Consider the following 54,556-nt stretch of genomic DNA (forward strand, 5'->3'; position numbering starts at 1 on the left):
AGCTGACCTCGGTATCCCCGACCCGGACCGCCTCCCTGCGCACGCCCGTCCCCGTACCTGTCGTCTCCGTGGTTCCGCTCATGCCCCCACTGTGGCCCGGCGGCGCCCCGCCCGCCGAGAGTCCGGAAAGACACCTGCAGGTACATTTCCGCCATGAGCCTGCACCGGGTAGTGGCCCTGATCAGTCCGCCGCAGTCCCCCTTCGAGCTCGCCTGCGCGTCGGAGGTCTTCGGCACGGTGCCGCCGGACGACGGGCCCCGCTACGACTTCTCCGTCTGCGCCGAGCGGCCCGGCCCCGTGCCGACCACCGCCGGGTACGCGATCCACGTCGACGCCGGCCTGGAGGCCCTCCAGGACGCGGACACCGTCGTCGTGGCGGCGTGGAACCCCGTCGGCGCGCCGGTGCCGCCCGCCGTCGCCGACGCCCTGCGCGCCGCCCACCGCCGCGGGGCGCGGACCGTCGCCATCTGCACCGGCGCGTTCGTCCTCGCCCGCGCCGGGCTCCTCGACGGCCGCCGCGCCACCACCCACTGGCGCCGCACCGCCCGCCTGGCCTCGGAGTTCCCCCGGGTGCAGGTGGACCCCGACGTGCTCTATGTGGACCACGGCGACGTCGCGACCAGCGCCGGGACCGGCGCCGGCATCGACCTGTGCCTGCACCTGGTCCGCGGCGACCAGGGCGCGGCCTACGCCGACCAGGTCGCGCGGATCATGGTGCTGCCCCCGCACCGGGAGGGCAGCCAGCGCCAGTACGCCGTGCGGCCCGCCGCTCCCCGGCCGGATTCGTCGCTGGCGCCGCTGCTGGAGTGGGCCGAGGGGCGGTTGGACGGCCGGCTCACCGTGGACCGCCTGGCCGAGCGCGCGGGGGTGTCCGGCCGCACCCTCGCCCGCCGGTTCACCGAGCAGCTCGGCACCAGCCCCGGCCAGTGGCTGCTCGCCCGGCGCCTCGACGCGGCGCGGGTCCTGCTGGAGGAGACCGACCTCCCGGTCGAGGCCGTCGCCGCCCGGGTCGGGCTCGCCTCGGCCGTCAACCTGCGCCGCCGCTTCCGGGCCCGGTTCGGCACCACCCCCGGCGCCTACCGCCGCACCTTCGGCCGGGCCGGGTAGGTGACGGCGCCTTCCGGGCCGATATCTCTGGACGAGCGATAATACTCGTATTACGCTAGTGGAGTGGCAAAGCGGCGCATCAGTATCAGCCTCGATCCGGAGCAGGCGGAGAGGATCAGGTGGCATGCCGAGCGGTCCGGGATGGACATCTCGGCGTACCTGGTGAACGCGGCGACGCGGCAGATGGCCGAAACCGAGGCGGCGGAAGCGGAGTTCGCGGGGGTCGACGCACTGATCGCCGAAGCCGACAGTGACGCGCGGGATCAAGGGGCCACCGTCGACGGCGACAGTGGACCGCTCACCGTGGACGAGCAGGCCGAGGTCGATGAGGCCATGCGCCTGGTCCTCGGAGCGGACGAGCCCGCACGGCACAATGACGGTGAAGTGGCGTGAACGCCCGAGTCCCTGTGTACGACACGGGCATGCTCATGGGACTGGCCGCCCGCAAAGCGAAGGCCCTCCACATGCACCGCGGCGTCGCCGCGGCCCCGCATCGGCCTATCGTTCCCGGTCCTGTCCTGGCGCAGATGTGGCGCCCGGATCCGGCGACCGCGCACGCGATGAGTTCGGTCCTGAAGGAGTGCACCGTTCCACAGGCCCGGTCGTCTTCCCGCGCGTTGCGCGCCACGACCGCGGGCCAAGCGGAGTGCATCGCCTGTGCGACCGCTCCTGACATCGTCGATCGGCGTCGTATCGGCACCATCCTGGGCCTAGCGGCTCTTCCCGCGAAGAAGCGTCCGGACGCGGTGGACGCCCTCGTCGTCTGGACGGCGGTGAAACACCGGAGCGCGGTCGTGTTCACGAGTGATCCTGGGGACATCACTGCCTATGTCGAGGCGATCGGTGCGGATGATGTGCACGTCGTCGCCGTATGAGGGGAACCGTCACCAGCGGTCCTGAGTAAGGAGATCGCCGGCCTCGTCGCCTCCCTCGCCTCGCCGCTTGCCATCGGCACCACCGGAGCCGACCACGTCATCGACGGCGGCGCTGTCAAGACCGTCTGACCGGCCGTCCCCGGTGTGATCCGGGACGCCCCGGCCTCGGCCGACGCGCACTGAGGGCCGGTGCGCGGGGGCGTGTGGCCCAACCCCTCGCCCCCTGTGCGCGGGGTCATGCGCGAAGCGGGACTCCCCGCCCCCTCCCTCGGCGTTGTCAAGGATTCGTGCGCCCAATTCTCAGGGCCGACCTGCGCTCCAGCGCACCTCCCCCGCCCCCGGCGCACCGAATCCGACCGTCTTCCGGCCGCTCCCGCCCCTGCTTCGGCGTGCGGTCGCGCATGTCCCCGCGAAGGAGGGCACCTTGCCCATCGCCCTTTGGGCGCTCACTCTGGGCGCCTTCGGTATCGGCACGACCGAGTTCGTCATCATGGGCATCCTGCCCGAGGTCGCGGCGGACCTCGGGGTCTCCATCCCGACCGCCGGGCACCTCATCTCGGGCTACGCCCTCGGCGTCGTCATCGGCGCCCCGCTGCTGGCCGTCGCCGGGTCGCGGCTGCCCCGCAAGACCTTCCTGCTCGCCCTCCTCGGGCTCTTCGCCGGGGCCAACGCCCTGTCCGCGGTCGCCCCCGGCCACGAGGCGCTGCTGGCCACCCGCGTGCTCGCCGGGCTGCCGCACGGCGCCTTCCTCGGCATCGGGTCGGTCGTGGCGGCCGACATGGTGGCCGGGCACCGGCGCGGCCAGGCCGTCGCCCGGGTGCTGCTCGGCCTGACCCTGGCCAACGTCGCCGGGGTGCCGCTGGGCTCCCTCATGGGACAGGAGCTCGGCTGGCGCTGGGCGTTCGCCGGTGTGGCGGTGATCGGCGCCGTCGCGGCGGTGGTGCTGCGCTCCGCCCTGCCCGAGCAGCCGCGCCCGGCCCCCGTGCCCGTCCGCCGCGAGGTCGGGGTCTTCGCGCGGCCCCAGGTCCTGCTGGCCTTCGCGGTCGTGGTGTTCGGGTTCGGCGGCAGCTTCGCCGCCTACAGCTACATCAGCCCCGTGCTGACCGGCGTCACCGGCTACGGCTCCACCGGCGTGGCCCTGATGCTGGGCCTGTACGGCGTCGGCACCACCGTCGGCGCGGTGGCCGGAGGGCGCCTGGCCGACGCGGCCCCCATGCCGACGCTCTACCTCTTCACCGGCGCCCTCGCCGCCTCCCTGGGGCTGTTCGCGTTCACGGCGGGCAGCCCGGTCCTCGCGCCGATCGCCGTCCTCCTCATCGGAGCGACCGGCTTCGTGGCCGTCACCAGCCTCCAGACGACCATCCTGGAGAAGGCCAAGGAGGCGCCGGGCCTCGCCGCCGCCGGGATCCACTCGGCGTTCAACATCGCCAACGCCCTGGGGGCGCTGCTCGGCGGCGCGGCGATCTCGGCTGGGCTGGGCCTGACGTCGCCCGCCCTGGTCGGTGCGGCCCTGTCCGCCGTCGGCCTCGGGCTGGCCCTGCTCCTCGGGCTGTCGGAGCGGCGGGCGGCTCCGGCCCGGCGGACGGCGGTCGCGCCGGTGCCCGAGGAGTTCGCCGACGAGGTCCCGGAGCCCGTCGCCGCGTGATGCGCCCGGCCCCGGTTCAGACCGAGAACAGCCGGGCGCCGTTGCCGTAGAGCACCGACCGCATCCATCCGTCCCCGAGGCCGAGGGCGGCGAGCGACCGGAGCTGGTGGGCGTAGGGATAGGGGATGTTCGGGAAGTCGCTGCCGAGCAGGATCCGGTCCTCCAGGGCCTTGAGGCGGGGGACCTCCTCCGGCGGGAACGGCGCCATCCGCTCGGTGAAGTCGGTGAACACCATCGTCGTGTCGAGGTGGACGCCCTCGTGGCGCTCCGCCAGGTCGAGGAAGTCCGTGTACTCGGGCGTCCCCGCGTGTGCGATGACCGCCTTCAGCCCCGGGTGGGCCCTCAGCACCTCGCCGAAGGGGCCAGGACCGGTGAATGGGCCCTCCAGCGGGCCCGACCCGCAGTGCACGACGGCGGGGACGCCCGAGTCCGCCAGGGCGCCCCACACGCCGTCGAGCAGGGGGTCGCGCGGGTCATAGCCGCCCACCTGGAGGTGGGCCTTGAAGACGCGCGCCCCTGAGGAGATCGCGCCCGCCACGTACCGCTCCGCCTCGGGCTCGGGGTAGAACGTCGCGCTGTGCAGGCAGTCGTCGTGGGCCGCCGCGAACTCCGCCGCCCACCCGTTCAGCCACTCGGCCATCCCGGGCTTGTGCGGGTACAGCAGCGACGTATAGCGGACGACGCCGAACCGCCTCAGCAGGTCGACCCGCTCGGCCTCGTCCTGGCGGTAGGTGATCGGCCAGACGCCCTCGCCCAGGGCGTCGAAGTACGCCCACACCTTGCCGAGCACACGCTGCGGCATGAAGTGCGTGTGCACGTCGATCAGGCCGGGGAGGCCGAGCGGCTCCCAGATCGCCCGGACATCGGCGATCTCGTCGGGTGATGCGGCGTATGTCACGCGGGCCACTCTACGGACGCGCGCCGTGAAGAGTGTCAGCCGGGCGACACCTCGCACCCCGCCTTCCGCGCGCGCACGTACCCATGGGACACGGACGCCCAGAGCGCCCGTGCGGCCGTCCGCGTCCGCGGGGCCGCCGGTGTCGGAGGGAAGGACCCGCGCCATGTCCACGATCGCCTTCAGCCGCTCGCACGTCATCGCCCACGCCTGGAAGGGCGTGGTCGCCGGTCTCGCCGGTGGCATCGTCTTCGGGATGCTCATGGCCATGACGGGGATGCTCCCGATGATCGCCATGATGGTCGGCTCGCAGAGCGCCGTCGTCGGCGGGCTGGTCCACCTGGTCATATCGGCCGGTATCGGCCTGGTCTTCGGCGTCCTGGCCGGGGGGTTCGCCGACCGCCTGTGGCCGGTGCTGGGCGCCGGGCTCGTCTACGGCCTGGTCTGGTGGGTCCTGGGCGGGCTGGCCCTGATGCCGGCCTTCCTCGGGATGCCGGTGTTCACCATCGACCAGACGGCCATGATGAGCCTGATGGGCCACGCCGTCTACGGCATCGTCGCCGCACTGGCCCTGTGGGGCCTGAGCCGCGGCGAGGAGCACTAGCCGGAAGCGGCGCCCGGATCACTCCGTCGGAGCGCGCTCGTTCTCGTGGCACCGCTTCCAGAATTCGTAGTCCCATGAGGCCGAGAGCGCTGCGAAGTGTTCTAGCGCGGCGATTCGGGAGTGGCGTGCCACGTAGTCGCGGAGAGCCAGGTTCACGGCGTCCGTCTCGGTCGCCGCGCCGGTCATCCTCATCACATCGCTGAGGACATCAGGGGCGATATCGATTCGAGTCACGGTCATCGTCCACCTCCTTCATGATCATGCATGAGACGGCCGTCCGTGTCCGGCCCTTCGCGGATCACACCGCCCCGGGAGCGCCCGCTGCCAAGCCCGCTACCGGGGCCCTGGCCGCGCGGGCGGCGGGGGCCAGGGATGCCAGCAGCCCGGCCGGGATGCCCGCCAGCAGCAGCACGGCCACCCGCGCCACCGGTACCGCGGGCACCATGTCGTCCATCGCCGCGCCCGCCGCCGCCAGGCCGAACAGGACGCCCAGCACCGCCCCGACCGCCGTTCCCGCCGCGCCGACCAGGGCCGCCTCCGCCGCGACCAGTCCTCTGAGCTGTCCGCGGGTCAGCCCCAGCGCGCGCATGAGGGAGAACTCGCGCCCGCGCTCCAGCACCGACAGCGCCAGCGTGTTCGCGATGCCCAGCACCGCGATCACGATCGCCACCGCCAGCATCCCCACCACCACGGCGAAGATCGTGTCGAACAGGCGCCCGTACTGCTCGCGCTGCTCCGCGCCGCTCACCACCTCCAGGCCCGGGTGGGCCGCGCTCGCGGCGTCCACGGCCGCCCGGACCTCCTCCGCAGGGGCGCCGTCGGCCCCCACCACCATCAGGCTGGCGTCCGGCGTGTCCGGGAACATCTCCGCGAAGTCCTCCGGCGCCACGACCAGGCCCGGCATGCCGCCATCCGACGGGGTCACCGCCGCCACCGTCAGGCGCAGGTCGGCCCCTTCCCCGGGGACCCGGACCGTGTCGCCGACCCCGACCCCCAGCCGCTCGGCGTCGTCCGCGTGCACGGCCGCCCGCCCCGGTGCGACATCGGCCAGGTCGCCTTCATCCGTCTCCATCGCCAGGTCGGTCCCCAAGCGCGCGTCGAAGAAGGACACCACCGGCGTCGGCTCGCCCCCGACGTCGGCGGCGGCGCGCCGGTCCCGCATCACCCGGCCGATCGCCGGGTCGTCCTCCAACTCGCGGGCCAGGGTGGCGGGGAGCGCCGACGCCGGGGCGCCCGCGTCGGGGCCGCTCTGAGAGGACAGGGGGCGCAGCGCGTAGTCGGCGGGCATCTCGCGCGCCATCACCTCGGTGAGCGTGGACTGGATCGACGCGCTCGCCACCGCGTACCCCGACATCAGCGCCGCCCCGACGGCCAGCGCCGTCATCGCGGTCGCCGTGCGGTGCGGGGTGCGCAGAACCCCTTCCGCCGCCAGACCCGGCGCGGTCCCCAGCCGCCGCAGGGGCGCGCGCACCACCGCCGCGAACACCCGCACCAGCCACGGCGCCGCCGCCATCGCCCCCGCGAACGCCGCCATGCCCGCGCCCGCCACGACCACCATCGGCAGCGGTCCCGGCTCAAGGGACAGCCCCGTCCACACACCGGCGGCGGAGAGGGCGAACAGGGAGGCCGCCCCCAGCGCGCGCAGCCGCCCGCCGCGCCCCGTGCCCCCCTCGGAGCCGCCGTCCGCTCCGCTCTGCCGGAGCGCGGCCAGCGGGGCCGTGCGCATCGCCGCCACCGCCGGGCGCACCGCCGCGGCGACGGTGGTCAGCACCCCGGCCCCCACGCCCAGCGCGAGCGAGAGGGGGGACACCACCAGCGGTATCCCCTCGGCGCCGCTGGTCCCGAAGACGGAGGCCGTCCCCGCCGACCGGCCGGCCAGCTCCACCGCCGCCGCGGCCACGCCCACCCCCAGCGCCGCCCCGGCCGCCGAGGCCGCCAGGCCGACCGCCAGCGCCTCGGCCAGCACCCCGCGCAGGATCTGCCCGCGGTCGGCGCCCAGGCAGCGCAGCAGCGCCGTGGAGCGCCGCCGCTGGGCCACCAGCACCGCGTAGGTGTTGCCGATGACCAGCGCGGCGGTGAACAGCGCCACCGCGGCGAACAGCGACAGCCCGACGGTGACCGACCGCGCCTGCACGCCCGCGTCGTCGGCGAGCACGGCGCCGTAGCCGGCGCCGGTCATGGTCCGGGCCGCCTCGCCGAGCTCCGCCCGGACCGCCGCCGCGACCTCCTCGGGGTCCGTGCCGTCCGCGCCGAGCACCCGCAGCTCCGCGTACCCGTCGACCCCGGTGACCTCCGCGGCCGTCTCCGGGTCGAAGGCGATCGCGCCCGCGGCCGAGGCGGAGCGGTCCAGCCCGAAGTCGACCAGGCCGGTGACGGTGAACGCGCGCCGCCGCCCGTCCGCCCCCACCGCGGCCACGGTGTCGCCCGTCTCCAGCCCCGTGGTGCGGGCGGTGGCCGCCGACAGCGCCGCCTCGTCGGCGGCGGCCGGCGCGCGGCCCTCCTCGACCCGCAGCCGCTCGGTGGGCCCACCCACGGACACGGCCATCGCCGCCGCGCTCCCGAGCGGCCGCCCGTCGGGGCCCAGCAGCACGGCCGACCCGCGCACCGCGCCGTCGGCCTCCGCCACCTGCGGAAGCTCCCGCACCCGCGCGACCAGGTCACGGGGGAGCACGCCGTCCTCCTCCGCCGGGACGGCGACCGCGTCGAGCCGGTCGGCCCCGCCCATGGCGGAGTCGGCGAAGCTCTGGCGGACGCCGTCGGTGAAGACCAGCGTGGCGGTGGCGAACATGGCGCCCAGGGCGATCGCCAGGGCGGTGGTGGCCAGCCGGGAGAGGGGGCCGGTGCGGACGCGTCTCAACGGAGGGTCTCCTGTCGGTGGGAGGTGCGCGGCGGTGCGGTGTCGGCGCCCGCGCGGGGCCGGCCCCCGGCGGTGGTCAGCAGCGGGCGCAGGAGGGCGACCGCGGCCATCCGCACCACCAGCGCCTGCACGGGGCCGCGGGCCGCGACGGCCACCGCCGCGGCGACCACCGCCCCGACCAGCAGCCCCACGGCGACGTCGTGCGGGTAGTGCACGCCCACGAACACCCGGGAGGAGGCCTCCAGGAGCGCCAGGGGCGCCGCGAACGCCGCCGACCATCGCCAGGCGATGAACGCCGCCGCCAGCGCCGCACCCGCGATGGCGGCGTGGTTGCTCGGGAAGGACCAGTCCCCGTGCGGCGGACAGGCCGCGATCGTGACCGCGTCCGCCACCGCCCGGCAGGGGCGCTCCTCCTGGATGAGCGACTTGGCGCCCTCGCTCACCAGGTAGCCCGCCACCGTCGCGACGGGCGCCAGCAGCGCGGCCGCCATGGCGCGCGCGCCGCGCCCGCGCGCCCTCCACCACAGGGCGAGGAAGAGCACGGCGAAGCCGAGCAGCAGCAGGTCCGTGGCGGCCTCGGCGAGGGACTGCAGCCAGGCGGGCAGGTCCTGCGCGAAGGAGGTGACGGCCCGGTACGCGTCGGTGCTGGGCTCGGGGATCAGGGTGGGCATGGGGTGATGGGGTCCCTTCCGCGATGGTGGTCGTCGGCCGCGTTCACCGGCCCGTCGGCCGGTGGTCACCGCTCGTACGGTGCGCCGCAGGACTCCGAGGCTAGGGACGGGCCGGGGCGCGCACATCGCCCGCCCGTGGAGGGCGGCCCCGCACTTTCGTGGGGGCCGCAGGCGGGCGACCGGCACTTTCGGGGGAGGCCGACCGGCCGTCCACGGGCTATCGTCCAGGGAGTGGACAGCACGGAGGGGCGGCGTATCGCCGCAGGTCGATGGGGTGGCTGGGCGCGCGAGGCGGTACTCGCCGCGCTGCTCGTCTGGGCGGTGCACGGGGCGGTGACCACCACCGGGCCCATCGGCCCGATTTCGGCGTTCCTGCCCCTGCTGGCCGGGGTGGCGTTCGCCGCCGGGCGCCTGTCCGCCTTCCGCTACGCGGCCCCGGCCGTGCTCGCGGTGGCCATCGGGGAGGGCCTGCTCCGCGTGGTGGTCCCCCTGGCCGTCGGCGCCGAGCCCTGGTCGGGCATGGCCGACGCGATCGTCACCCTCCTGTTCGGCGCGTTCCCCTGGTTCGCCGGGCGCTACATGCGGCAGCGGGCGGAGCTGCTGGACACCGGATGGGAGCGCGTCGCCGCCCTCGAACGCGAGCGCGACGCCGTCGCCGAGCAGGAGCGCCTGCGCGAGAGGGCCCGCATCGCCGAGGAGATGCACGACTCCCTCGGCCACGACCTCAGCTTGATCGCGGTGCGGGCGGGCGGCCTGGAGGTCGCCCCCGGGCTGTCGGAGGAGGACTACCGGGAGGGCGTCGGTGAGCTGCGGGCGCGCGCCTCCGAGGCGATCGGCCGCCTGCACGAGGTGATCGGCCTCCTGGAGCGGGCCCGCGGCCAGGACGGCGCCGACGCGCCGCTGGAGCGGCTCATCGTGCGCGCACGCTCATCGGGCATGGAGATCGACTGGGACGGCACCGAGGCCCCCGGAGACCAGGCCGCGCGGACACTGGTCTTCGCGGTCGTGCGGGAGGCGCTGACCAACGCCGCCAAGCACGCCCCGGGCGCCGCCGTGACGGTGGAGGTCGGCACGCGGCGCCGCGGCAGGACCGCCGTCGTGCGGGTGGCCAATGGGCCCGCGGACGAGGGCCTCCCGGTGTCCGCCGGGGGCGGGCGGGGGCTGGGCTCGCTGCGCGACCGGGTGGAGCGGGCCGGGGGCGCCCTGGAGTTCGGCCCGACCGGCGGGGGCGGCTTCGCCGTCGAGGCCCGCCTCTCGGCCACCGCCGCCGCGGCGGCACGCGAGCGCCCCGCCCGCGCCCGCCGCGAGCTGGCGGTCGCCGTCGCCGCGGCCACGGCCGTCCTGCTCCCGCTGGTCGTCGGCTGGTACGCCTACGGCGCCTATCTGACCGAGAACGCCGTGCTCACAGAGGAGGACTTCTCCCGGCTGGCCATCGGGCAGGACCGGGCGGCCGTCGAAGAGCTGCTGCCCCCGGCCCGGCTGCCCACCGCGGTCGTCGACCCGGGCCTGGAACTGCTCATGCCCGAGGAGGCCGACGAGTGCCGCTACTACCGTTCGCCCCGTGGGCCGGAGTGGTCGCCCGACAGGGCGTACCAGGTGTGCTTCTCTGGTGGCGGACTGGTGTCGGCGTGCGTCTACGACCGCCGCCCGACACTCGACCTGAACTGCAAGGAGGACGGGGACGCGTGATCAGGGTGGTGCTCGCCGACGATGAGGCGCTCATCCGGGCGGGGGTGCGGACGATCCTGACGGCCGACCCGGGAATCGAGGTGGTGGGGGAGGCCCGCGACGCCGATGCGCTGGTCGAGCTGGCCGGCCGGGAGCGCCCCGACGTGGCCCTGGTCGACATCCAGATGCCGGGCGGGGGCGGCCTGGACGCCGTGCGCGAGGTGCGCCGCGTCTCCCCCGCGACGGCCGTGGCGATGCTGACGACGTTCGGCCGCGAGGAGTACATGGTGCGCGCCCTGAGCGACGGCGCCAACGGGTTCCTCCTCAAAGCGGGCGATCCGCGTGAGCTGATCGCCGGTGTGAAGGCGGTGGCGGCCGGCGGCGCCTTCCTCTCCCCGGAGATGGCCCGCGGCCTGGCGGGGAGGCTGCGCGAGGACGACGGCGGCCCCGACCCCAGGGCGGCCGCGGCGGCCCGCGCCGAGGCGCTCTCCCCGCGCGAGCGGGAGGTGCTGGCCCTGCTGGGCCAGGGGTTGTCCAACGCCGAGATCGCACGGCGCCTGCACCTGGTCGAGGACACGGTCAAGACGCACGTCAGCTCGGCGTTCACCCGGCTGGGGGTGTCCAACAGGGTCCAGGCGGCGGTGCTCGCCTATGAGGCGGGCCTCGTCCGCACATGACCTGGGACCCCGGGGTCGCCCTCCGCGCACCGGCTCCGAATGAAGGGGGCACGGTCCGGAAGACATCCGGGGGACATGGGGAGGGCGAGATGGGCAAGTGGTTGCGGCATCCGTTGGCGTGGGGAGCGGCGGCGATCGCGGTCGTACTGGTGGCCGTGGGGCTGTGGGCGTTCCAGCCCTGGAGGCTGTACACGAGCACGACCGTGGACGAGGACCTGCCCGCGGTGGAGCAGAGCGACGGCGCGCAGGGGGAGATGGAGGAGACGGAGGACGCGGAGGGATCTCAGGGCTCCCAGAGCGCCGAGGACGAGGCCGAGGAGCCGGCCGAGCCCGCCGTGCTCGCGGAAGGGGAGTTCGTCTCCCAGGAGCACGAGACGACGGGCACGGCGCGCGTCCTGGAACTCGCCGACGGCTCCCGCCATGTGCGCCTGGAGGAGCTGGCCTCCAGCGACGGCCCGGACCTGTACGTCTGGCTCACCGACCAGGAGGCGGGCGGCGACTGGTCCAAGTACCGCGACGGGCGCTACATCGACCTCGGGTCGCTCAAGGGGACGCACGGCGACGCCAACTACGAGATCCCTGAGGACGCCGACATCGAGGGCATGACAAGCGTGGTCATCTGGTGCGACCGCTTCTCGGTCGCGTTCGGCTCGGCGCCCCTCGACCTCTGAGGGACCGCCCGACTCGCCCCACGTCCGGCATATCCCATTACACTGAGCGCTTCCGCGACCACTCTTTTCTACGGGGCGCCCGGCACCCACAATGGCGGAAGTCCGGACGAGCCGTGCCGAACAGGGGCGGGGTGCATGACCGACACCGATCCCGGACCCGCGCGTGACGCCGGGTCCGACGGCGAGCTCGCGGCCGGGCTCCGCGACGGCGGGACGGCCGGGGCGCAGGCCCTCGACGAGCTGTACCGCCGCCACTGGAGGCCGGTGCTGGCCTACGCCCTCACCTGCTGCCGCGACCCGCACACCGCCGAGGACCTCGCCTCGGAGGCCTTCACCCGCACTCTGGAGGCGGTGCGCGCCGGCCGCGGGCCGGGCGAGGCGTGGCGCCCCTACCTGCTGGCGGTGGTTCGCCGCACCGCCGCCGACTGGGCGGGCACCGAGCGGCGCACCGAGCTCTCCGACGACTTCGAGCGCTGGCTGGGCGCGGCACCCGAGGAGAGCGGCGAGGAGCGGGTGCTCCGCCTGGAGGACGGCGGCCTGGTGCGCCGGGCCTTCCACTCCCTGCCCGAGCGCTGGCAGGCGGTGCTCTGGCACACCGAGGTCGAGGGGGAGGCGGCCGAACGGGTGGCGCCGCTCCTGGGGATCGGCCGCAGCGGCGTGGGGTCGCTGGCCTCGCGCGCGCGGGAGGGGCTGCGGGAGGCGTACCTGTCCGCGCACATCGCCGGGGCCGAAGGGGAGTGCCGCCGTTTCGCCCCGATGATCGGCGCGCAGGCGCGCCGCGCCGACCGCAGGCCCCGGCGCGACCTGGGGCGCCACCTGGCCGAGTGCGAGCGCTGCCGGGCCGCCTTCGCCGAGCTGAGCGGGCTGAGCAAGCGCATGCGGACGGTGCTGCCCGCCGCGCTGCTGATGTGGGCGGGGCCGTTCACCGGTGTGGCCGGGCTCCAGACGGGGCTGGTCGCCGGGGCGACCGGCGGGTCGGCGCCGCTGGCCGCGGGCGCCGCCGCCGTCGGGGCCGCCGCGGTGATCGGCGGCGCGGCCGTCCTGGGGGGAGTGCCCGCACCGGAGCAGGGGCGGTCCCAGGACACGGCCACCGCCGCCGTCCCGAGGGCGCCCCAGGACCCGGTGCAGGACCCGCCCCAGCCGGCGGAGGAACCGGTCCCCGGGCCGACGGCCGTGCCCGAGCCCGCGCAGCAGGACGAGGACGACACCGCCGAGGAGCCGGAGGACGAGTCGAAGGACGACGGGAAGGACGGTTCCGGGGGCGGACGGGACGACGACGCCTCGGTGCGGGAGCGGGGCGACGACATCGGGCCGCGCATGCAGTCGGCGCGCCTGATGAACGCCGGGACGGGGGCCTGCGTCGTGCCGGAGGGTCGGCGCGTGGTCATCGGGGACTGCAGCGGGGAGGAGGACGAGGTGTGGGAGACGTTCGCGCCCGAGCCCGGGGACGACCGCACCTGGTTGCGCAACGCCGGGACAGGCGGCTGCCTCGGGTACGAGCCGGAGGCGCACGAGGGCGACGCGGTCAGCCACGAGCCCTGCCGCGCGGACCGGGAAGGGCAGATGTTCCGCTTCCTGATGCACCCCGACGGGAGCTACTACCTCGTCACCGACGCGGCGGGACCGCAGGGAGACGACTTCCAGCTCGGCCTGGCGGAGTGGAGCGACTTCGCCCCGCCTCCGGAGGCGGGTGAGCCGCTGGTGACGATCTACAACTACTACGACGCCTCCCGTCTGCGATTCCTCGCCGCCGCCGAATGACGGCCGACGTGTGGTTCCGCAGGTGGCAGGGGACACTTCCGGAAAATCAGGTAACGAACCGATAAACCTGCGGGACGCCGGGACTCGTGGGGACTCATTGAGGGGTGACCGCCACGGCGGCGGTAACCCCGCTCGATCGCCGCCGTGGCGGTCCCGCGCCACAATGGCGGGCATGGGCATCCCTCCCGGCTTGGACCACATCGTGTACGCGGCCCCCGACCTCCCCGCCGCGGGTGAGGCGTTCGCACGCCTCACCGGGGTCGAACCCGCTGTGGGCGGGTCCCACCCGGGCTGGGGCACCCGCAACCTCCTCGTCGGGATCGGCCACGGCGCCTACCTGGAGCTGGTCGGGCCCGACCCCTCCCAGATCCCGCCCGCAGGGCCGCGGCCGTTCCGCGTCGACGACCTGTCCGGGCCCGGCGCCGTCACCTGGGCCGTGCGCCGCGACGGCCTGGCCGCCCACGCGCGCCGCGCGCGCTGCGCCGGTTACGACCCCGGCCGCGTCCTGTCCATGAGCCGGCGCCGCCCCGACGGCACCGTCCTGAGCTGGGATCTCACCGACCCGCTGGGCGCCCACCCGTCCGGCGCGGTGCCCTTCCTCATCGACTGGGGCGGCTCCCCCCACCCCTCCGCATCGGGGCTCCCGGAGGTGCGCTTGGCGGGCATGCGCGTGCAGGCCCCCGACCCGGACGCGGTCGCCGGGCCGCTGGAGTCGGTCGGCGCCGGGGTCCGAGCCGAGCCCGGGCCCGCCGGACTCGTCGTCGCCCTGGACACCCCGAACGGCCGCGTCGAGCTCGGGCCCCCGCCGACGGGTTGACGGGTTGCGGGCCCGCCCCCATCGGATCACCAGTCGGTTACAGGGGCATCCGCGCGTCGTCCGGACAAAGGAGGATTGTCGGATGATGTGCCATTGTGCGCCGACCGACGGCGGCGCAGCGATCCCCCCGATGGAGTGAGGCCGACATGACCTTCGTTCTCTTCGTCCTGCCCGTGCTCATCCTCGCCGCGGCGGTGGCCGCGTACATCTTCATGGGGAGGCGGGACGGGGCCGCCGCCCCGGAGGCCGCGGACGAGGGCGGCGAGGACTGAGGGCGAGGGGCGGCCCCGCTCAGCGGGGCCGGTCCGCCGTGCGGGCGATCTCCTCGGCGGTCCGCCGCAGGGCCTCCGCGTCCACCCCGGCCGACTCCAGCGCCCCGGCCGCCGTGCCGCCGGCGCGCAGCACCCCCAGCAGGATGTGGGAGCCGTCGATCCAGCGGCGGTCGAAGCGCAGGGCTTCGCGCAGCGACAGCTCCAACGCCTTCTTGGCCTGCTTCGAGAAGGGGATGTGGCTGCCGGGGAACCGCCACCGCCGGGGGCGCGGCGCGGGCGCGGCTGCGCCTTCCCGGGCCGCCCGGCGTACGGCCTCGGCGGTCGCGCCGTGTTCGCGCAGCGCGCGGGCGGCGGGCGCGGTGGCGGGGTCGTCCCCCGGGTCCAGCAGGCCCAGAAGCAGGTGGACGGTGCCGATCCGGCCGTGGCCGAGGCCGCGGGCCTCGTGCTGGGCCTGGACGACGGTGCGGCGGGCGTCGCCGCTGAAGCGCTCGAACATGGTGCTCACCCCGGTTCGCTCCGACGAGCCGTCAACGAATGTTGACGGTCAACTTGTGTTGACGATAGGCGGGGCGGCACGGGGTTGTCAATGAAAGTTGACGAATCGGGGGCGAAGAGAGCGCGGGCCCCGGACCGGGGCCCGCGCTCGCGGCGGCCGGTCAGTCCAGCGGCTTGCGCAGGTGGTGGATCCAGGCCGGAGGGACGTTCGCGACGACCCTCTCCGTGGCCGTGCCGTAGCGGTTGACGTACTCCTCCACGACCCAGCCCGAGCGCGCCTGGCGCAGGTAGTCCTCCCGGGGGGCGATGACCGCCTTGACCTCCTTGGTGTACAGGTAGCCGAAGAACGACAGCCGGCCGCCCGGCTTGAGCACGTCGAAGTAGTGCTCCAGGACGCCCCGCACCTCCTCGGCGGTGAAGTTGGCGAACGGCAGGCCGGAGATGATCAGGTCGTAGCCGCCGTCGCGGGAGACCTCCTGCACCGGTGCGGCGTGCACGCGGATCCGGTCCCGGGCCGCGTCGAAGTCGGTGTCGGACTCCACCAGCCCCTGCAGGTGGGCGGCCATCTCCGCGTTGGCCTCGACGAGGTCCGCGGTGTCCTCCGGCCCCATGTGCCGGGCGATGGCCCGGGAGACGGGGCCGGTCCCGGCCCCGCCCTCCATGATCGCCAGGGGGGCGGGGTCGGAGCGGTCGGACAGGTGGCGGGTCAGGGCCGCGGCCAGGGCCGGGCTGCTCGGCACGACCGATCCGGTCGCGCGGAACGTGCGCACCGCCTCCCTGAGGAAGAGCTTGGCGTCACGCAGCCGGGAGTCGAATCGGAGGGTGTGGGTAGGACTCTGTGTCGCTGCCATGCCTGCACGCTAGCGTGTGCAGGCTTAAGACACGGGTGAAGCGACGGCCCGTGTCCTTGTGGCGGCGGAGCGCGGTCCCTACCCCTCCCGGCCGCCGTCCACGGCGAAGGCGTCCCGCAGCGCGGCGGCCACGGCCTCCTCCGCGCGCTTGGCCGACGGCAGGAACTGCCCGAACCCGAAGATCCCGTGGAAGCCGTCGTTCACCCGCACCGTCGTCGTCGGCACACCGGCGCCCGCCAGCCGCCGCGCGTACTCCTCGCCCTCGTCGCGCAAGGGGTCGAAGTCGGCCGTCAGGACCAGCGCGGGCGGCAGGTCCGCGAACGACTCGGCGAACAGGGGCGAGGCGCCGGGCTCGCGCTCCTGGCCGTCGGAGAGGTACTGCTCGTTGAACCAGGCCATCGCCGTGGCGGTCAGGAAGTAGCCGTCGCCGTTCTCGGCGCGGGAGGGGTAGGGAGCGCCCGCACCGTACCCGCTGAAGTCGGTGACGGGGTAGATCAGCGCCTGGTAGCACAGCGCCGGGCCGCCCTCGTCGCGCGCCCTGTGCGCGACCACCGCCGCCAGGTTGCCCCCGGCGCTGTCCCCGGCCACCGCCAGCCGCGCCGGGTCGATCCCCAGGCCGGCCGCGTTGTCGGCGATCCACCGCGCCGCGGCGAAGGCGTCCTCGACGGCCGCCGGGTAGCGGTGCTCGGGGGCCAGCCGGTAGTCCACCGCCACCACCACCGCGCCGGTGGAGTCCGCCAGGATGCGGCAGACGTGGTCGTGCGTGGCCAGGTCGCCCAGCACGAACCCGCCGCCGTGGAAGAAGACGATGCCGGGTGCGGCCGCGTCCTCCGGGTCGGGCCGGTACTGCCGCAGCGGGATGTCGCCGGCGGGGCCGGGCGCCGCCAGGTCCCGGACCAGGGCCACCCCGGGCCCCTCGATGGGCGTGCGCTTCGTGCGGGCCTCGCGCAGCTCCGCCGGGTCGGCGCCGGGGCCGATCTCGGGCGTGGCCGCGGTGACCGTCTCGATGAACCGTCGGGTCTGGGGAGTCAACGTCATGGGGGGCCTGACCTTTCCCGGAGAACGATCGGGAGAGCGACCCTACCGGCCGGTCGGCGCGTCTCAGAGGGCGGCGGGGGTAGCATGCCCCGCATGAGCGCCCGACCCCACCCCAGGACCGCGCTCGTCACCGGGGCCTCCTCCGGGATCGGCGAGCAGTTCGCCCGCGACCTGGCCGAGCGCGGCTATGCCCTGGTCCTCGTCGCACGGCGCGCGGAGCGGCTGGACGCGCTCGCCGCCGAACTGGCCGACCGGTTCGGGACGGCGTCCGAGGTCCTCCCGGCCGACCTCGGGGCGCCGGACGGCACCGCCGCCGTCGAGGAGCGCCTGCGCGCCGACGGCGCCGACGGGCCCGCCCCGGTCGACCTGCTGGTCAACAACGCCGGACGGGGGGAAGGCGGGCCGTTCGCCGAGCAGGACCCCGACGACGTCGACCACATGCTGGACGTGAACGTGCGCGCGGTGCTGCACCTCGCCCGCGCCGTGCTGCCCGTCCAGATCGCGCGCCGGGAGCGGGGAGAGCACGGCCGTCCCCTGGGGATCATCAACGTCTCCTCCATGGCGGGCGAGATGACCGTGAACCCCGGCGGATCGGTCTACGGCGCGACGAAGAAGTTCGTGACGCTGTGGAGCGAGAGCGTCGCGGTGGAGGCCGCGCCGCACGATGTGCACGTCACGGCGGTGCTCCCCGGGTTCGTCCGCACCGACATGACCCGCGCCGTGCAGGAGCGGGGGACGCCCGACGCGGCGTTCGTCCCCAAGGAGCGCATCACCCGGGACGCCCTGCGCGCCTGGGCCGCCGGCCGCACGAGCGTCGTCCCGGGCGCCCAGTACAAGCTGGCGGACGGCCTCCTGCGGGCCATCCCGCGCACCCTCTACAAGGCGGTGGCCGGTAGGCGCACGGTGCTGTAGACCCCCACCGTCCGGAACCCGAGCCGCTCGTAGGAGCGGACCGCCGGGTTGCCTTCGGTGACGGCGAGCCCCACCTCCGGGACACCCTGCTCGGCGGCCTTCCCCAGCGCGCGGCGCAGCAGAAGACCGCCCAGGCCCGCGTACCTCCGGTCGGGGCGCCGGAACACCTCGCCGATCCACGGCACCTCGTCGGGCCGGTCGTTGACCACGAGCGCCGCGCCGACGCGGACCGCGCCGCTGTCGCCGTCGTCGACCACCAGGCCGCTCAGGTCCATCACCGGCCCCAGGGCCCTCCCGCCCACCAGCGCGGCGAGCAGAGCGAACTCGTCGGCCTCCGAGCGGTCGGGGCGGCGGTCGGGGTGGTCCTCGGGAAAGGCCGCCAGGAAGGCGGAGAACAGCTCGCCCAGACCTTCGCCGTCGGTCCCGAGGCCGGTGAGCCGCAGCCCGGGGGTCGGCAGCTCGTCGGCCCACCCCTCAGGAGGCGGGTCGCCGGCCAGGTCGCGGCGCATCTCCCGGGCGCGGCGCACCGGCCGCCCGCCGCCCGCGACCAGCTCCTCGGCCAGCCCGTCGGCGGCGGTCACCGTCCACCCGGCCAGCCGGTCCAGGGCCGCCCGCGCCGCGCCGGGGCCGTGCGCCCGCGCGTCGGCCGCCATGGGCGCCCCGGGCCGTGACCGGTCCACGTAGCTCATCACCGGCGTGCCGTCCGCACCGGTGAGAACCGTGCGCCCCGCCGTCGCTGCAGTGTCCACCGGTCCACGGTAGAGGGCCCACGGTCACGACCGGGGTCCGGGTGCGCCTACCCTGGTGGGGCGAGTCGCCTGAGGAAAGTGATCATGAAGACCTTCGATGAGCTGTTCGCCGAGCTGAGCGAGAAGGCGCGCACCCGGCCCGAGGGGTCGGGCACCGTCGCGGCCCTGGACGCCGGCGTCCATGCCATCGGCAAGAAGGTCGTGGAGGAGGCGGCCGAGGTCTGGATGGCCGCCGAGTACGAGTCCGACGAGGCCGCGGCCGAAGAGGTCTCCCAGCTGCTCTACCACCTGCAGGTGCTGATGCTGGCGCGCGGGCTGCGCCTGGAGGACGTCTACCGCCATCTGTAGGCGGCCCCGGCCGCCCGTCCCCGACGCAGCAGGACGCAGCAGACCGCGACCCGAAGGGGGATCCTCCATGTCCGACCAGCTCCGCATCGCCGTGCCCAACAAGGGCCAGCTCTCCGAACCGGCCAGCGCCATGCTGCGCGAGGCCGGGTACCGCCAGCGCAAGGACTCGCGCGACCTCGTCATGGTCGACCCCGACAACGGGGCCGAGTTCTTCTTCCTCCGCCCCAAGGACATCGCCGTCTACGTCGGCGAGGGCATCCTGCAGGCCGGGATCACCGGCCGCGACATGCTGCTCGACTCGGGCGCGCCGGTGGAGGAGGTCCTGCCGCTGGGCTTCGGCGGCTCCACCTTCCGCTTCGCCGCCCGCGGGGGCGCCGCGATGAAGCTGGAGGACCTCGCCGGCAAGCGCGTGGCCACCTCCTTCGAGGGGCTGCTCAAGCGCTACCTGGACGACAAGGGCGTGGACGCGCGCGTCATCCACCTGGACGGGGCGGTCGAGAGCTCCATCCAGCTCGGGGTGGCCGACGCCGTCGCCGACGTGGTCTCCACCGGCACCACACTGCGCAACGCCGGACTGGAGATGTTCGGCGACCCGATCCTGCAGTCCGAGGCGGTCCTCATCCGCCCGGAGGGCGCCGGGGACGACCCGCTGGTCGAGCGCCTGGTGCGGCGCCTGCGCGGGGTGCTCGTCGCCCGCGACTACGTGATGATGGACTACGACGTGCACGCCGAGAAGCTCGACGAGGCCGTCGCCCTGACCCCCGGGATGGAGGGGCCCACCGTCTCCCCGCTGCACCGCGAGGGGTGGGTGGCCGTGCGCGCCATGGTCCCGCGCCGCTCCGCCCAGCAGATCATGGACGACCTGTGGCAGATCGGCGCCCGGGCGATCCTCGTCACCGACATCTACGCCTGCCGCCTGTGAGCGTGCCGGGCGAGGACGGCGACGCCCCGGCGGTCGTCGAGCGGGTCATCGGGGAGACCGGCGGTGAGCTGGTGCTCCGGCGCACCCGGGAGCACTGGGAAGTATTCAGTAACGGCGTCTTCCTCATGGACACCCGCGACGGCGCCTCCGAGCGCGAAATGGTGCGGGCGGCCCTCGGCGGGCTGCCCGAGGACCGGCGCGGCGCCCGTGTGCTCATCGGCGGGCTCGGGGTCGGCTTCTCGGCGCGTGAGGCGCTGGACGACCCACGGGTCGGCCTGGTCCGCGTGGTGGAGCTGGAGCCCAAGGTCGTCGAGTGGCACTCCGGCCCCCTCGGGGAGGTCGCCGGGCGGCTCCCCGAGGAGCCCCGGTGCGACCTGGTCCGGGCCGACCTCGCGGTGTGGCTGGAAGAGGCGGCGCGTTCGGCCGCCGCGGGCGGCGAGCGCTACGACGCCGTCTGCCTGGACACCGACAACGGGCCGGACTGGACCGTCCGGGAGGAGAACGGGCGGCTGTACGGCGCCCGGGCGATGGAGCTGCTCGCGGCGGTGACCGCCCCGGGCGGGGCGGTGGCGTTCTGGAGCGCCATGCGGGCTCCGGCCTTCGAGGACCTGCTGCGCGGGCGCTTCGGCGAGGTGCGCACGGTCGAGGTCCCCGCGCGTGCGGGCGGGCCGGACGTCGTCTACCTGGTGCGCGTGCCCTCCTAGCCGGACCGGCCGGGGCCGGCCGGGACCCTGTCCCTTTACCTAGCGCATGCTCGATAATTCCCATATCCGACACTAATATTCCTATTAGGAACACTGCACCGGCCCCGCGGACGGGGCCGGCGGAAGGGGGAGGACATGGACACCGAGGCGATCGGGCGGCGGTTCGCGGGCAAGGCGGGGATCCTCACCGGGGCCGCGTCGGGAATCGGGCGGGCCACCGCGCTGCGCCTCACCGCGGAGGGCGCGCGCCTGCTCCTCGTCGACACCGACGAGGAGGGGCTGAAGGAGACCGTGCGGCTCGTCGGGGAGCAGGGCGGGCGGGCCGGGGGCGCCGCGGCCGCCCATGCCGCCGACGTCGCCGACGAGGAGTCCGTGCGCGGCGCCGTGGCCGCCGCCGGGGAGCGCTTCGGAGCGATCGACGTCCTCGTCAACGTCGCCGGGTTCCACAGGGTGGTGCCGCTGGAGGAGGTCACGGTCGACTACTGGAACCGGCAGTTCGCCGTGAACACCCTGGGCACCGTGCTGTTCTGCCGGGAGGCGCTGCCGCACCTGGTGGAGAGCGGCGGCGTGGTCGTCAACACCGCCTCCACGTCGGCCACCCACGCCCACCCGTACATGACCGCCTACGCCGCCTCCAAGGGCGCCGTGCTCGCCTTCACGCAGAGCCTGGCGGCCGAGGTGTGGGGGCGCGGGGTGCGGGTCCTGGCGGTCTCACCCGGCGGTGTCGCCACGCCGCTGGCGGACTCCGTGTCCTTCCCCGAGGGGGCGGACGGCTCCTACTACGCCCGCATCACCCCGCCGCGGGGGATGGGGCGCCCCGAGGACATCGCGGCCGCGATCGCGTTCGCGGCCTCGGAGGACGGCGCGTTCGTGCGCGGTGTGGAGCTGCGCGTCGACGGCGGCTCGCACGCCTGAGACGCGCGCGGGGGGCGGGGCCACGGCCCCGCCCCCCGCGTCCTCCCGCCTTCACGACGCCGAGCCGTCGGCCTCCTGCTTGGCGATCTCCTTGCGGACCTCCTCCATGTCCAGCTCGCGGGCCTGCTTGATCAGGTCGTCGAGGCTGTCCTTGGGAAGGGCGCCCGGCTGGGCGTAGATCACGGTCTTGTCCCGGACGACCATCAGCGTCGGGATCGACTGGATGTCGAAGCTGGCCGCCAGCTCCTGCTGGTCCTCGGTGTCCACCTTCGCGAAGACCAGGTCCGGGTTCTCCTCGGCGGCCTTCTCGTAGACGGGGGCGAACTGCTTGCACGGACCGCACCACGACGCCCAGAAGTCGATGAGGACGAAGTCGTTGTCCGTCAGCGTGTCGTTGAAGTTGTCCTTGGTGAGTTCGACGGTGGCCACTGCTTCTCCTGAACGTGCCGGGTGCATCGGTCCCTCGTAGAGCGGTCCTGCCCGAGGATTTGTTCCGCAAGCATGCCGTGATCCATCGGACGCCCGCGAACCGCCCCGCGGCGGCCGGGCCGCCCGTCCCGCCGCCCGGCCTTTTCCCGACAAAACACCTGATGCATACCGACTTGGGAGGAAAAGCCGCAGGTCATTAGGGTCGTATGGAAGGCGGGATCCGGCACGGGGAGAACAGGGGGGCACGTGGGCGACCGCGTAGAGGGCGAGAGCGAACCGGACTACCGGTTCACCCTCGCCAACGAGCGCACCTTCCTGGCCTGGATCCGCACCGCCCTCGCCCTGGTCGCCGGCGCCGTGGCCGTACTGCACCTGGTCCCGCTGGACTGGGGGGACGCCGCGCGGCTGACCGTGGGGCTGGCGCTGACCCTCCTGGCCGTGGTCATCACCGCCTACGCCCCGCTGCGCTGGCTCCAGGTGCAGCGGCTGATGCGGCGCGGCCTGCCGCTTCCGCTGAGCGCGCTCCCCCTGGTCACCACCGTCGGCGTCGCCCTGGTGTGCGGCGCGGTGCTGGTCGGGAACTTCTGGGGATGAGCGGCCGCGACCCCGGGCTGCAGCCCGAGCGCACCCTGCTGTCCTGGCAGCGCACCGTGATCGTGCTGGTGGCGGTGGCGCTGCTGTACGTGCGCGATCCCTTCCAGGACGGCGGCGACGGGGCGCCGGGGGCGCTGCTGCGTGTGGCCGTCGCGCTGCTGCCGGTCGGTGCCGCCGCGGTCGCGGCCGTGCACGTGCGGCGCCGGTGGCGGGCCACCGGGCACGGCGCGCACGGGGACGCCTCCGGGCGTGCGCCGGCGCCGCTGGCGCGCGGATGGGTGCGGGTCCTGGTCAGCGCGGTGACCGCGGTGCTGGCGGTCGTCGTGGCCGTGAGCGCGCTGGCAGGGTAGTCCTCGCCGGGTTCCGGCGAGGGGGCCGGATGGACGGGTGGTCCGGCCCGTCGCGTCGCGCGGCGCCTCAGGCGGCCGCTGCGGTGCGCGCGTCCGGGTCCCCGGAGCGCTTGTGGTCGATCAGGGACGCGATGATGTCGTCCAGGCGGCGCTGGGGCTCGTAGCCGATCAGCGAGTGCGCCAGCGAGGTGTCGGGCATGCGGCGCTGCATGTCCTCGTAGCCCTCGCCGTAGGCGTCCTCATAGGACACGTAGTCGACCCGGCTGGAGGAGCCCGTCATCGCGATGACCCGGTCGGCCAGGCCCTTGATCGAGACCTCCTCCCGGCCGCCGAGGTTGACCGCCCGGTTGTAGGCCGCCGGGGTGTCCAGCAGCCGCACCACCGCGGGGACCACGTCGAACACCGACCCGAAGCAGCGGCGCTGGGTGCCGGTGCCGTAGACGGTGATCGGGTCGCCGCCGAGCGCCTGGGAGACGAAGCGCGGCACCACCATGCCGTAGCGGCCGGTCTGGCGCGGGCCGACGATGTTGAAGAAGCGGGTGATCACGCAGGGCAGGCCGGACTCCTCGCCGTAGATGTAGGCGACGAGCTCGTCCAGGCCCTTGGCGGCGGCGTAGGACCACCGGCTCTTGAGCGGCGAGCCCAGGATCCGGTCGGCGTCCTCGGTGAGGCCGTCGGCGTCGTTCTTGCCGTAGACCTCGCTGGTGGAGGCCACCATGAACCGGGCCCGGCGGCGCGCCGCCGCCGCGACCACGTTCTCGGTGCCGTGCAGGTTGGTGTGCAGCGACTGCAGCGGCCGGTCCACGATGGTGTGCACGCCCACCGCCGCCGCGAGGTGGAAGACGGTGTCGCTCTCGGCGATCACGTCGTCCACCAGCCGGGCGTCCAGGATGGACCCCTTGACCAGTTCGAACTGCGGGTTCCCGGACAGCTGGGCCAGGTTGGACTCGCTGCCGGTGGACAGGTCGTCGAGCGCGACGACCGAGTGCCCGTGGGCGATGAGATGGTCGCACAGGTGCGATCCGATGAATCCGGCTCCGCCGGTGACAACGGCTTTCACGGTAGCCTCCCCCTCCTGAGGGTCACGGTGCTGTGTGCGCGCCGGCGGGCGGGCGCCCGCCGACGGGATGCGCCGCTCAGGTGAGCAGGCGCATGGTGTAAAAGCCTTCGGCCAGGGCCACCCCCGCCTGCATGCCGCGCAGCACGGCCAGGCTCCGCAGGGTGGGTTCGGAGCGGGTGTGCGGGTGCTCGTGGATCTGGGTGCCGTACAGCCGCATCCCGGCGAGCTTGGCCTCCATGTCGGCCTCGTCCAGCTCCACCATGAGGCTGGGGGAGTCGGCGGGGCCGTAGCGCCACTGGTCGGCGGCCTCCTCGTAGGCCAGCACGGCGGCGGGGTGGTGCCGCTTGCGGTTGTCCGAGGGGCGCAGGGCCGTGTGCACCGCCTCGGCGGTGACCTGGTGGTCCTGGTTGTAGCTGGTGCGGTGGGGGGCGATGACCACGGTCGGCTCGACGGCGGCGATGGAGACCGGGCTGAGCCGCTCGACGGCGTTGGCCAGCTCGAAGCGGGGAAGCGCGTCGAGCTTGAGGTGGTACTCGTCGCCGGGGAAGGCGATGTCCCAGCCGTCCCAGCGGAAGTGGTCGGCCACCTCCTTGATCTCGGCATAACGCTCGTTGGCCGTGGAGAAGCCCCGGGGCGAGACGTCGGCGGTGTCACCCACCGTCATGAACTGGACGTAGACCTCGGCACCGGCGGCCTTGGCCCGGTGCATCAGGGCGCCGCAGCCCAGCGTCTCGTCGTCGGGGTGGGGGGCGAAGATCAGGATGCGCTGCTGTGACCAGTCGATCGTCATGCCAGGGGTCCTAACGAACGGGGGATCCTGTCGTCGGCGCACCGTGCGCTTGCCACGGGGACGCCTCACGGGGTGTGTCGGTTGCCACACCGGGGCGGGCACGGGTCGGCCGTGCCCCGGCGGTGCGCCTTGTGCGGGGAAGGGCTGCGAGCGGGGACGCGGGCCTCAGCCGGAGCGGGCCTCGCGGAGGATGCCGATCCCGTCCGGGCCGGCGTTCAGCAGCAGGTCGAGTGCGGCCATACGGGGCAGGAACTCCGCGCCCCTCCTGTTGTGCTGCGGGTAGGTCGGGTGGGTGAAGCCCTGCCACTCCACGGCGACCCCGTAGCGCTTGAAGATCTCCTGGTCGACGTAGTCGCGCGCGCCGTCCCCGGAGAGCATCGAGCCCGCGCCCACCTTGGCCGAGAGCTGGGCGAGCAGCTCGCTCTTCTGGCCGGGGAACTCGCCGAGCTCGCTGGCGCGCACCACGGGGGTGTCGATCCCGAAGGCGTCCAGCACCAGGGCGGTGGTGGCCCAGGCCAGGTCGGCCAGGCCGGCCCACTCGCGCTCGTAGAGGGCGAGCACCCGCTCGCCGTAGGCGTCCCAGAACGGTGCGCCGCGGTAGCAGTGCTCCGCGAGGGTGCGGCGGTGCTTTTCCCTCCAGGGCCGGGTCTCGTCGATCTTCTTGTCCATAATGCGCTCGTCCCGGCTGTGCTGGATAACCGGGACCGTCAGCAGCACGGGGCCGTTCTTCGAGGCGACGTAGTTGCGGTTCTGCCATCCTTTGCGCTCGTACTGGACATGGTCGAGCACGACGAAAAGATCGCTCCTGTCGACCTTGTCGACGAGGCCCAGCCAAGGCAGATAGTGCGGCTGGTGCATGGCGACGCGCACTGAGGTTCCTCTCCGAGGCGGGGACTGCACGCTCTGTGGGGGTGCGTCCGCGCGGCAGGGGACATCTCCCCTGCTCGGCGGGTCGGTCCTGTGTCCTCTGGGGGATTCGAGGTCTAGAGGTAGGTTCTACAGCATCTGCGGATCGGTTCGCGGGAAAACGAAGAAAGTGCGTAGCGGGGGCGGTACCGTGCCGTCCCTCTCGTATTGCACCAACGGGGCTCACCCACCGCAAGGCCGACCCTGCGATTCGGGTGGCCTACTTAGGTCGCCCGGAGCGGTGAACTCCCCGGCTGGCGGAAACGTCAACCTAATGCTGGTCTTGTCGGTTATCGTCGGCCCGAAACGGGCCCGTGGTCCCCGACGAACGTCCCATTCGGCTCACGTGTCCCCCCGGCCCACCTGGAGGCGTCCCCCGTGCGTACTGCTCGGTTCATCGGAAGCTGGGCGGCAGGGCTCATCGCCCTGACCCTGGCCGTGACCCTGTTCGTCCAATGGCTGCAGTTCGCCCTCGCGGCGGCGGGCGGCGGCCCGGCACCGCTGTTCCTGTGGATGGCCTTCGGAGTGAACCTCCTGGTGTGGAGCGCCGTCGGGGTGCTCCGCCTGGGCGACGACGCGGCACGCGGCGTCGCCGCGCGGCGGGCGCTGCGGCGCGGCCGTCCGGGCCGCCGCCGCTCGGCCCTCGGCGCGACCGAAAACCGCCGGGAGGAGCAGCGGGTGCTGGTCCGCGCCCGGCCCGCCGAAGGGGCCGCCGACGGAGGGGCGGCGGCCGGTTCCGGCCTCGCGGAGGGGTCCCCCGGCGGCCCGGCGGGCGCCGTGGAGCCCGCCGGGGCCCACACACCGGGGGCGGGCGGGACCCCCACCGCGACCGCCGCCGACCCCGACCGGCTCACCCTGGCGGTGATCATCCCCGCGCACAACGAGGAGCCGGTGATCGACGGCGCCATCGCCTCGGCGCTGCGGCTGTTCAACCGGTGGGACATCTACGTGGTCTCGGACAGCTCCCGCGACGCCACCGCCGACATCGCCGCCGAGACCGGTGTCAACGTGCTGGAGCTGCTGACCAACCGGGGCAAGGCCGGGGCGATCGAGGCGGTCATCGAGGAGTTCGACCTGACCGGCGGCTACGACGGGGTGGTCATCCTCGACGCCGACACCGAGCTGGACGAGCGGTACGTCGAGGGGGCGCGGCGCCAGCTGGCCGACCCGTCGGTGGCGGCGGTCGCCGGGTTCGTCGTGGCCGAGTGGAAGCCGTGGGAGCGGACCATGGTCGGGCGGCTCATCTCCGCCTACCGGGACCGGCTCTACTGGATGCTGCAGTACCTGCTGCGGTTCGGGCAGACGTGGCGGTACACCAGCACCACGTTCATCGTCCCCGGGTTCGCCAGCGCCTACCGCTCCAGCGTGCTGCGGCGGCTCGACATCAACCCCAAGGGGCTGGTGATCGAGGACTTCAACATGACCTTCGACGTGCACCACAAGCGGCTGGGGCGCATCTCGATGCGGCCCGACACCAAGGCCTACTGCCAGGACCCCTTCACCCTGGGGGACTACGTCAAGCAGGTGCGGCGGTGGACGCTGGGGTTCTGGCAGACGGTGCGGCGGCACGGGGTGTGGCCGAGCCTGTTCTGGTTCGCGCTGTTCTTCTACATCCTGGAGGTCCTGCTGGTCGCGGTCACCCTGATCGGGACCGCGCTGCTGGCGGTGTTCATGGTGCTGCCGGCGGTCACGGGCGGGGCGGTGCTCTCGGCCGGGTGGTACGCCGCGGCCTACGGGGCGGTGGGCGCGGTGCTGCCGCTGACCGCGATCGCGATCGGGCTGTTCGTCCCCGACTACGTGCTCACGTGCGTGATGGCCACCATCCGGCGGCGGCCCAGCTACCTGCTGTACGGGCTGTTCTTCCTGCCGATGCGGCTGATCGACTCCTACCTGACGCTGCGGACCATCCCGCAGGCCTGGACGGCGTCGTCGGACGGCCGGTGGAAGAGCCCCACGCGGGCGGCGGGCCGGCTGTAGTGCGGGTCGCACCCCCTGCGACCTGCGCGGCCGAGGGTGACCAACCCCGCGCGGGAGGGGTGCGATACAGCATTTAGGGTCGAAGGGCAAGAGGGGGTCCGGGGGCGGCCGTGCAGGGCCGCCCCCGGACCCGCCTTACCGTCCGAGCACACGAGGTGCCCTGTGGATTCCAAGAGCCTCCCCTTCACGCTGTACCGCGTGCTGAGCTACATCACCGGTATCGCCCTGATCCTCCTCACCTTCGTCGCCCTGCCGGCGAAGTACATGGTCGGTGAGGCGTCGGCGCTGGCGCTGGTGCCCGCCCCGGCGGGGATGGAGCACCTCTTCGGGCCGGAGTCGGTGCTGATGCTGTTCATCGCCGTCCCGCACGGCTACATCTACATGGCCTACGTGCTGGTGGTGATCTGGCTGGCGCTGGGCCGGCGCTGGAGCGCGGGCAGGACCGTCGGCGTGGCGCTGGCCGGGACCATCCCGTTCGTGGGGATGGTCGTCGAGCACCGGCTGGCCAAGGCGGAGAAGGCGCGGATGGAGGCCGAGGCGGCCGGGGCTCAGGGGGCGGCGGCCGGGGCCTGAGGCTCCGGGGCGCGGTCCCCGCCGTCCTCCCCGTCCCCTGTGCCGTCCCCGTCGGAGGACGCGTCCTCCAGCTCCCGGCGTATCAGGGAGATCCAGAAGACGATGACGGCGCCGCCGAAGACCGCCCACTGGGCGGCGTAGCTGACGTTCTTCCAGTTCCAGGTGATGCCCTGCTCGGGGGCGGGCGGCGGGGCGGGGCTCATGGCGATCCCGCCCGCGGGCGGGGCCCCGTCGGAGGGCTCCTGGCCGCCGAGGACGATGTAGCCCTCATAGAGCCGGTAGGGCCACTCGTTCACCAGGACCGAGGGGGCGATCCGCTCGATGTGCCCCGCGGGCACGTCCATCCGGACGATGCCCTCCTCGTTCTTCTGCGGGGGCTGGAGCCAGCCGGTGACGGTGACCTCGCCCTCGGGCACCGGGGCGAGGCGGTCGACGGCGCCCTCCTGCTCGGCCTCGTCGGCGGGGATCCAGCCGCGGTTGACGGCGACGGCGGTGTCGTCGCCGGTCACCAGGGGTGCGATCACGTAGTAGCCGAACGCGCCGGGGTCCTCGGCGTCGGCGCCGTTCTCGTAGCCGGGGGCGAGCAGCGGCGCGGTGTCGGCGAAGGTGCCGGTCGCGGTGACGGCGGTGTTGCCGAGGGACTCGGGCATGTAGTCGGTGGGGCCGACGACCGAGTCGAGCTCCTGGGCCCCGGCCAGCTCCTCGGCCGGGTTGACGACCTCCCCGCGGTCGGGCTGCTGGGCCCGCTCGAACTGCCAGTAGCCCGCGGCCATGCAGACCGCGAAGGCCAGGAGCGCGAGCAGGTGGAGCCCGATCCACCTGGGCGTGAACAGTCGGAATCGCACGTTCCCCAGGCTATGTCCGCCCGGGAGGGGCCCGCCCCCGGCCCCCGGTCGGGAGCGGCGCGGGGGGACCCCTGTCCGCTTGGTCCCGAGTAGAGGCATCGATGGCGATTACTTTAAGTAATTTTCTGTGACGGAGGGTTGTTGAAGGCGGGTGACGTGGGTAATCTATGTACCAGCGCGGGAGGGAAATCACCGAAAACGCGCTTCGCGAGCTTTACAGGCCGCGACTCCAGGGGGGAGGAGTCGCCGGCCGTTCCCAGGCGAGGGCCGCCTCCGTGATTTTGAGGGGGGACACGGAGGCGGCCCTCGCATTTTCCTGTGTAGGGGTGGTCCAGCGGCCGACAGGGCGACGAGGGCGGCGGTTCCACCACCCGATCCGCCTTTCGATGGTCGAACCACCACCCCGGACGCCCCGGAGCGAGAAGGCCCGCCCGCCGAACGCCGCCCGACGGCACGCCGACCGCTACACCGGGGACCACGCACCGTCAATGAGAGGGGTGGGGTCGCTGCGGCATCCCCACCACGCGGTCCGAGACCGCCTCGCGGACCCACTCGCCGACAGGAGCGCGGGGCGATCCGTCCCAACGCGTGGGTCATTGCCGCATCCCCACCGCGCGCCGCTCGGGTCAATGCTGCTTGGCGGGCCCACCCCACCCCCTTGGTGCGGCGCCAGGTCGCTTGTCTCCTCACCGAGCTTCTGGGGAGGCGGTGCGGCGATCGGTCCTCCGCCCTCGAAACGTCGGCTATGGCTGTTCCAGTAGTCCGAGGGCGACCCTCCGCACATCTGCAAGGCCACGGCGTTCACGTCCGAAGGCGATCGCATTGGTCAGCAGGACCAAGTACCGCCCTGTATCCGGGTGCAAGAACAAGCTCGTACCGGTGAACCCGTGGTGGTAGACGACGCCCCCGTCGCGGATGAGCCACGCGAGTCCGCGGTGGGTGAGTTCGTCCACCCTTGTCATCGGGTGCCAGGATTCGCGTACGAACGCGCCGACCGGCGCCTCCTCGGATCGGGCTCGAATGATGGCGCTCGTGTAGTCGGCGAGCCCTTCGGCAGTGGCGAACACCCCTGCGTGGCCCGCCATGCCCCCCAAAAGAGCGGCGTTCTCGTCGTGCACGGTGCCGTGGACCGGATGAGCGCCGCCGATCCGCCGCTCGGTGGGCGCCACCTGGGCGCTGCGTGTGAAAGGACCGTAGCCGATCCCGGCCACGCCGACCGTGCTCATGTGCGCGTCGAGAAGGCGACCGAGGGGCTCCCCGCGTAGACGTTCGAGCATCAGGCCCGCGAGTATGAACCCGCGATTGATATAGCGCTGCTCACCGACCGTTCCCAGCGGCTCGGCGAGTATGGCTTCGGCGATGTACCGCTCATCGCCGATGTACCGGTCGAGCCGGGTCGACGGCATGAGTCCCGAGGTGTGCGTGAGGATCTGGCGCATTGTGGCCTTGAGGCCGGGATGCGACTGTGGGGCGAGGTCGGGGAAGTATTTGGCCAGCGGCGCATCGAGGCCGACCAGCCCATCGGCAACGGCGCGTCCGACGAGCGGCCATGTCGCCACGACTTTGGTCAGGCTGGCGATGTCGTAGTAGGTCTCGGGCGTGGCCGGATGCTCCCCGTCGACGCCGGTCGTTCCGACCGCGACGAGAGCACGGTCGTCGGGGGCCCCGATCGCCGCGGCCGCGCCGGGGGTCAGGCGATCGGTGACCATGTCCTCAAGGGCGTGCTTCAGCGTGTCGCTCGCTGAGTTCACCCATGGGTCGCTCAAAGCTCCTCCTGGCTGTGCTCCATGACGGCGGCGCCGAGCGAGCGCAGGGTGCCCGGCAGGTTCTCGTAGCCGCGGTATAGGTGTTCGACCCCGGCCAGTTCGGTTCTCCCGCTCGCTGCGAGCGCGGCGAGCACCAGCGCCGCGGCGGCGCGGATATCGGTTCCACGAACGGTAGCGCCGGACAGCGTGCGCGGACCGACGATCGTCAGATGATCGCCGACTGCTCGTATGTCGGCGCCCATGGAGGCGAGACCGGGAATATGTGTCGCCCTGCGGGAGTAGACCCGCTCGGCCACCTTCGAGGTGCCCGGCGCCTGCGTGAGCAGGGCGCACAACTGCGGTTGCAGGTCGGTCGGGTATTCGGGGTGCGGCCCGGTCTCGAACTCCACCGGGGCCGGCTCCGAACGCGTTGCGCGGATGCCGTGGGGCACTTGAGCGAGGTCGAGTCCTGCGGTTGCGGCGACCTTGAGGAAGCCGGTGGGGAAGTCGCTCAATGCGACCCCGGCAAGATCGATCCGGCCTTCGGTCATCGCCGCGGCGATCGCGTACGTTCCGGCGACCATTCGGTCCGGTGGCACCGTGTACGTCGCGCCGTTCGCAGGGGGCCGCCCTTCGACCTCCAATGTGCTCGTCCCCTCCCAGGACACCGGCACGCCGAGGCACCGCAACAGGCCAACGGTGTGTTCGACCTCCGGTTCGACACTGGCGCCGGAGATACGGGATGCGCCCGAGGCCATCGCCCCGAGGAGAAGGGCGGAGATGGTCGCCCCGAGACTCGGACCATGGCCATCGGTCGAGGCGTCGAACGTGAAGCCGGCGAGTCGGCGTGCCCGCGCATGCACGAAGCCGTCCGAGACACGGATCTCAGCGCCGACCGCCTGCATCGCTGCCAGATGGCGGTCGATCAGCCGCTCGGCGAAAGCGTCCCCTCCAGGGAAGGGAAAAGTGACCGCGCCGGTGCGGGCGAGCACCGCGGCGCCGAAGCATGCCGTCGGGCGAATCAGGGTCCCGAGGCCGCCGGGGATCTCTGTCGTGCGTAGATCAGCGGCGTGTGTGGTCATGGCGGCGTCGGCGACCTCGGCGTGGGCGCCGAGCGCGCGGGCGATCTCCACACAGACACGAGTGTCAGTGATCGCGGGAGCGTTGCGCAGGCGAACGGGGCGGGACGCGAGCAGCGAAGCCGCGGCCAGGTGGAGGAAGACGTTCTTCGACCCTTGGACATGGATGCGCCCGGCGAGGCTGGTCTCCCCGGTGATGAGTAGGCGCCTCACATCCGTACCCGCGCTTCCGTCGGATACAGGCCCCCGAGCTGGCCGGTCGGATAGATGGTCACGTCCGGGCCGATCAACGTCCCAGGGGCGACCGAGGTCAGAGCGGGAAGCTGTACCCGGTCGCCGAGCACGGCGCCGAACTTGGTCTGACCGGTACCGACTCGGACACCGGACACGGTCACGAACAGTTCGTCTACCGCCGGTTCGACGACCGGCCGGTCGACGCGCAGGTTGGCGAGTACCGATGACGAGCCGACGTTGACCCGGCTGCCGATGATCGAGTCACCGACGAACACGAAGTGCATGGCACGGGTCTCGGCGAGAATCAGGCTTCGGGTGATCTCGCAGGCGTAACCGATCTTGCTGCCAGGGCCGATCACCGCGTGATCGCGGACCAGGCCGCGACCGACGTAGGCGCCTCGGCAGATCAGGGCCGGTCCGGTGATCACGGCTCCCGAGTCGACCACCGCGCCCGGTTCGACGATGACCGCTCCGTCGACCTCGGCGCGCGGATGGACGGTTCCCGACAGGTCCCGGCGGGCCGTGCTGAGCCAGTCACGCACTCCGGCCTTGACGTCGAAGACGGCTTCCGGCACGGGGAACGGGAGTGGGACACCGCTGGTGTCGCAGTAGTAGGACAGGTCGAGGAACTGGTTCGGGGACATGGTCGCTCCTTCAGGGGGTCGAGCGTCTTACCGAACTCGTCGTCGTAGTGCGGGCGGCTCATAGGTGAACTGACGGCCGGAGGGCGACCGTGCGCCGGCTTTCCGAGATCGGTGAAGCCGCACGGGCAGAGCGGCGGAACCGGACGCCCGTGCGGCTCGCTGCTACCTCGTGGGCCGTATGGCCGAGAGCGGCCCGGCAAAGCCGGGCGGAGGGTTCTTCATCTGGGCCTCAAGCCGTTCGGGGGTCGTCTCGTGCAGCGTCGGCACCGCACCGGGCACGCCGATGTTGGTCGCCACCCACGCGGCCGGGCGCCCCTGGTCGTCACGCGACCGCCATACGCGCCAGCGGCCGTCAAAGGTGGTGTTGAGCCGCTTCCGCGTGGCCTCGTGTGCTTCCTCGACCGCGTTCATCGAACGCTCACCACGACGCCGCGCGGGCGGGGGCGATTGGTGCGTTGCCAGGCGAACAGGGCGAGGGCGTCGACCGTTGGCCGCTTGTGGAGGCCGACCGCGTCCATCGCGTAGAAGTGGCCGGAGGTCTCCCCGAACCAGATCACCATGTGCGGGTACCGGGCTTGCAGTTGCGCCGCTGCGGCATGGTCGGCGGCGTGCTCCGGCGAGCGGCCCCACAGTGTCGCGGTGCGGTCTTCATTCCGATTAGTCTCTGCCATGTCGTCAGCTCCCTGAAGCTGGTGGCCATGCCCCCGGACGCCTGCACGCGTCGCGGGGGTCTGCTCTATCGTGGTGATGACGCTACGGACTGGTACCTGTGAGCTGAACTGACTGCGGGTACGAGTGCCGATGCCCTTCACACCCCCGGGAGAGCGGTGATGGCGAAGGCCGCGCGCGCAACCCTGACCTGTGGTCAGGGTGGGCGGAAAGGCGGGGACGGCGACCGCGAGGGACGCGTCTCCGGCTACGTCCTCAAGGTGGTTCGGCGAGCTGTGTCGTTGACTCAAGAGCAGTTCGCCGAACGCTTGGGAGTGGACGTCACCACCGTGCAGGGATGGGAGAGTGGGCGACGCCCTCTAATGGCGGTCACAGCGGGTACCTACCTGCGGTTGCGTCGCTCCCTGTTGGGTCTGGGGGCGCCCCCGCCCCTGCTCGGACAGCTCGACAGTGCCATGGAGGCCGACCGCTTCATCGGTTACGCGCTCGCCTGCGAGGGCCCTGGCGACAACGAAGTGCACCCGCTTGCGACCTGGGTAATCGATCGGCCATTCACTGATCTGGTGGGCTGGGCCTTCACCGGGACTCGTCCGAGTGTGCTCATGGTGTACGCAGCGGAACAGCGGTACGGCCCGACGCCACCAGGACCGCAACTGGCGGTCGACGAGCGGAACCACATCATCGGACATCTGCGCGACGTCGCCGAGCAGGCCGCGCCGGACACCGAAACCGGGGCGCTTCTGCGGCGCCAAGCTCACTACGTCGCCGGCTTCGACGCCAGCCCCGAAACCGGCGAGTGGCTCGCGCTCATGCAGCACGACGACGAGCGTCGACTCCACTCCGGGCGTTGGACACCCTCATGGCCCGTCGTTCGGTCCGGTGCGCACACTCTCGCTCGCAAGGGCGACGGTGATGCGCTGTCCCGATTCATCGACGTGCACATCGAGACCGACGAGTGCGAGACGGCCAACCTCAACTACTGGGCGTACTGGCTGGGGGAGATCAGCGACCCGCAGGTGACGGACTCCTTCATGGTCGAACTCGACCTTGGGGCCTGGAGTGGAGACCGGATGCTCTCCCACCTCGTCACCAAGCTCGACGCGACCAACCCGTACATCGACGTCGTCGTTCACACGCTTTGGTCCCTGATCACTCGGAAACCTGAGGTGGTGAACCCTCGAAGTGCAGAAGCCGCCTCCGCCGCGGCTGCACGTCTTCTTGAGCAAGGCTCTGTGTCGCCGCAGGCAGTGAAGGAGCTGAACGAGGTCCTTTACGCTCTACGGATGATCCACCGCTGGTAGGAAGGGCCTCATGACTGACGAGCGCGACGCGCGGACGGTTGATTTCCTCTTCGAGATGGGCCTGTTGAAGAGGTACAAGCGCACCGGCTGGGTGATCGCCGGTGTCGCCTCCCCCGAGTCGATCGCCGACCACTCCCACCGCACGGCGATCACCGCGGCGGTGATCGCTTCCCTGGAGGGGGCCGACCCACAGCGCTCGGCGTTCCTCTCGCTGTTCCACGACACCCAGGAGTCGCGGGTCTCCGACATCCCGCACATCGGCAAGCGCTACCTGAAGGCGGCTCCGAACGAGGAGGTCACCGCGGACCAGACGGCGGGGATGCCGGCAGCGCTGGCCGAGGTGATCGAATCCGCCGTCGGAGAGTACGAGGCGAAGGAGTCGGCCGAGGCGGTCTGCGCCAAGGACGCCGACAAGCTGGAGTGCCTCATCCAGGCCGTGGAGTACCAGGAACAGGGCACCGACACCCGGGCGTGGATCGAGACGTCCATGGCGTCGCTGAAGACCGCCACGGCGAAGCGCCTCGCGGAGGCGGCGCTACAAGCGTCGTCGTTGCGCTGGATGCACCAGGCACGAAATTCCAAGCCGCAGCTCTGACCGCCCACGGGATCACTGTGGGAGGACGCGACGGGAGACAGCATGAGCAGGCGCCGCAATCCGGCTCGACCACGCGCGAGCTTCAAGGCAATCTGTACCGATAAAGATCAACACGCGCCTGCCGAGATCGCCGACTTGAGTGATCACAGGAACAGCCCTTCAGATGAGGATCTCCGCCGCCTCAACAAGAGGGTTGTGGAATCACTGGGCGGCGATGGCCTCGAGCCTTCGAAGATGGCGCCTGAAAAGGATCGCCGATCCGTGCTCAGCCGGGGGCGGAGCCAGCGCTCTACAGGGCGGCGCATGACTACGGTGACGCGTGCGCCGGTGTTCGTCCGGACTCCGGATGGCCGCCGCAAGGCGGTCTTGAAGTGCCCTAGGTGCCATCGATCAGCGCAGCTCAGGGAGGAGACCTTGGAGGACCTGATCGATGGTCTCCGTGCCAGTGCCCCGGCACGGAGGGGTCATCGGTTCGATATCTCTCGCCTGCCGTTCTAGACTCGGTCGTGAATAGCGGGTTGCCGCCGGTCCGAACGTGAGGGCCGCTCATTCTCGCGGGTACCGACGCTCTCAACGGAGCGTGAGTTTCTTGTGCCCGCTGGGAGTCTCACGTGGGTTGGCTTGGTCCTGTTCTCTCTGATCTGCTCCGCCTGATTGCGGTCGCTCTCGAAAGCTGGGCGCACACCGCACGACTGATCACGAACTTTGCTGCCATCGGCGGAATCGTCGTCGCCGTGGTGCTCGTGTTCCGGTTCTTCTAGTTGGTGAGGGCGTCCCGCAGCCTGGTGGGGCGCCCACTTTGTGATCCCGATTCGGATCCTTCGTGTGATCCTGTCGCCCGTGTACCCGGTTGTCGGAGGAAGGATCGGAACAGGACACGGATGGGCGATCACCTGGGCGTGCGGGCCTCTCCATGTCCGGCGAGGGGCGTAGTTTCCGCTGGGTACATCGGACACCGAGGCGGTCCTCGCAATCTCTTGCCCAGGCCTGGTCCAACTGCCGCCAGCTCCCTCCGGTCACGTCACCCGGTCGGCGCTCCGGTGGACAGGTCGGTCAGGACCGATCTCAGGTCGTCGACGGCCTGCGGGTCCAGGGAGTAGCAGATCTGGTTGCCCCGGCGGACGGTCGTGACCAGGTGGGCCTCGCGCAGCACCTTCAGGTGCTGGCTGATCGTCGGCTGGCTCACGTCGAAGACCTCGGCGAAGTCGCACGCGCACGTGTCGGGGGTGCGGGCCAGTTCCCGGAGGATGCCCAGGCGTACCGGGTGGCCCAACGCCCGGAACCGTTCCACGGCCAGGTCGGTCGGGGCGGGCGGTGCGGCGGCGGGAGAGGCGGCGGTCGGCGGCATGTTGACAGTGTATCGCCTCGGGTCTATATAGGGAGATAACTAAATAGGAGTTTCGCTATATACGGGAGGCGCGCCATGTCCGCACCGGTGAACGGGGTCAACGAACTCGTGCTCGAAGCCAAGGACCTGGAGGCGGCCGAGCGCTTCTACACGGAGGTCCTCGGCTTCCCGGTCATCGAGCGCTGGGAGGGGCCGCAGTGGAACGGCCGCAACGCCGTCTGGGTCCTCGCCGGCTGGACCCGCATCGGCCTCTGGGCTCCCCAGATCGGCATCTCTCGCGGCCGCGGCGGCCTGCACGTCCACTACGCGATCCACGTCGACCCCGCCGACTACGCCGGGATCGTCGAACGCGTCCGCGCCCACGGCCACACCGTCGACGAGGTCGAATTCGGCGGCCAGGCCCACTCCGCCTACGTCACCGACCCCGACGGCAACGTCGTGGAGTTCTGGGACTGGGACGCCCGCGACGGCAGCCCCGGCGCCCCGAAGGCCGTCACGGAGGGGATCTACGGGTTGTGAGCCGGGGGAGGGGACGACATCCTGAAGGCCGCCCCGAAGGGCCTCACTCCAGGTGCCCCCCGGCGAGGATGTCGTCCATCTCCTCGATCCCGTAGTTGTCCACGATGAGGATCTCCGACTCCGGCAGGAACCAGTACCGCTGGTCGTATCCCCGCATGAGCGGGCGCCCGTCCGCCGCCGTGCTGTTCTCCGGGTCGATGCACAGGGCCTCCACCTCGGCGTACGCCGCCTTCTTCGCGCCCACGGGGCGTGTCGTGTAGGCGGTGTCCTCCTCCGGCGGCGGGAACTCCGTCTCCCGCGTCTCCACACTCATCGGGCACGGCGCCGGGTTCGTCGACGGGTCGTAGGGGAACGCCGCACCGTCGGGGTCCAACGGCGCGCCGTGGCCCGCCTGGGAGATGGCCTTCGGACCGAGGACCTTGACGTGCGGGCACGGCGCGTCGTCCGCGTTCCCCCAGTTCAGCCTGTCGGCTTCGCACTCCCCGGGGACCAGCGCCTTCCACTCCTCGCTTCCCAGGTCCGTGTCGCCCGGGCTGCTGAAGTCGTCCTCCCGGGAGCGGACCTCCCAATCCTCGGGGACGGTCACCGTCAGCGCGCGGTACTCCACCTCCTGCCCGGCGGGAGGAGAGGGGGACGCGGAGGGGGACGATGAAGGAGTGGGAGACGCGGAACCCCCGCCTCCTCCGCCGGACGCGCCGCAACCGGCGGCGGTCGTCATCAGCGCGAACAGCAGTACGGCGGTGGCGGCCTGGGGACTTGGCATGGCGACCTTCGCGGGGGAGCAGGGGGCGGGGTGTGCGTGGGCCGCATTGTCCCGCACCGCCCGCTCCTACGTATAAGTACGCCTACTCATGTTCTTCCGCCCCCGCATGGCGGATGATCGGGGCATGGACGAGACCGCGAAGAGCGCCACCCCATCCACCGTCCTCGCGGCCGGTGCGCTTCTTCTGGGCGCCGGCCCCGCCGCCTGGTGGGCGGTCCGGACCCCGCCCGACGCCATCCCCGACGCCGACCACGCCATCGCCGCCCCGGCCCTGCCCGATGGCGCCGCCGCCGCGGTCGGGATCGCCGGCGCCGCCCTCGCCCTCGCCGGGCTGGCCCTGCTCATCCGCCTCGCCGCGACCGGCCGGATCGGCGCCCTCCACCTGTGCACCGCCCTGCTCTTGGCGCCCGTCCCCGCCATGGCCGGCGTCTGGTGGGCGGTCGCCACTGCCCCCGTGATCGGTGCCAACATAGGATTCGGCCTGGCCACCGTCGTGTTCCCGCCCATTGCGGCGGTCCTCCTCGCGGCGGCCCTCACCACCGGGCTCCTCGCGCGCCGCAAGCGCAGGGCGAGCCGTTCCGGAACCGTCCGCGCCGGCGACTGAAGCCGCCGACCACCCGCCCATCCCCCAAGGACGCCCCCGACGATGACCTCCAAGAGCAGAACCCCCGCCATGCTCCTGCCCGCCGCCGCCCTGGCGGTCGGCACCGCCCTCGCCACGTGGCGGGTGCTCCACCGGCCCACCGAGGAGGTCCTCGCCGAGTTGGCCGACCGGGAGCGCGCCTCGGGCGACGGCCGCTATGACCCCACCTACCTGATCGGGCCGCTCCCCCTCTCCGATGGAGCGGTCACCGTGATCGGCGTGGGCGGCGCCGTGCTCGCGGCCGCCGCCCTCACCGTGCTCGCCGTCCTCGCGGCGACCCGGCGCATCGGCCCCCTCCACCTCGTCACGGCCCTGCTCCTGGTGCCCTTGGGTGCCGTCGTCGGCGGTTGGTGGATGATGGCCACCGCCGTCTACCCGGACCTCGGCCTCGACCCCGGCCGCCGGCTCATCTTCAACTCGATCCCCTGGGCGGTGGCGGGCCTGGTGCTCCTGCCCGCGCCGGTCGTCACCCTCGTCATCGCGGGGGTGATGGAGCGGAAACGGATGAGGGGTCAGGCGCAGGCGCACGCGCACTGGCAGTCGTGAGGCCTCAGCCCTCCGCGCTGCCGATCCTCGGGAACGGGTCGGTGGAGAAGACCACCTCCACCGGGACCTCGAAGTACCGCGCGATCCGCAGGGCCAGGTGCAGGCTGGGGCTGTACTCGCCCCGCTCCAGGTAGCCGACCGTCTGGTAGTGAACGCCGAGGGCCTCGGCCAGCGCGCGGCGGGAGATCCCCCGCTCGGCGCGCAGCACGGCGATGCGGTTGTAGATGGGCTCCGCCTGCGCCCCGGCCTTCGACCGGTTGGACACCGCACCACTAGACACGCTGCATCGCCTTCTGCCGCGCCTTCTCCACGTTCGCTCCGGAGACCCGGCGTGCCATCCGCCGCAGCAGCCACGGCGCCAGCACCATCCCGGCCACCGCCCAGGCGCCCAGCACGCCCGCGGTCTCCAGGTGCCGCCAGGACTCCCCGATCTCCGCGCTGAGCATACTGTCGGGCAGGAGCGCCGACCGCAGCCCCAGACCGATCCAGTAGACCGGGAACACCTGCGCGACCGTCTGGATCCAGCCGGGCAGCGCCGTGATCGGGAAGAACACGCCGGAGACCATGGTGATCCCGAAGACCGGCACCATGCCGACGGCGTTGACCAGGCGCGGGTTGTCGAACAGCGCCCCCAGGACCGCCCCGGCGGGGATGGAGGCCACCATGCCCAGCAGGAGCACCCACAGCAGCTGCGGCCACCCCGTGGCGAGCCCGGCGGCGAGCCCGTCGAACAGGAAGAGCCCGGGGACCACCAGGAGGAGCACGGTGGCCAGGACGAGGGCGGCCGCGTAGACGACCTTGCCGATCAGGTACACGGCCATGCCGTCGGGCAGCGCCTTGGCGCGCAGCAGGGTGCCGTCCTCGCGTTCGGTGGCGAGCATCATCGCGGTCGCCACCACCCCCACGAACACGACGGACAGCCCGAGCACGCCCGGCAGCGAGGCCGTCGCGGAGTCCACGCCGGTCCCGTCGACGGTGCCGCCGCGCATGAAGGACAGTCCGACGGTGAATCCCGCGACGAACATCACGGTGGCGAACATCTCCTGGAAGCTGCGGAGCGAGGCCAGCAGGGCCAGGCGCGCCTCGGCCAGTCCCCGCAGCAGGACGTGCGTCGTCCGGTTCATCGCGTGATCCCCTCCAGCCCTTCCAGACCCTCCAGCGCCCTCGCGGCGTCGGCCGTCCTGCCCGACTCGTGCCGGGCCACCATCTCCATGTAGGCGTCCTCCAGGCTCGCCCGCCGCACCTCCAGGTCCGTGACCGCGTCGCCGTGCTGCTCCAGCAGCTCCCGCACGAACGCGGTGCCGTCGGGTGCCGCGTGGACGAACCGCTGCCCGTCCTGGACCCAGCGCACCTCGCTGCCGCTGCCGACCCGGCGGGCCAGCTCGTCGGCGCTCCCCTCGGCGACGATGCGCCCGTCGGCCAGGATGAGGATGCGGTCGGCCAGCTTCTCCGCCTCGTCCAGGTCGTGGGTGGTGAGCAGGATCGTGGTGCCCTCCTCGTCGGTGAGCCGGTGCACCAGGTCGTGGAAGTCGCGCCGGGCCTGCGGATCGAACCCGGCCGTGGGCTCGTCCAGGAACAGCAGCTCGGGGCGGCCGACGATGCCCACGGCCACGTCCAGCCGCCGCCGCTGCCCGCCGGACAGCGAGGACACCTTCGCCCGCGCGTGGCCGGCCAGGCCGACCGTCTCCAGCAGGGCGTCCACGTCGCGGGGGCGGGGCCGGCCGGCGGTGGAGTAGGGCGCGTAGTGCGCGGCGAAGTGCGCCAGCAGCTCGCGCACCCGCCAGTTGCCGTGGTCGCGCCAGGACTGCAGGACGACTCCGAGCCGGGCCCGCCACGCCTCGCCGCCGACGGCCGGGTCGGCGCCGAGCACCGACACCTCGCCCGCCGAGCGCACGCGGAAGCCTTCGAGGATCTCGACGGTCGTGGTCTTGCCCGCGCCGTTGGGGCCGAGGAGGACGAGGACCTCGCCCGGGTCGGCGGTCAGGTCCACGCCCTTGAGCACGTCGTTGTCGCCGTAGCGCATTCGCAGGTCGCGGACGTCGATGGCGGGGCCCGAGTGCGGGGAGGCCGCCGTCGACGCCGAGGCGCCGTCGGTGAGAGCCATGGAAGCACTGCCTTTCGTTATATGACTGCTTCTATATGTAGCACATGTACTACATCCTCTCGCAAGACTGCTGTCCGAACGCGGACGGTGCCGCGGTTTCGTCCGACGGGCGGGGGCGGGGCGTACGATCCGCGCGGCGGGCGGTGCTCCGATGGCCGGATCGGCGGAGGTATGGGGGGCGATTACACCGCGTCCGGGCGTGGTGACAGAATCGCCCGACCGGTTCGCTCCCCGCACAGCGACGTGAAGGGACGCCCCTGTGTCCGACGGCTCCGCCCCCTCCTCCCCGACCCCGCAGGCGCCCGGACCGGTGGGCGGCGATCCGGCCGTGCGCGACTTCCGGCTCTTCCTGTCCTCCCACGTCAGCAACGAGCTCGGCGGCGCGGTCACCATGGTCGCGCTGCCGCTGACCGCGGTCGTCCTGATCGGCGCCACGCCGCTGCAGATGGGCCTGCTCGCCGCCGCCGAGCACGCCGCGTTCCTCCTGCTGGGCCTGCCCGCCGGGGCGTGGGTGGACCGGATGCGGCGCCGCACCGTGATGATGGCGGCCGACGCGGCGCGCCTGGTCCTGCTCGCCGCGGTGCCCGCCGCCCACCTGCTCGGCGTGCTGGACATGGCGGTGCTGGTCGTGGTCGCGCTGCTGCTGGGGTGCGCCCAGCTGTTCGGGGACGTCGCCGACCACTCCTATCTGCCCGGCCTGGTCGGTGAGGAGCGGCTGGTGCAGGGCAACGCCCGGCTGGAGGCGGTGCGCTCGGTGTCCGGCTTCGCCGGGCCGGGCATCGCCGGGACCGCGGTGCAGGTGTTCGGCACCGTCGGGGCCCTGGGTGCCAACGCGCTGACGGCGCTGACCTCGCTGCTGTTCCTGGGGGCGATCCGCACCCGCGAGCCGGCCCCCGCCCCCGCGCGCCGGGCGGGCCTGGCCGGGCAGATCCGCGAGGGCGTGGCCTTCCTGCTCGGCCACCGCCTGCTGCGGCTGATCGTGCTGGAGACCGCGCTGATCAACCTCTTCATGAGCGCGATCTTCGCCATCGAGGTCCTGTTCCTGACCCGCACCGTGGGCCTGCCCCCGGTCGCGGTCGGCTGGATGATGAGCGGGGCCACCCTGGGCGGGCTGGCCGGGGCGGCGGTGACCGGGCGCCTGGCCGCGGCCGTGGGCCAGGCCCGGCTGATCTGGCTGGCACCGCTGGTGACCACGCCGTTCGGGCTGCTGCTGCCGCTGGCCGCGCCGGACTGGCGGGCCGGCCTGTTCGTGCTGGCCTCGGCGGTGATGGCGGCCGGGACCGTCTGCTACAACATCTGCCAGATTGCCTACCGGCAGCGGGAGTGCCCGCCGGAGCTGCTCGGGCGGATGACCGCGACGATCCGCACCGTGGTGTGGGGAGTGATGCCGGTCAGCGGCCTGATGGGCGGGGCGGTGGCCGACGCGCTCGGGGTGCGCGAGGCGGTCGCGGTGTTCGCGGTGGCGATGGCGCTCAGCCCCCTGGTGCTGGTGTTCTCCCCGCTGCGCAGGATGCGCGGGTTCGACTCGCCGTCCCCGGAAGGGCACTGACAGCCGGCGGCAAGGCCCCGGCAAGCGGCGGGGGGCACCGTGGGGGCATCGGCCCACACGGAGGAGGGAACCCCATGGGAACCAGCACGCTGCACGACGTCCCCGCCCCGCCCGACGTGCCCCCGCCCGGCCCGGAGTTCGGCTGGGAGTCGGCCGGCCTCGACCTGGACGCCTACCTGGAGCGCATCGGCCACACCGGCCCCGTCCGCGCCGACCTGGCCACACTGCGGGCGCTGGTCCGCGCGCACACCGAGAGCCTCCCCTTCGAGAACCTCGACGTGCTGCTCCGCGGAGGCGTCTCCCTGGCCATCGGCGACCTGCAGGACAAGCTGGTGCGCCGCCGCCGCGGCGGGTACTGCCACGAGCTCAACGGCCTGCTCGCCACGGTGCTCGACCGCATCGGGTTCACGGTGACCGCGCTCAGCGCCCGGATGCTGTTCGGGGCCGACGCGACGCGGCTCCGGCCGGTCGGCCACACCCTGCTCCGGGTCGACGTCCCGGGCGAGGGCGCCTGGATCGTCGACACCGGGGTCGGCGGCTGGGGGCCGAACGCGCCCCTGCCGCTCCGGAACGGGGCGCAGGTGCGGGCGGGGGACTGGCTCTACCGCCTGGACCGCACGGCGCGCGGGTGGATGGTGCGGCTGCTGCGGCACGACGGGTGGTTCAACGTCCACCTGTTCACGCTGGAGCCGTTCTACCGCCCCGACATGGCCGACTTCGAATACATCGCCTCGCACCACCCGCGCTCGCCGTTCACCCGGATGCTCTCGGTGCAGCGCAACGGCGCCTCCGAGCGGGTCGTGCTGACCGACCGCCGCCTGGAGACGCACCGCCCGGACCGGGCCCCCGAGGCGCGGGACCTCGCCCCCGAGGAGCTTCCCGGCGTCCTGCGCGAGGTCTTCGGCCTGCACCTGCCGAGGGAGGACGAGGAGGCCCTGGTCCGCTTCGCCGCCCGGGCACCGGAGGGCCAGGAGCTCGAGTGAGCCGCTCCGGCCGGGCCCGATCCCGGACCGCCCGGGAATCGGGCGGCCGGAACCGGCCTCTGGGCCCAGGACCCCGCACCGGGCCCTTGAAGGGCTCCGGCCGCCTGCCGTTGGATGGGACGACGCGCAGGGCCGAAGGAAGGTGGTCGTGTCCGTTCACCCATGGGCGCTCCGCATCCTGGCCCGGGTCCAGGACAGGGACAGGGCCATCGGAACGGGGGTCCTCCTCCCCGGGGGCCGAGCCCTCACGTGCGCCCATGTGGTGGACAGGCTCCGGGAGGGGGAGACGGTCGCCGTGGACAGCCCGTCCTACATAAGGCAGGCCTGGTCCACCGCGGCCGCCGTCGAGCGCTCCCTCGGCGGTGACGGCATCGACGCCGCGCTGCTGCGCTTGGAATCCCCCGCGCCCGCACCGATGCGGGGCGCGCCGCTGCGCAGGCTCGGCCCGTCCGCCTCCTCCGAACGCCCCGTGCGCACCTGCGGGTACCCGAGGAACGGCGCCGTCTCGATCTGGAGCGACCACGTTCTCATGGGCCGCGGCGGCAGGCCCGGCCTCCTGCAGCTGGGCCGGAGGGCCGGGTCGGAGCCCATAGCCGTCGGCTGCAGTGGCAGCGGGGTCCTCGACAAGGCGACCGGAGCGGTCATAGGCCTGGTCACCAGCTCCTACGGCCGGGAGGACGCCGATCCCAGAACCTCCTTCATGCTCCCCGCCGACGCGGTGCTGGACGCCCTTCCCGAGCTCGGTTCCGCCGAGGCCGGCGTCCTGGCGGACGCCGCCGATGCGCAGTGGGACGACGAGGACCTGCTCCCGGTGAAGGAGCGGAACGAGGCGCTGCGCCTGCTCAGCGGGGTCCGCCCCGGGCGTATGGAGACGCTCGTGCGGTTGGCGGCCCCGGGCGGTGAGTACGCCGACCAGGCCCACGACGCGGCCGGGGCCCTGCTCCGCCTCTTGGACCACAACGCCGGTGCCAGCGGTGTCCCGCCCTACCTCATCTTCGCCGACCTCGTCCTGGCCGACGCGGAGGCCGGGGGCACCCGGTCCAGCGGTCCCGTGCCGGACGTCCGCGAGCTCCGGGCCTGGGTCGAGGCGCAGACGGCGCGCATCGAGCGGCACGGCGCCGAAGAGGCGCGGGTCGTCCTGGCCGACACGCGCACCGCCGTGTCCGCCGTCGGCGGCGACTGCCACGTCCTCGTGCGGATCGAGCGCTACGGGGACCGCGACGACGGCGAGCTGCGGCACGTGACCGCCTGGCGCAGCGGGCCGAGGCGATGGGACCCCGAGCGCGTCGTGAACGTGATCGTGCACGCCGACGAACTGGCGGCGCGGGCCGCCGGGGCCGTCGCCGAGGCCGAGGAGGGGTGGCTGGCACAGCAGGACGGCGACCTCCTCGTCGAGGTCGCACTGCCCGTGGAGTTCCTCGACCTGGAAGTGGAGTCCTGGCCTTACCCCGTGGCGGGCGGGGACGGCGGAGCCGCTCCGCACACGGCCGCGCTGGGGGACGAGCGCGACGTCGTCGTACGGGGCCTCACCGGGCCGCGTACCGGATGGAAGGCGTGGCAGGCGCGGTGGGCGCCCCTGAACGCCTCGGCCCGCCCGCGCGTGCACTGGGTTCCGGTGGACACCGGCCGGGAGGACGGATGGCGCAAGCGGATCCATTCCGCCTTGGGCGCGGACACCGGGTCCTCCCTCGCCGTCCTGGGGCCCGGGATCGCGACCGAGGCGGGCCGGGCCGCGCTCGGCAGCGCACTCGCCCTCGGTTACCCGTTCCTGGTGTGGGACCGCTGCGGCCCGCTCGACCGGTCCTTCCTCGACCACTTGGAGGAGGCGATGCCGACGCGGCCCGGAGTACCGGGTGCCCTGTCGGTGAGACAGGCCATTTCGCACTTGCGGCGGTCGGGCCGCAGCGCCGACGATGGTGGGGCGCCGCCGTGGAGACCCGTGCTCCTCCACGAGGACCTGCACCGCCCGGTTCCGTCGATCGCCGCCGACCCTCGTGATCACCGCTAGGGAGCCCCCGTTGGACGATGCGACCACATCCGGTGCCGCCCCCGAGGCCGGGCCCACGGGCCGGGGCTGGTGGATCTACCAGGGGACGGGGGTCCCCCGTCCGGAACCGCTCGCCGACGTGCTGCCGCCCCCTCCGCCGTGGCGGGACTTCTCCGGCGGCCCCTTGCAGGACCCTCCCCCCGCGGACGAGGAGGGGTACACGCGGCGCCTGGGCGCCCTCGGCGGGGCCCCGGTCCCCGTGGACCGCGCGGAGCCGGACGCCGTCAACGCCGCGCTCTACCTGAGACGCCCGCTCATCGTGACCGGTCCGCCGGGCGCGGGCAAGTCCACGCTGGCCTACCGGGTCGGCCGCGAGCTGGGCCTGGGCAGAGTGCTGCGGTGGCCGGTGTCGAGCGGGAGCTCGCTGCGCCAGGCGCTCTACACCTACGACCCGATCGGCCGCGTCCACGACATCGCCGCCGAAGCCGAGCCGCCCCCCGGCATCGGCGACTACCTGCGGCTGGGGCCGCTCGGCACGGCGCTGCTGCCGCAGGCGCTGCCCCGCGTACTGCTCGTCGACGAGATCGACAAGGGCGACCTGGACCTGGCCAACGACCTGCTGGACGTGATCGAGGAGGGCGAGTTCGCCGTCCCCGAGCTGGCCCGCACCGCCGACGGCGAGCAGGAGGCGCGGGTGCGCACCGACGACCCCGGCCGGTGGGCCCTGGTCCGCGGGGGGCGGGTCCGGTGCCGGGAGTTCCCGCTGGTCGTGATGACCAGCAACGGCGAGCGCGAGTTCCCGGACGCGTTCAAGCGCCGCTGCCTGCACGTGGACATGGGCCCACCGGACGCCGGGCGCCTGGAGGCGATGGTGGGGGCCCACTTCCGCCGCCGCTTCGAGGGGGAGTGGACGCAGGAGCGGGCCGACCGGGCCAGAGACCTGGTCCAGCGCTTCCTGGGCCGCAGTGGGGAGGCGGGGCCGCTCACCGCCGACCAGCTCCTCAACGCCGTGCACATCACGATGAGCGCCCCGGAGGCCGCCGCTGTCGGGGACGAGGTCCTCGACTTCCTGTGGCGCGGCGTGGACGGCGCGCGGGACGAGGGGCGGTGGACATGACACCGGCCGACGGGCCGGCCTCCGTCGGGACCGCCGCCGAGTGGGCCGACGCGGTGTGGCTCGCCGCGCGGATCGACGAGGCCGAGCGGATCCGGGCCCCCGACGATGAGGGTCCGGACGATGAGGCCCTGGACGATGCGGCGCCTCCGCGGGGGAGCGGCGCTCCGGCGGGACCCGCCCGCGACGCACCGCTTCCGGAGGTTCCGGAGTCCCCGGGGGGCCAGGAGCGGACGGAGGCGGAGGACGGCCCGGACCTCGTCTCCGTGCACGTCGGTCCCGGTGCCGCCGCGGACGGCGCGGTGCCGGTGCAGGCGGTGGCGACCGCGCCGCCGGAGGACCGCCTCGACCAGGCCGCCGTCGAGCGCGCCCTGCGGCCGCTCGCGGCCCTTGAGGACGCCCCCGAGGCCGTCTTGGACGAGGAGGCCACCGCGCGCACGGCGGCCGCGACACGGCGCTGGCTCCCCCGCACCCGCCCGGCACGGACCCGCCGGTTCCGGCTGCTGTCCCTGCGCGAGGACTCCCTGACGATGCGGTTCCACGCGTCCGTGCTCGACGAGTTCGACCGGATCCTGGACGGGCGCGGCATCTTCGCCGACGTGCGCCGGTTCCGCTGCCGCCCCCGCGAGGACGTCCCGGAGGAGGCCCCGGCGGAGTGGTCCACCGCCGAGCGCGCGATCGCCGCCGCAGACCCCGGGGCGGTCCTGCTCGTCGCCACCGACGGCCTGTCCTCCGAGTGGCGTTCCGGCCGGTTCCAGCGGCGCCTGGCCCGGTGGTCCGCACGCCACCTGGTGGCCCTGGTGAACGTGCACCCGCGCCGCCAGTGGGAGCGGACCTGGCTCGACACGCGCCGCGCGCGGCTGGACCGCCCCGCCGACGACGGGCGCGGCGGGGCCGTGCCCACCGCCCGCCTGACCGCACGGCTGACCGATCCCGGTGAGCGGAGCCCGTTCCTCGCCCCTCCGGCCCACGGCTCCTTCCCGGTGCCGGTGCTCGCCTTCCCCGACGCTCTGGCGGACTTCGCCCGGTTCGCCGCAGGGCAGCCGGTCCCCGGCGGGTTCCATACGCGCGTGCTCCCCGTCCGGTCGGACGGGAAGCACACCGACGACGGTCCCGGTGCCGTGGAGGGGCCGGAGGAGTCGGCCGAGCAGGCGGTGGGGCGATTCCGTGCCGAAGCCTCGGATACCGCGTTCCGCCTGCTGCGCGCACTCGCCGCCGTTCCGATCAGCCTTCCCGTGATTCAGGCCGTCCGGCAGGCGGTGGTCCCGGAGGCGGGCAGGCCGCACATCGCCGAGGTCATGGGCGGCGGGTTGATCCGCCGCGCGAGCGCACGGCGCGGCGCGAGTCCGTCCCTGGTGATCGAGTCGAAGGCCCGGGAGCTCCTCCTCTCCCTCGGCCGCCGGTCCGAGACGCTGAAGGCGCTTGCGGCGTGGGCGCGGTCGGTCCGTGATGAGATGCCCTGGGTGGTGGCGTTCGAGGCCGCTCTCGCGGCGCCGTCCACGGGCTTCACCGCGTCCATCCCGGACTCCTCGATTCCGCAGGCGCGGATAGTGGCCGATTCGCTACGCTCGGTGTCGGGGATCCATCTGCGCCTAGCAACCCGCCTGACCTGCGCCATCGTCCCTCCCGAACGGACCAGTGCCGCCGCATCGAGAGAGAGCCCGCCGACGATGACGTCCGCCGACTCCGAGCCCACCGCCCCCGCACTCCTGGCCGACGCCGACGAGCCGCGGAACACCGAGGACGTATCCGCGGAGGTGCCCGCCGCCAGGACGGCGGTCGGTGATGAGGGGACGGGTCCCGGGACAGGCCCCTCCACCCCCCGATACACCACTGGAGATCCGTTGGCCGCAGCACGCTCTGTACCCCCCGTGGCGGCGATCCGGCACGACCCGTCCGACCCGCCGCCGGTCTGGTCGCCGTCGATCCCGCAGAAGAACCGCAGCTTCGTCGGGCGGACGGAGGAGCTGGAGGAGCTGCACACCCGCCTGGTCGAGGGGACGACCAGCATCCTCCCCGAAGCGGTATGGGGGATGGGCGGCGTGGGCAAGACGCAGCTCGCCGTCGAGTACCTCTACCGCCACCAGAGCGACTACGACCTGGTGTGGTGGGTGCCGGCGTCGAGCACGGGCGAGATGATGCGCTCGCTGAGCGACCTCGCCAGAACCCTGGAGCTCCCCGTCGGCGCCTCCCCCGACCAGGCGGTCCCCGCGGTGCTGGAGGCCCTCAGGCGCGGCACGCCCTACCGCAAGTGGCTCATGGTGTACGACAACGCCGACAGTCCCCAGATGGTCAACGAGTACCTGCCGGCGGGCGGACCGGGGCGCGTCCTCATCACCTCCCGCAACCGGGACTGGGAGCGCACCACGAGGGCCATGGAGGTCGACGTCTTCGAGCGGGAGGAGAGCCGGGAGCTCATCCGGCTCCGCCGACCGGACATCTCCGACGCGGACGCCGACCGTGTCGCCGAGGTCCTGGGCCACCTGCCCTTGGCGGTGGAACAGGCCGCGGTGTGGCTGCTGCAGACCGACATGAACGCCGACGACTACCTGGAGGCCTTCGAGGCCGAGAGCGAAGCGCTGCTCAACATTCCGGACCTGACCGAGTACGGCCCGGTCACCGCGGCGTGGAACCTGTCGCTCAGCCATTTGGAGCAGAAGAACCCGGCCGCGCTGAGGCTGCTGCAGATCTGCGCCTTCCTGGCGCCGGTGCCCATCCCGAAGCGCTACTTCAAGGCGGCGCGCGGGGCCGAACTGCCTCCGGAGCTGCGGTCCATCCTCAACAGTCCGGTGGCATTGAGCAGTGCCATGCGCGACATCGGCCAGCTCTCGCTCGCACGGTTGGACCACCGGGAGGGCAGCCTCACGATGCACCGGCTGGTCCAGCAGAGCCTCCGCTACCGGATGAGCCCCGAGGAGAGGGAGGAGGCCAGGCACCAAGCCCACCTGATGCTCGCGTCGGTCGACCCGGAGGCCCCGGACACTTCTGCCGAGTGGCCGGTCTACGCGGAGATGCTCCCCCATGCCCGCACGGCCGAGGTGCACGACTGCGCCGAGCCGTGGGTGCGCACACTGGCGGTGAACATCGCCGAGTTCCTGGCCGTCTGGGGCGACATCCAGGGATCGCTCAATGTGGCGCAGCGGGCGCTGGAGCACTGGCGGCCGCATGTACCCGAGACCGATCCGCAGGTCCTCGGGGTGGCCCAGGTCCAGATCGGGAACCTGCGCAGGTTCGGGCGTTTCACCGAAGCCCAGGAGTTCAACGGGCGCCTGCGCGCCCTCCTTCTGGAGGAGCGCGGTCCCCTGCACGAGGACACGCTCACGTTCGGCGGGCTGTTCAGCTTCGGCAAACGCATCGAAGGGGACTTCTACGGCGCGCAGGAGCTCTCACGCGAGGTGTGGGAAGGGGCACGGAGGACACTCGGCCCAGAGGACCCCACGACACTGTTCCTCGCCCAGCAGTACGGGGTCTCCCTGCGGCACGCGGACCGGGTCGAGGAGGCGCTGGAGATCGACCGGGCCACGTACGCGTCCTACCAGTCGATCCTCGGCAACGACAGCCCCAGCACGCTGAACTGCGGGGTGGCCGTCGGAATCGACTTGTTCACCTCGGGGCGCTACCGCGAAGGCGAGGGTTGGCTCCGGCGGCAGGTCGACTTCGCGGACCGCATGTTCGGCCCCGGGGCGGTCATCTCCCAGGGGCCGCGAGGTCCCCACAGCGTGGCCCTCTACCGGGCGGGCCGGCCCGAGGAAGCGGTGGAGCAGGCGCGCGGGGTGTACGAGTACTTCTCCACGCGGGAAGGGCGCGTGCACCTTCCCTCCCTCCGCCGGGCCACGATCACGTACATGCTCGCCCTGTACGAGGCGGGCCGTTTCGATGAGGCCTCGGCGGTCGGGGAGGGCCTCCTGGAGGACCACGTGGCGCTGTACGGGGAGCACCACCCCGACACCCTCGCCCTCATGAGCAACTGGGCCACCGTGTGCCGTGGAGCGGGACGCCTCGCCGAGGCGCGGCGCCTGGGCGAGGAGGCCCATACCGGACTGCGCGGGATCCTCGGGGACGGGCACTCCTACGTCCCCGTCGCCGCGCTCGGTCTGGCCAACACGATGGCGGAGCAGGGAGACGTCGACGCCGCGGTCGACCTCGACCGGGACAACCTGGAGAGGGCCCACCGGGCGCTCGGAGCGGACCACCCCGTCACCCTGGCGGCCGAGCGCAATCTCCTGTGCGGAGAGGCCGTACTGGCCGGGGAGGAGGCGGCCGTGCGCCTCGAAGGGCTCCGCGCCCGCTATACCGAGATGCACGGTGAGACCCATCCCGTGACACTCGGCCTGGCGCGGGGCGTGCGGGAGGACAAGGACATCTTCACGCCCGCACTGTGATCACTCGCCTATCCGTAAGAGGGCGAGGAGGTGCGTCCAGCCTTCCCAGGGGACAGTGAGCACGATAAGGTCCGGGTGAATGGAGTCGCGCACGTTCACCCGTTCATTGCGGCCGAAGCGGATTTCGACGCATTGTCCTCCCCCGTCACCGCCTCCGGAATAGGATGAGATGCGCCATTCCCCTCTCTCTTTCCCCGGGTGCCCGGCACAGGCAAAGGGGCGGCATTCCGCGTCCGGGCGTCTTCCGCGCGTGTTCTCCTGAGAGGGCATGGAGCGGGGGATCCCTTCACCGGTGGGCCGTCGTCCGGTCGGGGAGGGCGGTCGGGTTCGGGCTCGGTGTCGCGGTCCGGTGGTGTCCGGCGGTGTCGCGCAGCGGTGCGCATACGTTCTTCCGCGGCATTCATACCCGTCGTCTGAGGGGATATCCCCCAATTGTCCGAGGCTTGCACCGAGTGGGCGCGGAGGTCCTTTCCGGCCTCCTGGTGGGACGTGGGCCCGGTGAATGGTCCCGTGTGGTGTGAACAGGGCAGGGAAATGCCCCGCCGTGCCCGTAGGGGCGGCGGGGCTTCGAACCACCGCCGGGTCCGGGATCCTTGTGGCCGGACCCGGCCCGGTCGCGGGCCGCTCAGGCCTTCAGCTGGTCCCCCCACTCGACGGCCTCGCCCATCACCTCGGTCGTGGTGGCGCCGTCCAGGGACTCGCGGATGATGTCGGCGTGGCCGCAGTGCTGCGCGGTCTCGCGGATCAGGTGCAGCAGGATGCGCCGCGCCGACCACGACGCGTCCTTCGGGAACCACGGGGCCTCGGGGAGCTTGGCGGGGTGGTCGAGGGAGGGCAGCGCGGCCACGGCCTTCTCCGTCTCCGCCTCCACCCCGGCGTAGAAGGCCAGGGTGCCCTCCAGGGTCTCGTCGCCGACCAGGCGGAAGTCGTCGCCCCAGGAGGCCTCGCGGTCGGGGTCGTTCTCCGTCCGGCCGTTCATGATGGCGATCCACCCCCGCTCGGTCCGGGCGACGTGCTTGACCAGCCCGGCGAGGGTCAGTCCGCTGTCGGTCGTGCGGCGGGTGGCCCGCTCGTCGTCCAGGCCCCGGACGGTCAGCCGGAGGAACCGCCGCTGCTCGCGCAGGATCTCCAGGATCTCGTCCGCCTCGGTCTTCACGGCGGTCGCGGGGGAGGTGTGCTGCGTCATGGGGTCCGCCTTCCACAGGGTTGCGTCCGGGTGCGTCGCCCGGGGGCCGTTCGGGCGGCCCCCGCGGTGACGTCTCCGACGCTACGGGCCATTGCGGTCGGTATCGGTCCGCGATTGCGCGCCCCGCACCATGACCGGCACGCGGTACGGGTTTGACCGCCCGATGGCGTCCCCCTGCCTAGATTCGCTGAATGGGTCCCGAACGCATGGGGGTGCGCACGGCGTGATGGCATCGGCTGCGGGGTCGGTCGTCCACCTGGTCCGGCTGTCGGCGGTCGCCGGACTGCTCATCGCGGCGATGGTGCTGGTGACGGTCGGCGGCGGGGCGGTGGTGGCGCGGGACGCGGCCCGGTCCGCGCTGCGGATGCCCGAGGCGTTCGACCCCTCCGCGATGGTCCAGCAGTCGGTGCTGCTCGACGCCGAGGGCCGGGAGTTCGCCACGGTCCACGACCGCCGCCGCGAGGCGGTCCGGCTGGACGACGTCGCCCCGGTGATGCGGGCCGCCGTGCTCGCGGTGGAGGACCGCCGCTTCTACGGGCACTCCGGGCTCGACCTCCGCGCGGTGTTCCGCGCCGCGCTGGCCACCCTGGAGGGGAGCACCCAGGGCGGCTCCACCATCACCCAGCAGTACGTCAAGAACGTGCTCGTGGAGGCGGCCGACACCCCCGAGCAGGCCTCCCGCGCCACCGAGACGACGCTGGCGCGCAAGATCCGGGAGCTGCGGTACGCCCTGGGCGTCGAGGCGGCCCTGCCCAAGGACCGCATCCTGGAGGGCTACCTCAACATCTCCTACTTCGGCAACGGCGCCTACGGGGTGCAGGCCGCCGCGCAGCGCTACTTCGGCGTCGACGCCGCCGACCTGTCGGCGGCGCAGGCGGCCACCCTCGCCGGGCTGGTCAAGGGGCCGTCGGTGTACGACCCGGTGGAGCACCCCGAGGAGGCCCTGGACCGGCGGGCCGTCGTGCTGTCCGGAATGGCCGAGGTCGGCGTGCTGACCGAGGAGGAGGCGCGCCGCGCCGCCGACTCCCCCCTCGGGCTGGACATGACGCCCCTCGGCGGCGGGTGCTACGAGAGCGACCACCCCTACTTCTGCACCTACGTGCTCTCCTGGATCGAGAACGACCCCCGGTTCGGGTCCGACGCCGAGGAGCGCGCCCGCTGGGTCCGGCGCGCCGGGCTGAGGATCCGCACCACCCTCGACCCCGGTGCCCAGCGGGCCGCCCAGCGCGCGGTCGACCGCCACGTCCCCCGCGGCGCCGACGACGGGAAGGTCGCCGTGCAGGCCATGGTCGAACCCGGCACGGGCGACGTGGTGGCCATGGCGCAGAACCGCGAATACGGCTTCGACGGGCAGGACCCGGAGCAGACCTCCATCAACTTCGCCGTGGACGCCGGGCACGGCGGGGGGACCGGATTCCAGGCGGGATCGGTGTTCAAAGCCTACACCGTGGCCGCAGCGCTGGAGGAGCGCATGGGCGTGGGCACCTCCTTCGAGGCGCCCGACACACTGACCGTGAAGGGGCAGCGCACCTGTTCGGGCGAGCGGCTCGGCCCCTGGAAGGTGCGCAACGCGGGGGACAGCGACGCGGGGCGGCAGAGCATGGTGGAGGGGACCAAGCACTCCTCCAACACCTACTTCGCCCAGCTGCAGGAGCGGGTCGGGCTGTGCGACACCGTCCGCATGGCCGAGCGCCTGGGCGCCAAGCGCGCGGACGGCGCGCCGTTCGGCCAGTGGAACTCCTTCACCTTGGGGGACCAGGAGGTCGCCCCGCTGGACGTCGCGGCGTCCTACGCCACACTGGCCGCGCGCGGGATCCGCTGCGAGCCCCGCCCGGTCGCGGCGATCACGCCTCCCGGCGGGGAGCAGCGCGCGGTCGAGCCGGTGTGCGAGCGCGCGCTGGAGCGGTCGACCGCCGACGCCGTCAACGACGTGCTCCGCGCCCCGCTCACCAGCGGCGGCACCGCGCAGGGGCTCGGCCCCGGCCGGCCGGCGGCGGGCAAGACCGGGACGACGGACGGGTCGGCCGCCGCCTGGTTCGCGGGGCACACGCCCGACCTGGCCTCGGCCGTCGCGGTGGGCGACCCGCGCGGCGGCACCCGGTACCCGCTGCGGGGGGTGTCCATCGGGGGCAGGTACCACGCGGTGGTCTACGGGGCCACGCTGCCGGGCCCGATCTGGCGGGACGG

General features: G+C 73.1%; 58 protein-coding genes (2 of these 58 cut by a window edge). 32 read left to right on the top strand and 26 right to left on the bottom strand.

The window, feature by feature from the left end:
- Window positions 1-82, bottom strand: the 5' end (the start) of a protein-coding gene (locus O4J56_RS02935; RefSeq protein ID WP_270683488.1) for an alpha/beta fold hydrolase. It extends 776 nt beyond the left edge of the window; 82 of the gene's 858 nt are visible here — the first part of the coding sequence; the start codon lies at window positions 80-82; its stop codon lies off the left edge, out of view.
- Window positions 83-153: 71 nt separating this feature from the next.
- Here O4J56_RS02935 and O4J56_RS02940 point away from each other — a divergent pair, with 71 nt between their 5' ends.
- From O4J56_RS02940 to O4J56_RS02955, 4 genes are all read left to right on the top strand, one after another.
- Window positions 154-1,107 carry a GlxA family transcriptional regulator gene (locus O4J56_RS02940; RefSeq protein WP_270683489.1) on the top strand — a complete coding sequence of 318 codons (954 nt, stop codon included), beginning with the start codon at window positions 154-156 and terminating at the stop codon, window positions 1,105-1,107.
- 63 nt (window positions 1,108-1,170) lie between these two features.
- On the top strand, window positions 1,171-1,500 hold the full coding sequence (locus O4J56_RS02945; RefSeq protein WP_270683490.1) for a hypothetical protein: 330 nt from the start codon (window positions 1,171-1,173) through the stop codon (window positions 1,498-1,500).
- Window positions 1,501-1,529: 29 nt separating this feature from the next.
- Window positions 1,530-1,982, top strand: a complete 453-nt coding sequence (locus O4J56_RS02950) for a hypothetical protein (protein ID WP_270683491.1) — start codon at window positions 1,530-1,532, stop codon at window positions 1,980-1,982.
- Between the two features lie 424 nt (window positions 1,983-2,406).
- The gene (locus O4J56_RS02955) at window positions 2,407-3,627 is read left to right on the top strand and encodes an MFS transporter (protein ID WP_270683492.1); all 1,221 of its coding nucleotides are present in this window, start codon (window positions 2,407-2,409) and stop codon (window positions 3,625-3,627) included.
- A gap of 16 nt (window positions 3,628-3,643) precedes the next feature.
- Here O4J56_RS02955 and O4J56_RS02960 read toward each other — a convergent pair whose 3' ends face one another.
- Complete coding sequence (locus tag O4J56_RS02960) at window positions 3,644-4,534, bottom strand: amidohydrolase family protein (protein WP_270683493.1); 891 nt, start codon at window positions 4,532-4,534, stop codon at window positions 3,644-3,646.
- 154 nt (window positions 4,535-4,688) lie between these two features.
- On the opposite strand from O4J56_RS02960, the gene O4J56_RS02965 reads away from it, so the two are divergent.
- The gene (locus tag O4J56_RS02965) at window positions 4,689-5,126 is read left to right on the top strand and encodes a hypothetical protein (protein ID WP_270683494.1); all 438 of its coding nucleotides are present in this window, start codon (window positions 4,689-4,691) and stop codon (window positions 5,124-5,126) included.
- A gap of 18 nt (window positions 5,127-5,144) precedes the next feature.
- On the opposite strand, the gene O4J56_RS02970 is transcribed toward O4J56_RS02965, so the two are convergent.
- Genes O4J56_RS02970 through O4J56_RS02980 form a run of 3 tightly spaced genes read right to left on the bottom strand, consistent with a single transcriptional unit; the run spans window position 5,145 to window position 8,654 of the window.
- Window positions 5,145-5,366, bottom strand: a complete 222-nt coding sequence (locus O4J56_RS02970) for a type II toxin-antitoxin system VapB family antitoxin (RefSeq protein ID WP_270683495.1) — start codon at window positions 5,364-5,366, stop codon at window positions 5,145-5,147.
- 58 nt (window positions 5,367-5,424) lie between these two features.
- Window positions 5,425-7,983, bottom strand: a complete 2,559-nt coding sequence (locus O4J56_RS02975; RefSeq protein WP_270683496.1) for an FtsX-like permease family protein — start codon at window positions 7,981-7,983, stop codon at window positions 5,425-5,427.
- Window positions 7,980-8,654 carry a phosphatase PAP2 family protein gene (locus O4J56_RS02980; RefSeq protein ID WP_270683497.1) on the bottom strand — a complete coding sequence of 225 codons (675 nt, stop codon included), beginning with the start codon at window positions 8,652-8,654 and terminating at the stop codon, window positions 7,980-7,982. Before O4J56_RS02980 ends, O4J56_RS02975 begins: the two co-directional genes overlap by 4 nt.
- A gap of 231 nt (window positions 8,655-8,885) precedes the next feature.
- Between O4J56_RS02980 and O4J56_RS02985 the strand changes: the two genes are divergently transcribed.
- The 6 genes from O4J56_RS02985 (at window position 8,886) to O4J56_RS03010 (ending at window position 14,520) form a co-directional block, all read left to right on the top strand.
- Window positions 8,886-10,343, top strand: coding sequence for a sensor histidine kinase (locus O4J56_RS02985; protein WP_270683498.1), 1,458 nt, complete (start codon window positions 8,886-8,888; stop codon window positions 10,341-10,343).
- Entirely contained in the window at window positions 10,340-10,999 is a 660-nt protein-coding gene (locus O4J56_RS02990; protein WP_270683499.1) for a response regulator, read from the top strand. The genes O4J56_RS02985 and O4J56_RS02990 overlap by 4 nt, the downstream gene beginning before the upstream one ends.
- A gap of 89 nt (window positions 11,000-11,088) precedes the next feature.
- The gene (locus O4J56_RS02995) at window positions 11,089-11,670 is read left to right on the top strand and encodes a DM13 domain-containing protein (RefSeq protein WP_270683500.1); all 582 of its coding nucleotides are present in this window, start codon (window positions 11,089-11,091) and stop codon (window positions 11,668-11,670) included.
- Window positions 11,671-11,805: 135 nt separating this feature from the next.
- Window positions 11,806-13,431 carry a sigma-70 family RNA polymerase sigma factor gene (locus O4J56_RS03000; RefSeq protein WP_270683501.1) on the top strand — a complete coding sequence of 542 codons (1,626 nt, stop codon included), beginning with the start codon at window positions 11,806-11,808 and terminating at the stop codon, window positions 13,429-13,431.
- Between the two features lie 172 nt (window positions 13,432-13,603).
- Window positions 13,604-14,248 (top strand): VOC family protein, encoded by a 645-nt coding sequence (locus tag O4J56_RS03005; protein WP_270683502.1) that lies wholly within the window; start codon window positions 13,604-13,606, stop codon window positions 14,246-14,248.
- Between the two features lie 146 nt (window positions 14,249-14,394).
- The gene (locus tag O4J56_RS03010; RefSeq protein WP_270683503.1) at window positions 14,395-14,520 is read left to right on the top strand and encodes a hypothetical protein; all 126 of its coding nucleotides are present in this window, start codon (window positions 14,395-14,397) and stop codon (window positions 14,518-14,520) included.
- Window positions 14,521-14,539: 19 nt separating this feature from the next.
- Here O4J56_RS03010 and O4J56_RS03015 read toward each other — a convergent pair whose 3' ends face one another.
- The 3 genes from O4J56_RS03015 to O4J56_RS03025 all read right to left on the bottom strand — a co-directional run bounded on the left by O4J56_RS03015 (window position 14,540) and on the right by O4J56_RS03025 (window position 16,904).
- Window positions 14,540-15,016, bottom strand: coding sequence for a Clp protease N-terminal domain-containing protein (locus O4J56_RS03015; RefSeq protein ID WP_270683560.1), 477 nt, complete (start codon window positions 15,014-15,016; stop codon window positions 14,540-14,542).
- Between the two features lie 160 nt (window positions 15,017-15,176).
- Window positions 15,177-15,866, bottom strand: coding sequence for a class I SAM-dependent methyltransferase (locus O4J56_RS03020; protein WP_270683504.1), 690 nt, complete (start codon window positions 15,864-15,866; stop codon window positions 15,177-15,179).
- A 78-nt stretch (window positions 15,867-15,944) separates the two neighbouring features.
- Window positions 15,945-16,904 (bottom strand): alpha/beta hydrolase, encoded by a 960-nt coding sequence (locus tag O4J56_RS03025; RefSeq protein WP_270683505.1) that lies wholly within the window; start codon window positions 16,902-16,904, stop codon window positions 15,945-15,947.
- Between the two features lie 93 nt (window positions 16,905-16,997).
- Between O4J56_RS03025 and O4J56_RS03030 the strand changes: the two genes are divergently transcribed.
- A complete protein-coding gene (locus O4J56_RS03030) occupies window positions 16,998-17,816 on the top strand; it encodes an SDR family NAD(P)-dependent oxidoreductase (RefSeq protein WP_270683506.1) in 819 nt (272 codons plus the stop codon).
- Here the strand turns inward: O4J56_RS03030 and O4J56_RS03035 are convergent.
- Entirely contained in the window at window positions 17,780-18,565 is a 786-nt protein-coding gene (locus O4J56_RS03035) for a GNAT family N-acetyltransferase (RefSeq protein WP_270683507.1), read from the bottom strand. The two genes, O4J56_RS03030 and O4J56_RS03035, sit on opposite strands and share 37 nt — an antisense overlap.
- An 84-nt stretch (window positions 18,566-18,649) precedes the next feature.
- Between O4J56_RS03035 and O4J56_RS03040 the strand changes: the two genes are divergently transcribed.
- From O4J56_RS03040 to O4J56_RS03055, 4 genes are all read left to right on the top strand, one after another.
- Window positions 18,650-18,913 carry a phosphoribosyl-ATP diphosphatase gene (locus O4J56_RS03040; protein ID WP_017539721.1) on the top strand — a complete coding sequence of 88 codons (264 nt, stop codon included), beginning with the start codon at window positions 18,650-18,652 and terminating at the stop codon, window positions 18,911-18,913.
- Window positions 18,914-18,980: 67 nt separating this feature from the next.
- The gene (gene hisG / locus O4J56_RS03045; RefSeq protein WP_270683508.1) at window positions 18,981-19,835 is read left to right on the top strand and encodes an ATP phosphoribosyltransferase; all 855 of its coding nucleotides are present in this window, start codon (window positions 18,981-18,983) and stop codon (window positions 19,833-19,835) included.
- On the top strand, window positions 19,832-20,539 hold the full coding sequence (locus tag O4J56_RS03050) for a spermidine synthase family protein (protein WP_270683509.1): 708 nt from the start codon (window positions 19,832-19,834) through the stop codon (window positions 20,537-20,539). Before hisG ends, O4J56_RS03050 begins: the two co-directional genes overlap by 4 nt.
- A 135-nt stretch (window positions 20,540-20,674) precedes the next feature.
- Window positions 20,675-21,454: an SDR family NAD(P)-dependent oxidoreductase gene (locus tag O4J56_RS03055; RefSeq protein ID WP_270683510.1), complete on the top strand. Its 780-nt coding sequence runs from the start codon at window positions 20,675-20,677 to the stop codon at window positions 21,452-21,454.
- A gap of 51 nt (window positions 21,455-21,505) precedes the next feature.
- Here the strand turns inward: O4J56_RS03055 and trxA are convergent, their stop codons facing one another.
- A complete protein-coding gene (trxA, locus tag O4J56_RS03060; protein ID WP_270683511.1) occupies window positions 21,506-21,883 on the bottom strand; it encodes a thioredoxin in 378 nt (125 codons plus the stop codon).
- Window positions 21,884-22,129: 246 nt separating this feature from the next.
- Between trxA and O4J56_RS03065 the strand changes: the two genes are divergently transcribed.
- Window positions 22,130-22,477: a YidH family protein gene (locus tag O4J56_RS03065; RefSeq protein WP_270683512.1), complete on the top strand. Its 348-nt coding sequence runs from the start codon at window positions 22,130-22,132 to the stop codon at window positions 22,475-22,477.
- Window positions 22,474-22,827, top strand: a complete 354-nt coding sequence (locus O4J56_RS03070) for a DUF202 domain-containing protein (protein WP_270683513.1) — start codon at window positions 22,474-22,476, stop codon at window positions 22,825-22,827. The genes O4J56_RS03065 and O4J56_RS03070 overlap by 4 nt, the downstream gene beginning before the upstream one ends.
- 67 nt (window positions 22,828-22,894) lie before the next feature.
- Here the strand turns inward: O4J56_RS03070 and O4J56_RS03075 are convergent, their stop codons facing one another.
- The 3 genes from O4J56_RS03075 to O4J56_RS03085 form a co-directional block, all read right to left on the bottom strand.
- Entirely contained in the window at window positions 22,895-23,887 is a 993-nt protein-coding gene (locus tag O4J56_RS03075; protein ID WP_270683514.1) for an NAD-dependent epimerase/dehydratase family protein, read from the bottom strand.
- Between the two features lie 76 nt (window positions 23,888-23,963).
- Window positions 23,964-24,677, bottom strand: a complete 714-nt coding sequence (locus O4J56_RS03080) for a PIG-L deacetylase family protein (RefSeq protein ID WP_270683515.1) — start codon at window positions 24,675-24,677, stop codon at window positions 23,964-23,966.
- Window positions 24,678-24,842: 165 nt separating this feature from the next.
- The gene (locus O4J56_RS03085; RefSeq protein ID WP_270683516.1) at window positions 24,843-25,547 is read right to left on the bottom strand and encodes a WbqC family protein; all 705 of its coding nucleotides are present in this window, start codon (window positions 25,545-25,547) and stop codon (window positions 24,843-24,845) included.
- 414 nt (window positions 25,548-25,961) lie between these two features.
- Between O4J56_RS03085 and O4J56_RS03090 the strand changes: the two genes are divergently transcribed.
- The gene (locus tag O4J56_RS03090; RefSeq protein WP_270683517.1) at window positions 25,962-27,560 is read left to right on the top strand and encodes a glycosyltransferase; all 1,599 of its coding nucleotides are present in this window, start codon (window positions 25,962-25,964) and stop codon (window positions 27,558-27,560) included.
- Between the two features lie 162 nt (window positions 27,561-27,722).
- Window positions 27,723-28,133, top strand: coding sequence for a DUF3817 domain-containing protein (locus O4J56_RS03095; RefSeq protein WP_270683518.1), 411 nt, complete (start codon window positions 27,723-27,725; stop codon window positions 28,131-28,133).
- Here O4J56_RS03095 and O4J56_RS03100 read toward each other — a convergent pair.
- The 6 genes from O4J56_RS03100 to O4J56_RS03125 form a co-directional block, all read right to left on the bottom strand.
- A complete protein-coding gene (locus O4J56_RS03100; protein WP_270683519.1) occupies window positions 28,109-28,978 on the bottom strand; it encodes an SURF1 family protein in 870 nt (289 codons plus the stop codon). The genes O4J56_RS03095 and O4J56_RS03100 overlap by 25 nt on opposite strands.
- Window positions 28,979-29,721: 743 nt before the next feature.
- A complete protein-coding gene (locus O4J56_RS03105) occupies window positions 29,722-30,744 on the bottom strand; it encodes a serine hydrolase domain-containing protein (RefSeq protein ID WP_270683520.1) in 1,023 nt (340 codons plus the stop codon).
- Window positions 30,741-32,015, bottom strand: coding sequence for a UDP-N-acetylglucosamine 1-carboxyvinyltransferase (locus O4J56_RS03110; RefSeq protein WP_270683521.1), 1,275 nt, complete (start codon window positions 32,013-32,015; stop codon window positions 30,741-30,743). Before O4J56_RS03110 ends, O4J56_RS03105 begins: the two co-directional genes overlap by 4 nt.
- A complete protein-coding gene (locus tag O4J56_RS03115; RefSeq protein WP_270683522.1) occupies window positions 32,012-32,680 on the bottom strand; it encodes a hypothetical protein in 669 nt (222 codons plus the stop codon). Before O4J56_RS03115 ends, O4J56_RS03110 begins: the two co-directional genes overlap by 4 nt.
- A 162-nt stretch (window positions 32,681-32,842) precedes the next feature.
- The gene (locus O4J56_RS03120) at window positions 32,843-33,091 is read right to left on the bottom strand and encodes a hypothetical protein (RefSeq protein WP_270683523.1); all 249 of its coding nucleotides are present in this window, start codon (window positions 33,089-33,091) and stop codon (window positions 32,843-32,845) included.
- Window positions 33,088-33,351 (bottom strand): hypothetical protein, encoded by a 264-nt coding sequence (locus tag O4J56_RS03125; RefSeq protein ID WP_270683524.1) that lies wholly within the window; start codon window positions 33,349-33,351, stop codon window positions 33,088-33,090. Before O4J56_RS03125 ends, O4J56_RS03120 begins: the two co-directional genes overlap by 4 nt.
- 159 nt (window positions 33,352-33,510) lie before the next feature.
- On the opposite strand from O4J56_RS03125, the gene O4J56_RS03130 reads away from it, so the two are divergent.
- The 3 genes from O4J56_RS03130 to O4J56_RS03140 all read left to right on the top strand — a co-directional run bounded on the left by O4J56_RS03130 (window position 33,511) and on the right by O4J56_RS03140 (window position 36,006).
- Window positions 33,511-34,650 carry a helix-turn-helix domain-containing protein gene (locus O4J56_RS03130; protein WP_270683525.1) on the top strand — a complete coding sequence of 380 codons (1,140 nt, stop codon included), beginning with the start codon at window positions 33,511-33,513 and terminating at the stop codon, window positions 34,648-34,650.
- A gap of 10 nt (window positions 34,651-34,660) precedes the next feature.
- Window positions 34,661-35,245: an HD domain-containing protein gene (locus tag O4J56_RS03135; protein WP_270683526.1), complete on the top strand. Its 585-nt coding sequence runs from the start codon at window positions 34,661-34,663 to the stop codon at window positions 35,243-35,245.
- 611 nt (window positions 35,246-35,856) lie between these two features.
- Complete coding sequence (locus tag O4J56_RS03140; RefSeq protein WP_270683527.1) at window positions 35,857-36,006, top strand: hypothetical protein; 150 nt, start codon at window positions 35,857-35,859, stop codon at window positions 36,004-36,006.
- 260 nt (window positions 36,007-36,266) lie between these two features.
- On the opposite strand, the gene O4J56_RS03145 is transcribed toward O4J56_RS03140, so the two are convergent.
- Window positions 36,267-36,593 carry an ArsR/SmtB family transcription factor gene (locus tag O4J56_RS03145; RefSeq protein WP_270683528.1) on the bottom strand — a complete coding sequence of 109 codons (327 nt, stop codon included), beginning with the start codon at window positions 36,591-36,593 and terminating at the stop codon, window positions 36,267-36,269.
- 75 nt (window positions 36,594-36,668) lie between these two features.
- On the opposite strand from O4J56_RS03145, the gene O4J56_RS03150 reads away from it, so the two are divergent.
- Window positions 36,669-37,112, top strand: a complete 444-nt coding sequence (locus O4J56_RS03150; protein WP_270683529.1) for a VOC family protein — start codon at window positions 36,669-36,671, stop codon at window positions 37,110-37,112.
- A gap of 43 nt (window positions 37,113-37,155) precedes the next feature.
- Here the strand turns inward: O4J56_RS03150 and O4J56_RS03155 are convergent, their stop codons facing one another.
- On the bottom strand, window positions 37,156-37,875 hold the full coding sequence (locus O4J56_RS03155; protein ID WP_270683530.1) for a hypothetical protein: 720 nt from the start codon (window positions 37,873-37,875) through the stop codon (window positions 37,156-37,158).
- A gap of 124 nt (window positions 37,876-37,999) precedes the next feature.
- Here O4J56_RS03155 and O4J56_RS03160 point away from each other — a divergent pair, with 124 nt between their 5' ends.
- Window positions 38,000-38,479 carry a hypothetical protein gene (locus tag O4J56_RS03160; RefSeq protein WP_270683531.1) on the top strand — a complete coding sequence of 160 codons (480 nt, stop codon included), beginning with the start codon at window positions 38,000-38,002 and terminating at the stop codon, window positions 38,477-38,479.
- 42 nt (window positions 38,480-38,521) lie between these two features.
- Window positions 38,522-39,064: a hypothetical protein gene (locus O4J56_RS03165; protein WP_270683532.1), complete on the top strand. Its 543-nt coding sequence runs from the start codon at window positions 38,522-38,524 to the stop codon at window positions 39,062-39,064.
- 4 nt (window positions 39,065-39,068) lie between these two features.
- Here the strand turns inward: O4J56_RS03165 and O4J56_RS03170 are convergent, their stop codons facing one another.
- From O4J56_RS03170 to O4J56_RS03180, 3 genes are read right to left on the bottom strand one after another with little or no spacing between them, the layout of a single operon-like run.
- On the bottom strand, window positions 39,069-39,329 hold the full coding sequence (locus O4J56_RS03170; protein ID WP_270683533.1) for a helix-turn-helix transcriptional regulator: 261 nt from the start codon (window positions 39,327-39,329) through the stop codon (window positions 39,069-39,071).
- Between the two features lie 7 nt (window positions 39,330-39,336).
- Window positions 39,337-40,188, bottom strand: coding sequence for an ABC transporter permease (locus tag O4J56_RS03175; protein WP_270683534.1), 852 nt, complete (start codon window positions 40,186-40,188; stop codon window positions 39,337-39,339).
- A complete protein-coding gene (locus O4J56_RS03180) occupies window positions 40,185-41,168 on the bottom strand; it encodes an ABC transporter ATP-binding protein (protein ID WP_270683535.1) in 984 nt (327 codons plus the stop codon). Before O4J56_RS03180 ends, O4J56_RS03175 begins: the two co-directional genes overlap by 4 nt.
- 259 nt (window positions 41,169-41,427) lie before the next feature.
- Between O4J56_RS03180 and O4J56_RS03185 the strand changes: the two genes are divergently transcribed.
- The 5 genes from O4J56_RS03185 (at window position 41,428) to fxsT (ending at window position 51,183) form a co-directional block, all read left to right on the top strand.
- Window positions 41,428-42,717 carry an MFS transporter gene (locus O4J56_RS03185; RefSeq protein ID WP_270683536.1) on the top strand — a complete coding sequence of 430 codons (1,290 nt, stop codon included), beginning with the start codon at window positions 41,428-41,430 and terminating at the stop codon, window positions 42,715-42,717.
- 74 nt (window positions 42,718-42,791) lie between these two features.
- Complete coding sequence (locus O4J56_RS03190) at window positions 42,792-43,700, top strand: arylamine N-acetyltransferase family protein (RefSeq protein ID WP_270683537.1); 909 nt, start codon at window positions 42,792-42,794, stop codon at window positions 43,698-43,700.
- A gap of 148 nt (window positions 43,701-43,848) precedes the next feature.
- On the top strand, window positions 43,849-45,708 hold the full coding sequence (locus tag O4J56_RS03195) for a VMAP-C domain-containing protein (RefSeq protein ID WP_270683538.1): 1,860 nt from the start codon (window positions 43,849-43,851) through the stop codon (window positions 45,706-45,708).
- 10 nt (window positions 45,709-45,718) lie between these two features.
- Window positions 45,719-46,804, top strand: a complete 1,086-nt coding sequence (locus O4J56_RS03200; RefSeq protein ID WP_270683539.1) for an AAA family ATPase — start codon at window positions 45,719-45,721, stop codon at window positions 46,802-46,804.
- The gene (gene fxsT, locus O4J56_RS03205) at window positions 46,801-51,183 is read left to right on the top strand and encodes an FxSxx-COOH system tetratricopeptide repeat protein (RefSeq protein WP_270683540.1); all 4,383 of its coding nucleotides are present in this window, start codon (window positions 46,801-46,803) and stop codon (window positions 51,181-51,183) included. Before O4J56_RS03200 ends, fxsT begins: the two co-directional genes overlap by 4 nt.
- On the opposite strand, the gene O4J56_RS32075 is transcribed toward fxsT, so the two are convergent.
- Both O4J56_RS32075 and O4J56_RS03210 read right to left on the bottom strand, forming a co-directional pair.
- Window positions 51,184-51,453 carry a DUF397 domain-containing protein gene (locus O4J56_RS32075; RefSeq protein ID WP_408639074.1) on the bottom strand — a complete coding sequence of 90 codons (270 nt, stop codon included), beginning with the start codon at window positions 51,451-51,453 and terminating at the stop codon, window positions 51,184-51,186.
- Window positions 51,454-51,808: 355 nt separating this feature from the next.
- Window positions 51,809-52,369: a DinB family protein gene (locus O4J56_RS03210; RefSeq protein ID WP_270683541.1), complete on the bottom strand. Its 561-nt coding sequence runs from the start codon at window positions 52,367-52,369 to the stop codon at window positions 51,809-51,811.
- Between the two features lie 226 nt (window positions 52,370-52,595).
- Between O4J56_RS03210 and O4J56_RS03215 the strand changes: the two genes are divergently transcribed.
- On the top strand, window positions 52,596-54,556 hold the 5' portion of the coding sequence (locus O4J56_RS03215; RefSeq protein ID WP_408639075.1) for a penicillin-binding protein. 301 nt of this gene lie beyond the right edge of the window; 1,961 of the gene's 2,262 nt are visible here — the first part of the coding sequence; the start codon lies at window positions 52,596-52,598; its stop codon lies off the right edge, out of view.

The sequence above is a fragment of the Nocardiopsis endophytica genome, from assembly GCF_027706725.1.
In the GTDB taxonomy this organism is placed as follows: domain Bacteria; phylum Actinomycetota; class Actinomycetes; order Streptosporangiales; family Streptosporangiaceae; genus Nocardiopsis_A; species Nocardiopsis_A endophytica.

What these genes read in the sequence shown, in the direction of transcription:
- O4J56_RS02940 (WP_270683489.1), top strand. Translation starts at nt 154, where the DNA reads ATGAGCCTGCACCGGGTAGTGGCCCTGATCAGTCCGCCGCAGTCCCCC.
- O4J56_RS02950 (WP_270683491.1), top strand. Translation starts at nt 1,530, where the DNA reads ATGCTCATGGGACTGGCCGCCCGCAAAGCGAAGGCCCTCCACATGCAC.
- O4J56_RS02965 (WP_270683494.1), top strand. Translation starts at nt 4,689, where the DNA reads ATGTCCACGATCGCCTTCAGCCGCTCGCACGTCATCGCCCACGCCTGG.
- O4J56_RS02970 (WP_270683495.1), bottom strand. Translation starts at nt 5,366, where the DNA reads ATGACCGTGACTCGAATCGATATCGCCCCTGATGTCCTCAGCGATGTG.
- O4J56_RS02980 (WP_270683497.1), bottom strand. Translation starts at nt 8,654, where the DNA reads ATGCCCACCCTGATCCCCGAGCCCAGCACCGACGCGTACCGGGCCGTC.
- O4J56_RS02995 (WP_270683500.1), top strand. Translation starts at nt 11,089, where the DNA reads ATGGGCAAGTGGTTGCGGCATCCGTTGGCGTGGGGAGCGGCGGCGATC.
- O4J56_RS03000 (WP_270683501.1), top strand. Translation starts at nt 11,806, where the DNA reads ATGACCGACACCGATCCCGGACCCGCGCGTGACGCCGGGTCCGACGGC.
- O4J56_RS03005 (WP_270683502.1), top strand. Translation starts at nt 13,604, where the DNA reads ATGGGCATCCCTCCCGGCTTGGACCACATCGTGTACGCGGCCCCCGAC.
- O4J56_RS03010 (WP_270683503.1), top strand. Translation starts at nt 14,395, where the DNA reads ATGACCTTCGTTCTCTTCGTCCTGCCCGTGCTCATCCTCGCCGCGGCG.
- O4J56_RS03015 (WP_270683560.1), bottom strand. Translation starts at nt 15,016, where the DNA reads ATGTTCGAGCGCTTCAGCGGCGACGCCCGCCGCACCGTCGTCCAGGCC.
- O4J56_RS03020 (WP_270683504.1), bottom strand. Translation starts at nt 15,866, where the DNA reads ATGGCAGCGACACAGAGTCCTACCCACACCCTCCGATTCGACTCCCGG.
- O4J56_RS03025 (WP_270683505.1), bottom strand. Translation starts at nt 16,904, where the DNA reads ATGACGTTGACTCCCCAGACCCGACGGTTCATCGAGACGGTCACCGCG.
- O4J56_RS03030 (WP_270683506.1), top strand. Translation starts at nt 16,998, where the DNA reads ATGAGCGCCCGACCCCACCCCAGGACCGCGCTCGTCACCGGGGCCTCC.
- O4J56_RS03040 (WP_017539721.1), top strand. Translation starts at nt 18,650, where the DNA reads ATGAAGACCTTCGATGAGCTGTTCGCCGAGCTGAGCGAGAAGGCGCGC.
- hisG (WP_270683508.1), top strand. Translation starts at nt 18,981, where the DNA reads ATGTCCGACCAGCTCCGCATCGCCGTGCCCAACAAGGGCCAGCTCTCC.
- O4J56_RS03055 (WP_270683510.1), top strand. Translation starts at nt 20,675, where the DNA reads ATGGACACCGAGGCGATCGGGCGGCGGTTCGCGGGCAAGGCGGGGATC.
- O4J56_RS03070 (WP_270683513.1), top strand. Translation starts at nt 22,474, where the DNA reads ATGAGCGGCCGCGACCCCGGGCTGCAGCCCGAGCGCACCCTGCTGTCC.
- O4J56_RS03080 (WP_270683515.1), bottom strand. Translation starts at nt 24,677, where the DNA reads ATGACGATCGACTGGTCACAGCAGCGCATCCTGATCTTCGCCCCCCAC.
- O4J56_RS03115 (WP_270683522.1), bottom strand. Translation starts at nt 32,680, where the DNA reads ATGTCCCCGAACCAGTTCCTCGACCTGTCCTACTACTGCGACACCAGC.
- O4J56_RS03120 (WP_270683523.1), bottom strand. Translation starts at nt 33,091, where the DNA reads ATGAACGCGGTCGAGGAAGCACACGAGGCCACGCGGAAGCGGCTCAAC.
- O4J56_RS03125 (WP_270683524.1), bottom strand. Translation starts at nt 33,351, where the DNA reads ATGGCAGAGACTAATCGGAATGAAGACCGCACCGCGACACTGTGGGGC.
- O4J56_RS03130 (WP_270683525.1), top strand. Translation starts at nt 33,511, where the DNA reads ATGGCGAAGGCCGCGCGCGCAACCCTGACCTGTGGTCAGGGTGGGCGG.
- O4J56_RS03135 (WP_270683526.1), top strand. Translation starts at nt 34,661, where the DNA reads ATGACTGACGAGCGCGACGCGCGGACGGTTGATTTCCTCTTCGAGATG.
- O4J56_RS03145 (WP_270683528.1), bottom strand. Translation starts at nt 36,593, where the DNA reads ATGCCGCCGACCGCCGCCTCTCCCGCCGCCGCACCGCCCGCCCCGACC.
- O4J56_RS03150 (WP_270683529.1), top strand. Translation starts at nt 36,669, where the DNA reads ATGTCCGCACCGGTGAACGGGGTCAACGAACTCGTGCTCGAAGCCAAG.
- O4J56_RS03155 (WP_270683530.1), bottom strand. Translation starts at nt 37,875, where the DNA reads ATGCCAAGTCCCCAGGCCGCCACCGCCGTACTGCTGTTCGCGCTGATG.
- O4J56_RS03160 (WP_270683531.1), top strand. Translation starts at nt 38,000, where the DNA reads ATGGACGAGACCGCGAAGAGCGCCACCCCATCCACCGTCCTCGCGGCC.
- O4J56_RS03165 (WP_270683532.1), top strand. Translation starts at nt 38,522, where the DNA reads ATGACCTCCAAGAGCAGAACCCCCGCCATGCTCCTGCCCGCCGCCGCC.
- O4J56_RS03175 (WP_270683534.1), bottom strand. Translation starts at nt 40,188, where the DNA reads ATGAACCGGACGACGCACGTCCTGCTGCGGGGACTGGCCGAGGCGCGC.
- O4J56_RS03180 (WP_270683535.1), bottom strand. Translation starts at nt 41,168, where the DNA reads ATGGCTCTCACCGACGGCGCCTCGGCGTCGACGGCGGCCTCCCCGCAC.
- O4J56_RS03190 (WP_270683537.1), top strand. Translation starts at nt 42,792, where the DNA reads ATGGGAACCAGCACGCTGCACGACGTCCCCGCCCCGCCCGACGTGCCC.
- fxsT (WP_270683540.1), top strand. Translation starts at nt 46,801, where the DNA reads ATGACACCGGCCGACGGGCCGGCCTCCGTCGGGACCGCCGCCGAGTGG.
- O4J56_RS32075 (WP_408639074.1), bottom strand. Translation starts at nt 51,453, where the DNA reads ATGCCCTCTCAGGAGAACACGCGCGGAAGACGCCCGGACGCGGAATGC.
- O4J56_RS03210 (WP_270683541.1), bottom strand. Translation starts at nt 52,369, where the DNA reads ATGACGCAGCACACCTCCCCCGCGACCGCCGTGAAGACCGAGGCGGAC.